The organism is Streptomyces sp. NPDC059255, from assembly GCF_042752355.1.
Lineage (GTDB): Bacteria > Actinomycetota > Actinomycetes > Streptomycetales > Streptomycetaceae > Streptomyces.
Genome location: NZ_JBHYZP010000013.1, coordinates 57,672 through 115,342 on the forward strand (window position 1 = coordinate 57,672; position 57,671 = coordinate 115,342).

Consider the following 57,671-nt stretch of genomic DNA (forward strand, 5'->3'; position numbering starts at 1 on the left):
GTGCGCCGCGGCCGGCGTGGGGGACGAAGTGCTGTTCGCCTGGCGCTCGTTCGAGGCATACCCGAGGCTCGTCTGGGCCACTGGGGCAACTCCTGTGCGGGTTCCGCTCCGTGACGAGCGGCATGACCTGGAGGTCATGGCCGACGCGGTGACGGAGCGCACGCGCGTGATCATCGTATGCAACCCCAACAACCCGACCGGTACGGCTGTGCGCCGCGGTGAGGTCGAGCGCTTCCTCGACCGGGTGCCGGGCCACCTTCTCGTGGTGCTCGACGAGGCGTACCGAGAGTTTGTCGACGACACCGACGTGCCCGACGGCATCGAGTTGTACCGCGACCGTCCCAACGTCGCCGTGTTGCGCACCTTCTCCAAGGCGTACGGACTGGCGCGACTGCGCGTCGGCTACGCGGTCGCGCATCCGCCGGTCGCGGCCGCGCTGCGGGCTTGCACCGTTCCGTTCGGCGTCAGCGGACTCGCCCAGGCCGCAGCGCGGGCCTCGCTGGACGCGGAACCCGAACTGCTGGAGCGGGTACGGACCCTGGTGGCCGAGCGCGCCCGGGTCACCCGCGCTCTGCGGACCGCGGGCTGGAGCGTTCCCGACAGCCAGGCCAACTTCGTCTGGCTGCGCCTCGGTTCGCACACACCGGCCTTCGCCGACGCGTGCGGGGCGGCGGGAGTCATGGTGCGTCCCTTCGGTGAAGAGGGGGTGCGGATCACCATCGGCACCCCCGAGGAGAACGACCGTCTGCTGAAGATCGCGGGCGACTGGCGGGGGTGAGGCTCCCACCGCAGTCCGCGCACTCCCGCCGACCTCGCGTCCCGGAAGGCGGAGCGGTGCGAGGAGGGCGGCGGTCCAGGGCGGCAGGCCCTGCCTCGTCAGGCACAACCCGGCGGGGCGGTCGGTGTGTGCGAGGGCCGTGCTCCGGGCGGTGACGGTCTCGTTGGACTCGGCAGGGCAACCAGGTCCGGGCCGGGGAGGCCACGCCTCGTGATCGGAGTGCCAGGCCGAGACCGGGGGCCGCCGAGCGGTTCGGTGTCCCCTCGGGCAAGCGCGCCGTGCGGAAGCGGGAGGCCCCTCTCCGCACGGCGCGCTCCGACTCCCCCGTACGGGAGGGATGCCCTCGGGGAAGGGTCCAACCGCGGGAGGTTCAGGGGGCGAGGCCTGCGTATTGGGCGTAGAGAGCGGCCTGGGTGCGGTGGGTGGCACCGATCTTCAGATAGATACTGCTGAGATGGTTCTTCACGGTCTTCTCGGAGATGTCGAGTTTTCGGGCGATCAGCCGGTTGCTCAACCCTGCGGCCAGCAGGCGGAGTACGCCCCGCTCGCGTGCGGTGAGGGCGGAGCCGGCGTGCGGCACGTCTCTCTCCGGGCCGGAAGCGAACGCCGGAGCGGACGGAGCCGCCTCCCCGGGTTCGGTCAGGCCTATGTGGCGAGCGTAGAGGGCGGCCTGGGTGCGGTGGGTGGCACCGATCTTCAGATAGATACTGCTGAGATGGTTCTTCACGGTCTTGTCGGAGATGTCGAGTTTTCGGGCGATCAGCCGGTTGCTCAACCCTGCGGCCAGCAGGCGGAGTACGTCCAACTCCCGATCGGTGAGTTTCGCTGCCCGCGGTTCATCCACGTCCTGCCTCCCACCTGCTTCTCCCAAGCATGAGGAAGAATGTCCGAGGACTCCATTCACGCGGCACCCCCACGGGCGCCGCCGATGCCACGCAGAAACAGCACCCGCCACATCTGGCGGGAAGCGTCGCCCTGGTAACCGGACTCGGCAACGGCCATCAGCCGCACCGCCACCCGGTTGATGAACAACTCCCGACAGAACTGGACGACATCACGAGTCAACCTCGATACCTCCGTCGCCTGGCTGCCGGTTCGACCGGGGCGCGGCGGTAAGTCCTTCCCGTCGATGCCCCCGGCGACTCGCTGAAGAGATCACGCCGGTCCGGCATGATGCGGCGGGGGATACGGCTGCGGCAGGCCCGGGATAACTCCAACGCATCAGTCTGCTCCGGCGCGACCGCTCGAACGGCTCCCTGCGCGAGGGCCGGGCGCCGGGGGGCAGCAGGTAATCGCGGGAACTGAACATCAGCAGTTTCCCGTAGGGTGCGATGGTCACCTGGGGCGGACTCCGCCATGGAGAAGGAAGGGGGTAAACCTTCTCCGCGGTGACGGTGACAACTTGTCCTGAGTTCGAAGAGATTCTCTTCGAGGTCCATTCTGGAATCCCTCTGTAGGTGCCTTCTGGGCACGACGTCAGCCTACAGGGCAAGGGTGAGGGGAGTAATTATCCTTTCAATCAGGGTCACCCGGGGGGTGAATAGGAGCTGCGTGAACGGGTGGCCGGACCGAGCTTTTACAGCCGTCGCACGCACATGTCGAACCGCGCCCTCGGTTTCGCTTCCGCCAGTTTCATTTCAGCTCAGCCCCGGCTTGGCCGTGGAGACGGTACCTGATCGTGAACTGAACCTGTCAACCCTTAAGCCACTACCCAGATAGATGGACTTGTTGTCTCACGCTGACCACTTCAGTCTTGGGAACAACAGAGGGCAATAAACCTCACCCCTGAAGTATGGCCAGAAAATTCTGATGCCGGGCCTTGTCCCTTGGTCCTGGACACACGAGATAGCGGATCCGAGGATGGGTATCTGGTGGTCATCGGCGGCTATCCGCCGCAGTCGAAGGCGGACGCGGCGCGCTGTACCGCTCGCGGCCCGGGGCGACGATCGGACGGATCGCCGCGGACCCGGGAAACCATCCGGAGACCTTGCCTAACGTGGTCCGAGCAGTTGGTGCGAGCCGGCCGCGGAGCGCGGGGTGGACGTGCCATTCAAGCCGCAGACGCCGTGAGAGAAGGCGAGCGGGCGGTGTTGTAGCGGTGTAACCGGCGGAAGAGGTCCAGTTGGGCCTCGCGCTCGGTGATCAGGGGCAAGGCCCCTGCCAGTATTTGTGAACACGTAGAACAGTGAGGTGATTCCACTGTCGGTTCACGCGGCACCGCGCCGCGCCCGTTCTCGTGTGTCCCGGCGATGCCTGTTCCTGTGACATGTGTTCCTGCGGCGTGTGTTCCCAGGCCTCGTAAGAGTCATCTCATTTGGTGAGTTGGCGGTAGCGGATGAGGGTGCAGGCGATGGCGGCGAAGGCGAGGAAGTGTTTTCATCGCCCTCATGTTCACCGAGTCGATCGCGCACCGCGACCAGTCCAACTCGCCACGGGACCCGAGTTCGTCGAGTACCAAGCGGTGGAGCCTGGCCCACACCCGGGCCTTCGACCACTCGGTGAAACGCCGGTGAGCCGTCGCGCCGGACGGCCCGAACGCCGCAGTCGGCAACTGCTGCCACGTGCAGCCCGAGGTCGCCACGAAGACGATCGCGGCCAGTACTTCGCGGTCACCGTGCCGACGCCGCCCCCCGCCCTGAGGCCGCGTCGGCGCCTCCGGAACCACCCGCTGGAACAGCTCCCACAGCTCATCCGGCACCAGCCGCTCAACGATCCTCGCCACGAATGACAGCCTATCCACCCAAATGAGATGACTTCAAAGCCTTGTGCACCTCATGTGTGCCATGTGCCCCGTGCGCCTCGTACGGCAGCAGCTCCGGCCGCTTCGCCGCCCTGCCGTCCCCGGAGGAGCGCCCCGTCACCCGGCGCATCACCCACGGCCCGAGGTACTGCCGGGCGAACCGCGCGTCGCTCGTCCGCCGCGCGAGCCACCGCTCGGCCTCGGCGGGCGGCAGCTCCGCGCGCCAGTCGTCGGCCGCCTCCAGCCCGAGCGTCTGCCAGACCGCCTCGGCGACCCGGCGGTGGCCCTCCGGCGTCAGATGCAGCCGGTCCACGTCCCACATCCGCTGATCGCCGAGGGCCGGAGCCCCGTACAGGTCCACCACGAGCGCGCCGTGCCGGGCCGCCAGCTCGTCCACGGTCGTGAACAGCTCCTCCATGCGCGGCCGGAAGCGTTCCATCACCGGCCCGTTCCGCCCCGGGCTGCGCATCAGTACGAGCTGCCCGCATGCCGGGGCGAGCCGCTCCACGGCCTCCGTGAGCAGTCCGCGCACCCGGCCCATGTCGACCTTGGGCCGCAGGGTGTCGTTGAGCCCGCCGACCAGCGTCACCACGTCCGGCGCCATCGCCGCCGCGAGGTCCACCTGCTCCTCGACGATCTGGCCGATGAGCTTGCCGCGTACGGCGAGATTGGCGTACCGGAACCCGGGGGTACGGGCCGCGAGCCGGGCGGCGAGCAGATCCGCCCAGCCGCGGTACGAGCCGTCCGGCAGCAGGTCGGACATGCCCTCCGTGAAGGAGTCCCCGACCGCGACAAAACTGGTGTATTCAGCATTCATCTCCATGGCGGAGCCGATCGTACCGCGCGGTAGGTTCGCGGGGCACCTACGCGTGCCGGCCCACCAGCTCACGCAGCAGGTCCTCCATCGTCACCAGTCCTTCGAGCTTCCCGTCCTCGTCCAGCACCCCCGCCAGATGCGTACGGCCCCGGCGCATCGCGGTCAGTACGTCGTCCATCGGGGTCGTCGCCCGTACCCGCGCGATCGCGCGCATCCCCGAGACCGGGAAGGGCTCCTCGCGCGGCCCCGCGTCCAGCGCGTCCTTCACGTGGAGGTAGCCGAGGATCCGGCGCGCGGGGTCCACCACCGGGAACCGCGAGAAGCCGGTCTCCGCTCCCAGCCGTTCCAGGCCCTCCGGCGTCACCCCGAGCCGCGCCGAGACCACGCGCTCCAGCGGCATCACCACATCACGCACCGGACGGCGCCCCAGCTCCAGCGCGTCGTGCAGCCGTTCCGCCGACCGGTCGTCGAGTAGCCCGGCATGGCCCGCGTCGGTGACCAGCCGGGCCAGTTCGTCGTCCGAGAACGTGGCGGACACCTCGTCCTTCGTCTCCACCCTGAGCAGTTTCAGCAGGCCGTTGGCGAAGGCGTTCACCGTGAAGATCACCGGGCGCAGCGCACCGGCCAGCGCGACCAGCGGCGGCCCCAGCAGCAGCGCGGCCCGCGCGGGCCCGGCCAGGGCGATGTTCTTGGGCACCATCTCGCCCAGCAGCATGTGCAGATACGTGGCGACGGTGAGCGCGATCACGAACGAGAGCGGATGCACCAGCCCGTGCGGAACCCCCACCGCGTTGAAGAGGGGCTCCAGGAGGTGCGCGATGGCAGGCTCGGCGACGATGCCCAGCACCAGGGTGCAGAGCGTGATCCCGAGCTGCGCCGCGGCCAAGATCGCCGACACGTGCTCCAGTCCCCGGATCACGCTCCGCGCCCGCCGGTCGCCGGCCTCCGCGGCTGGTTCGATCTGGCTGCGGCGTACGGAGATCAGGGCGAACTCGGCCGCGACGAAGAACGCGTTGACGGCCAGGGTCAGCAGCGCGACGAAGAGCTGGAGGGCGATGATCATCCGGCGCACTCCCCGGTCCCACCGATTTCCCTGGTCCCGCCGGTCTCCCCACGGCCGCCCCCGCCCCTGCCCGCGTCCGCCGCCCCGTCCGCCGGCCGGGGCGCGCGCAGCAGCAGCCGGGCCGCGCGCCGGCCCGTGGCGTCCACGACCTCCAGCTCCCACCCCTCCAGCGTCATCCGGTCGCCCTCGGCGGGGATCCGGCCCAGTTCCGTGGCGACCAGCCCCGCGAGCGTCTCGTACGGGCCCTCGGGCATCCGTAGCCCGGCCGTCCTGAGCTGGTCGGCGCGCGCGGCGCCGTCGGCCGACCAGAGCGCCCGGCCCTCGGCGTCCTCGCCCACCGGCGCCAGGTCGGAGAGCTCGTGCGGGTCGTGCTCGTCCCGTACCTCGCCCACGACCTCCTCGACGATGTCCTCCAGCGTCACCACCCCGGCCGTCCCCCCGTACTCGTCGATGACGACGGCCATCGTGACGCCGTCCGACAGCCGGTCGAGGAGTGTGTCCACGGTCAGGCTCCCCGGCACCAGCAGCGGCTCGCGCAGCAGCTCGGCCACCGCGAGCCGGGGCCGCCGCTCCGCCGGGACCGCCAGGACGTCCTTGATGTGCGCGATGCCGACGACGCTGTCCAGGCTGCCCCGGTAGACGGGGAAGCGGGACAGGCCGGTGGCACGGGTCGCGTTGGCGACGTCCGCGGCGGTGGCCCGTACGTCCAGGGCCATCACCTGCACGCGGGGCGTCATCACGTTCTCCGCGGTCAGCGCGGCCAGGCTCAGCGTCCGTACGAACAGCTCCGCCGTGTCCTCCTCCAGCGCGCCCGCCTCCGCCGAGTGGCGCGCGAGCGCGACCAGCTCCTGGGGGCCGCGCGCGGAGGCGAGTTCCTCGGTCGGTTCCAGGCCGAACCCGCGCACGATCCGGTTCGCCGTGTTGTTGAGATGCGCGATGAACGGACGGAACGTGCCGCTGAAGCACCGCTGGGGTGTGGCCACCACCTTCGCGACGGCCAGCGGTGAGGAGATCGCCCAGTTCTTCGGCACCAGCTCGCCGACGACCATCAGCACGATCGTCGACAGGGCCGTGCCGATGACCAGCGCCACCGAGGACGCGGTGGCGGGGGCGAGGCCCAGCGCCTCGACCGGCCCGCGGATCAGCTTCCCGATGGACGGCTCGGAGATCATCCCGACGACCAGATTGGTCACGGTGATGCCGAGCTGTGCGCCGGAGAGCTGGAACGTCAGGCTCCGTACGGCCTTGAGCGCCCCGGCCGCGCCCCGTTCCCCGCGCTCCGCGGCCCGTTCGAGATCGCCGCGTTCCACGGTGGTGAGGGAGAACTCCGCCGCGACGAACGCTCCGCAGGCCAGCGCCAGCAGAACCGCCAGCAGGAGCAGAAGCACTTCGATCATCCGGTCACCTCCGTCCCAGGATCGCCGCACGCGCCGGGGACCGCGCGGCGATCCTGGGCCATTCTCCGTGAGGGCGTACGGAGGTGGAAGGCGCGCGTCCTTCAGGCGCCGTGCGGCTGTTCGGCGCTCCCGGCGCCGTTCAGCGGCTTCACCCAGCGTCGCCAGCGGTCCTCACGGTGGTATCCGGCCGAGGCCCAGGTGTGGTGGGCGCGCTCGTTGGCCTCCAGGACCATGGCGTCGATCCGCCGCCCGCCCAGCGCGGCGAACCGCTGTTCCGCCGCTTTCATCAGGGCGCTCGCGATGCCCCGCCGGCGGTGGTCCGGGTGCACGGCGAGCCGGTAGGCGGAGCACCGCCATCCGTCGAAGCCGGCTATCACGGTCCCGGCGAGGACACCGTCCCGCTCCGCGAGGATCAGGGCTTCCGGGTCCCGGGAGATGAGCCGGGCCACTCCGTCGTGGTCGTCGCTGATGCTCGTGCCCTCGGCGGCCTCGCGCCAGAACCGCAGCACGGCGACGATGTCCGTGTGGGTGGCGGGGCGGATGTGGAGATCGCTCATGAAAGCAACCCAATCAGACCGCCGCGAGGCCCCGTCGGCCGTCCCGTCCCGTGAGATCTGCCCACCCGAGTGGAGCCACCCGCGTGGAGCCGCTGCGTGGAACCACCGTGTGGAACACCCTCAAGACTCAGTTAGAGGGTATTGCGAATCGCGTTGACACTCCTCCCGGTGAAGCGTTATAACTTCTAACGAACGCGAAAGCGCATAGTCAAAGTCGCAGCGCAGTGGAGGTCGTCATGAACGCCGAAGGACTCGTCGAGGTCGTCCTGCCGGGCACGGTGGAGCCGGAGGGGCTGCTGATCCGGCGGGGAGCGGTCCCGGTCGCGGGTCCGGGGCAGGTCGTGATCAGGATGGAGGCGACCGGGGTCTCCTTCGCCGAGCAGCAGATGCGCCGGGGCCGCTACTACGACCAGCCGCCGTTCCCCTTCGTGCCCGGGTACGACCTGGTCGGCACGGTGCTGGCGACCGGCGAGGGCGTCGACCCCGCGCTGACCGGCAGCCGGGTGGCCGCACTGGTCAAGGTCGGCGGCTGGGCCAGCCACGTCGTCGTGGAGGCGGCGGACACCGTCGCGGTCCCCGACGGGATCGGCGCGGCGGAGGCGGAGACCCTGGTGGTCAACGGCATCACCGCCTGGCAGATGCTGCACCGCAAGGCACGGATCCGCGAGGGACAGACGGTCCTGGTGCACGGCGCCAACGGCGGCGTCGGCTCGGTCCTCGTCCAACTCGCCCGCGCCGCGGGCGTGAAGGTGATCGGCACCGCCTCCGCCCGCCACCACGACAGCCTGCGGGCGCGGGGGGTCACCCCCGTCGACTACCGCACAGAGGACGTCGCCACGCGGGTGCGCGAGCTGGCCCCCGGCGGGGTGGACGCCGTCTTCGACCACGTCGGGGGCCGCAGCGTCATCGACTCCTGGCGCCTTCTCGCCCCCGGCGGGACGCTCGTCTCGTACGGCAGCGCCTCCACCCGCGACGACTCCGGGTCGAAGCAGCTTCCCGTGATGAAGATCCTTGCCCGGGTGTGGGTCTGGAACGCGCTGCCCAACGGCCGCCGGGCCTACTTCTTCAACATCTGGGCCGGGCGATCCTTCGGCAAGGACCGGTTCCGGGCCCGGCTGCGCGCCGACCTCACCCAGGTCTTCGCGGCCCACCAGCGCGGTGAGGTCACCGCCGGGATCGCCGCCCAACTGCCGCTCGCACGCGCCTCCGAGGCCATGCGGCTGGCCGAATCCGGCACCGTCGCCGGAAAGATCGTCCTCACCCCGTAGCCCGTCGGTCCACTCGCTCGGACGACCGTCCCGGCCGCCCGTGCCGACCGCCATCCCTCCCGGCGGTCGCGGTCATCCGCCGCGCAACTCCTCGATCACCGGGCCGAACGCCTCCATGTACGGGTCGAGGACCGTCAGATAAGTGAATCCGTAGCGCTCGCGCTGGGCCCTGAGCTGGTCGGCGATCTGCCGTACGGTGCCCACGGCGAGCAGCGGCAGCTCCAGCGCCTCGTCCTCGTCGAGTCCCACCCTCGACAGCAACTCCCGCACCGCCGCCCGGCGGTCGTGGGTGACGGTGACGAACTGGAGCAGCAGATTCAGCTCCGCGGGCGCCGCCCGGCCCGCCTCGAACCCCCGGTAGACGGCGACTCGTTCGGCCAGTTCGCCGGCGGTGATCGCGCGCAGTCCCTCCGGGGTGTGGCGGGCCCCCGTGAACGCGGTGATCGCGGCCCGCTCCGCGGCCAGCCGGAGCACCCGGTCGCCGTTCCCGCCGATCAGCAGCGGGGGCATCGGGGACTGCGCGGGGCGCGGCACGTGGGACGCGTCGCCGAGCAGCCGGTCCAGCTCGTCGACGGTACGGGTGAGCAGGTCGACCCGTTCGCCGGGCGGCAGGAACTCCAGCCCGGCCCGCTCGTGTTCCTCCCGTACGTAACCGGTGCCGAGCCCCAGCTCCAGCCGCCCGTCGGACAGCGCGTCCACGGTGGCGGTCTCCCGGGCGAGCAGCGTCGGGTTCCAGAACGCGGCGTTGAGGACGAAGGTCCCGAGCCGCGGCCGTTCGGTCGCCTCCGCGGCGGCGGCCAGGGCGGGGAACGGCGCGACCATGCCGAGGTGGTCCGGCACGAGGATCACGTCGTACCCCAGCTCCTCGGCGCGTCTGCACCGCTTGCGCCACTCGTCGCCGCCGGTGGCCGTGGTCATGTTCACACCGAACCGGAAGGGCCGTGTCATGGACGCTCCTCACGCGTGACGCGTACGGTCGGGAACCGGGCGCCCGGATTCGCTACCCACCCGTGACGGGAACGACCCCCCAGGGCGCCCTGGACACAGGTACGGACCCCTCCCACCGGCTCCGGCGTCCAGGCCGTGTCGAGAAGTAGCGCCGGCCAGGCGGGACTTCTCCGGTACGGCCTACCCGGGCTCCGGCGCGAAGGTCCTCGCGAACGCGGCCCCGTCCCACCCGCCGTCCAGCTCCGGCGCCAGCCAACTCGCCGCCCGCGTACGGAACTCCGCCGGGTCCAGCGCCCCCGCACCCGCCGGCAGGGCGCCCAGCAGCGGCGCGCCCGCCATGTCGGGCAGGTCCGCCAGATTGCAGCGCGCCGCCAGCCCCGGCGCGGCCGGCCAGCTTCCGATCACCACACCCAGCGGTGTCAGCGACCGGGCCCGCAGCGCCTCCGCCGTGAGCGCGGTCGCGTTGAGCGTGCCGAGTCCGGCCTCCGCCACCACCAGGACCGGGGCCCCCAGCAGCCGGGCGGCGTCCGCGAGCGTGGCGCCCGCCGCGTCGAACCGTACGAGCAGCCCGCCCGAGCCCTCGACCAGCACCAGATCGTGCTCGGCGGCCAGCTTCTCGGCCGCCACGGCGATCTCGTCGGGGCGTACCGGCTGCGCGCCGGCCCGCAGTGCCGCCGTCGCGGGCGCCAACGGCTCGGGGAACCGGCCCAGTTCGGCCGCGGTCACCGGGCCGGCGAGCCGGACGGCCTCCGCCGCGTCCCCCGGCTCGTCCGGGGCAAGTCCGGTCTGTGCGGGTTTGAGCACCGCGACGGTGCGGCCCCTGGCCAGCGCCGCCGCGGCCACGGCGGCCGTCACGACGGTCTTGCCGATCTCCGTCCCGGTCCCGGTCACGATCATGATGGGCATGCCCGGTCAGTCCTTCCGCCGTGCGGCCGCCGCGTCCGCGGCGACCGCGACCACCGCGCGGCAGATCCGGGCGATGTCCTCATCACCCGTCACATACGGCGGCATGGTGTACACCAGATCGCGGAACGGCCGCAGCCAGACGCCCTCGCGCACCGCCGCGCGGGTCGCCGCGGCCAGGTCCACCTCGTGGTCGAGCTGGACGACCCCGATCGCGCCCAGCACCCGTACGTCCCGTACCCCCGGCAGCTCCGCGGCCTCCGCCAGCCCCTGGCGCAGTCCCGCCTCGACGCGCCCGACCTCGCGCGCCCAGTCCTGGCCGAGCAGCAGGTCGATCGAGGCGTTGGCGACGGCCGCCGCCAGCGGATTGCCCATGAAGGTCGGCCCGTGCGCCAGCACCGGGACCTCGCCGCGGGCGATGCCCTCGGCCACCCGCTCGGTGCACAGCGTCGCGGCCATCGTCAGATAGCCGCCGGTCAACGCCTTGCCGACACACATCACATCGGGGGACACGCCGCCTTGCTCCGCGGCGAAGAGGGTCCCCGTACGGCCGAAGCCGGTGGCGATCTCGTCCAGGACGAACAGCACGTCGTGCGCGTCGCACGCCTCCCGCAGGACCCGCAGATAGGCGGGGGAGTGGAAGCGCATCCCGCCCGCGCCCTGGACCACCGGCTCGACGATCACGGCGGCGAGTTCGTCCGCGTGACGGGCGACGAGCGCGCGCAGCCCGTCGGCGTACGTCTCGTCGTACGCGGCCGGCGGCGCGTCCGCGAAGATCTGCCGGGGCAGCACCCCCGACCACAGCCCGTGCATTCCGCCGTCGGGGTCGCACACCGACATCGGCTGCCAGGTGTCGCCGTGGTAGCCGCCGCGCCAGGTCAGCAGCCGCCGCTTGGCCGGGCGGCCGGCCGAACGCCAGTACTGGAGGCACATCTTGACGGCGACCTCGACCGAGACGGAGCCCGAGTCCGCGAGGAAGACATGGCGCAGCGGCTCGGGCGTGATCTCGACCAGCCGGGCCGCGAGCCGGACGGCGGGCTCGTGGGTGAGCCCGCCGAACATCACATGGCTCATCCGGTCGAGCTGGCCGCGCGCCGCCTCGTTGAGCACGGGGTGGTTGTAGCCGTGGATCGCCGACCACCAGGACGACATGCCGTCGACCAGCTCACGCCGGCCGTACGCGGCCTCGGCGAGCCGGAGCCGCACCCCGGAGGCGGACTCCACGACCAGGGGATCCGTCCGGCCCGGCATCGGCCCGTACGGGTGCCAGACATGGGCGCGGTCCAGGGCGAGCAGCGTGCCGGCGGTGAGCGGTCCGGCGGGGGAGGACACCTCAGGCATTGGGCGCCAGGTCCGTGCCGGCGCCCCTGCGCCGTACGGAGACCAGGTCCGTACGGAGTCCCGGCGGAGCCTGCTCCGGGCCCCCGGCGGCCGGTGCCGTCTGCGCGGCCTTCGCGGGCTTCTCGGCCTCCGTGGCCTTCACGGGTTTCCCGGCCTGCGCGGGCTCGACGGATCCGCCGCAGGTGCCGCCGCTGCCGCCGTCACCGCAGGGTGCGCAGCCGCCGGTTCCGGTACGGTGCTCCGGCAGCGTGGTCGCCCCGGCGCCCTCCACCTCGAAGCCCGCGTCGGCGATCATGTCCAGGTCCGCCTGGCCCGCCTGGCCCTCACTGGTGAGGTAGTCGCCCAGGAAGATGGAGTTGACCAGGTGCAGGGCGAGCGGCTGCAGCGTCCGCAGATGCACCTCGCGCCCGCCCGCGAGCCGGACCTCCACGTCCGGGCAGACGAACCGGGCCAGCGCCAGGATCCGCAGACAGCGCTGCGGGGTGAGGTGCCACTCCCGCTCCAGCGGGGTCCCTTCCATCGGGATCAGGAAGTTGACCGGCACCGAGTCAGGGTCGAGCGCGCGCAGCGAGAAAAGGACGTCGACCAGGTCCTCGTCGCTCTCGCCCATGCCGGCGATCAGACCGGAGCAGGCGGAGAGACCGGCGGCCTGCGCCCGCTCCACGGTGTCCACCCGGTCGGCGTAGGTGTGGGTGGTGGTGATGTCGCCGTACGTCGCCTCGGACGTGTTGAGGTTGTGGTTGTACGCGTCGGCGCCCGCCGCCCGCAGCCGCTCACCCTGCCCGGCGGAGAGCAGCCCGAGGCAGGCGCACACCTCGACGTCCCCGTTCTGGTCCTTGATCGCCTCGATACTCCGCGAGACCCGGTCGATGTCCCGGTCCGTCGGCCCCCGGCCGCTGGCGACCAGACAGACCCGCTTGGCGCCGCCCGCCACCCCGGCGGCGGCGACCTTGGTCACCTCGTCCGGTTTCAGCCAGGTGTACTTGAGGATCTCCGCCTTGGACCCGAGCCGCTGGGAACAGTAGGAGCAGTCCTCCGGGCACAGGCCGGACTTCAGGTTGATCAGATAGTTCAGCTTCACCCGCCGCCCGAACCATTGACGGCGCACCTTGCCGGCCGCCGCGACCACGTCGAGCAGCTCGTCGTCGGAGGTCGCCAGCACGGCGAGTGCTTCTTCGCGGGTCGGCAGCTCGCGCCGCAGGCCCTTCTCCACCAGCGTGTTCAGCAGATCCATGGTGCCGATCCTGGCGCACGGGGCGCGTCCTGGCCACGGAGGAACCCCACAACACCGCCTGATCGAGGTGTGTGCATAGCCACACTAACAATGGGTTCGACGACGGTTAGGGTCTGTGAGCTGCCTACAAAAGGACGGGACCGATGGAGCAGGATCCTCTCGACCGGACCGGCCTCCCGCAGCCGGCCGATCCCTTCGACTGGACCGACGGCGAGGCGCGGCGCCGCGAGCGGGCCGGGCTGGTCCGGGCGCTCCGGCCGCGCCCGGCCGACTCGCCCCTGCTGGACCTGGCGAGCAACGACTACCTCGGGCTGGCCCGGCACCCCGCCGTGACCGGCGCCGCCGTGGCGGCAGCCCGCCGCTGGGGCGCGGGCGCCACGGGGTCCCGGCTGGTCACCGGCAGCACCGAACTCCACGCCGAACTCGAACGGGAGCTGGCCGGCTTCTGCGGTTTCGAGGCCGCGCTGGTCTTCTCGTCCGGGTACGCGGCCAACCTCGCCGCGCTCACCGCGCTCACCTCCCGTGACGGACTGCTCGTCTCCGACGCCGGCAACCACGCCTCGATCGTGGACGGCTGCCGGCTCTCCCGCGCCGAGACCGTCGTCGTACCGCACGCGGCCCCCGAGGCCGTCGCCAAGGCACTCGACGCTCACCCGGGGCGGCGCGCGCTGGTGGTGAGCGACGCGGTCTTCTCGGTGGACGGTGACGCCGCGCCGCTCGCCGGGCTGGCGGCGGTCTGCCACGGCCGGGGCGCGGCCCTGCTCGTCGACGACGCGCACGGGCTGGGCGTGCTCGGCACGGGCGGCCGGGGCGCCCTCGACGCGGCGGGGCTCGCGGGGGCCCCCGGGGTGGTGGCCACGCTCACCCTCTCCAAGTCCCTGGGCAGCCAGGGCGGCGCCGTCCTCGGCCCGGCCAGGGTGATCGACCATCTCGTCAACGCCGCGCGGACGTTCATCTTCGACACGGGACTGGCGCCCGCGGCCGCGGGCGCCGCCCTGGAGGGTCTGCGGCTGCTGCGTCGGGAGCCCGAACGCGCCGAGCGGGCCAGGGAGGTCGCCCGTACGCTGCACCGGCTGCTGACCGGGGCGGGGCTGACGGCCGGGCGCCCCGACGCCGCCGTGGTCTCCGTACAGGCGCCGTCGCCCGAGGCGGCCGTGGACTGGGCGGCCGGGTGCCGGGCGGCGGGGCTGGCCGTGGGCTGCTTCCGCCCGCCCTCGGTCCCGGACGGCATCTCCCGGATCAGGCTGACCGCCCGCGCCGACCTGACGGAGGAACAGATCGGCGCGGCGGTACGGACGATCGTCGCCCTCGCGCCCGGGACCGCGTCACCGCGCCCGGACGCGCGCTAGCGGACTTCGCCCTGCGATCCGGTCCGCCGTCCGTCCAGCGCGCGGACGAAGGACGTCCACGCGCCGGGCGAGAAGGCCAGCTGGGGCAGGGCGAGGTTCTTGGAGTCCCGTACGGCCAGCGCGCCCGCGTCGTTCCGGGCGCACTCCACGCAGTTGTTGGCGCCGACGCTGTGACTGCTGCGCCGCCAGCTCCGCGGGGGTGAAAGGGGTACGGGATGTGGGGTGGGGGGCTGTGCGAGGCAAGCGGACATGATGCTCCCTACGCGCCGTCACTGATCCCGGCGATGAGATCCGATGAATCCTCTGTCGAGAGGGCGTGCGCCCGCATCGCGTCGAAGGCGACGCGGTACGCCTCAAGGTCCTCTTTCCGCTCCAGATAGAGGCTATTCGTTAAATGGTCGAGAATGACTAAATCCAGATCGGTAATGTTCGGAAAAGAGAAGATGACGAAAGGCCCCGTCAACCCGGCATAGCCGCCGGCGGTGAACGGCAGCACCTGGAGACAAATCTGCGGAAGCCGGGCGAGCCGGGTGAGCCGCCGCAGCTGATCGCGCATCACCCCGGGGCCGCCCACCTCTCTCCGTAACACCGCCTCGTCGACCACGGCGTGCAGCCGCAGCGGACTCTCGTCGCGCGTCAGCACCTCCTGGCGGGTGAGCCGCACATCGACCAGGGAGTCCACCGTCCCGTCCGGCTTCCCCGTCAGCGCCGCCCTGGTCACGGCGCGGGCGTAGGACGAGGTCTGGAGCAGCCCGGGCACCACGGAGGTCTCCAGCGTGTGCGCGGTGCTCGCCTGGGACTCCAGGGCGATGAAGTCCCGGTACGTGGGTGGGATGACCGAGCTGTACGCCGTCCACCACCCCGTGCCGTCCGCCGTGCCCGCGAGGGCCCGCAGCAGCGAGCGCAGCCGCTGGTCCTCGATGCCCAGCGCGTCGAGGAGCGCCGCCAGATCCCCGTCCCGCACCCCGCTGACGCCGGTTTCGATCCTGCTCACTTTCGACTGGTGCCAGCCGAGCAGCCGCGCCGTCTGACCACTGGTGAGCCCCGCGCTACGGCGCAGCCTGCGCAATTCCTCGCCGAGCCGCTGCCGACGTACCACCGGAATATGCCGCATGGCCGAATCCCCTCTCCGCGTTCTTCTCCGTCACGCCGAACGGCGTCAAGGCGGAGAAGTTATCTTTCCGGCGCCCAAATACGGTCTCGCGTTGCAGAGTTCACCGCTTTGAGCGACAGATATATGCAGATCTCGGTGGATCGGAGGTGCGGATGGTGCGATCAGTGGCAGGCTGTCGCGCAGCACGGTCCGAGGCCGTCCGCGCAGTCATCAGCTGTGCCGGAGTCCGGTCCGGCGGGAAAGGGACAGCGTCGCCATGGCCGACCACCAGGAAGCATCCATCACCCTGCCGAGCGAGCCCGCCTCGGTGCCCACCGCCCGACGGTATGTGGCGGACCTCCTGACCGACTGGGGGCTGCCGGGTGAGGCGGCCACGGCGGACACGGTCCGGCTGATCGTCTCGGAGCTGGTGACCAACGCCGTGCAGCACACCTTCGGCCGGTCGCCCACGTTCACCGTGGAGGTACGGCTCGACCGCGAGGAACGGCTGCGCATCGGGGTGACCGACAGTCATCCGCGCTGGCCCCAGCGGCTGCCCGCGGCCGTGCAGCAGGACAACGGCCGCGGGATGGTCATCATCCGCTCGCTGACGGCCGAGGCCGGTGGGCGGCTGTCGGTCACCCCGACCGAGGAGGGCGGCAAGACGGTCTGGATCGCCCTGCCCTGGACGGTCCCGCTGTCGCCGGCCGCACCCGCTTCGTAGCGCCCCCGCCGAGGCGTGCCTCCGCGGCGCCGCGGGCGCGGAGCGGCCAGCGACCATGCTCACCTCACCCGGCCGTACAGGACGCTCCTGGACCAGATCCTCTCCAGCCGGACCAGCGAGCCTGTCTTCGGCGAGTGCCAGATCCTTCCGTTGCCCGCGTAGATCCCGACGTGGTACACGTACCGCCCGGAATGGAAGAACACCAGGTCGCCCTTGCGCCGCGAGGAGGACGAGATGTGCCGGGTCTGGTTGTACTGCGCCTGAGCCGTGCGGGCGAGCTGCTTGCCGGCTTTCTTGAACGAATAGAGCGTCAGCCCCGAGCAGTCGAAGCGGTGCGGCCCCGTGGCGCCGTACATGTACGGGGACCCCTTCTTCGACTCCGCGATCTTCAGAGCCCTGACACTGAGCGTGGCGGCCTCGGCTTCTGACGCCGCGCCAGGTGCCAGCATCGTGCCGGCGACCGTGGCGAGCGTGAGGGCCGATACGGCCCCCGCCCGGGACAGCAGAGACGGGACATGTGTCTGCGCGGTCATGCGCAACCCTTCGTCAGCCGCCTGTGAAGGATGACCTGTCGGGTTCGGGCTGGCGAAGTTGCCCGGCCGCGTGAACGGCTTCACCCCGAGGAACGACCACGACGGGCGTCGTCCCGTACTGCCTGGGTCCTCCACTCCTGCCGATCCACTCCTGTCGACCCGTCATCCGGAACGGCGGCAGGACTCGGCGTCCGCCCGGACCGCCTCGCCAGGGCTGGCGGGGGCTTGTCGTCCCAGGGATCTTGACCCAGAAACCTCTCGAATTCCCTGCTGAAACGACGATATGTGAAGTTAGTCACCCTTGGCCCATGTGGGTGGCGACGGGTGATTCCGTCGCCGGGTCGCGCGCGGCGATGAGGGCTGTACCTGCGGCGTAACGATCACGTGCGCCGACGCCCCGGCCGGATCGCGCAACTCGCCTCGCCGATTCCGTCCGGTCAGTTCATACGCCGAATGTGCGAGTTCTTCTCGTATGGACGCGGCCATACGGGAACGGCGCGCACCCTCAAGTCGGCTGTTCGGGCGGGAGGGTGACCCGACCGGTCCGCCGCTCCCCGTCGAGCGTCCGCAACGCCCTCGCCAGCGTGGTCGCGTACAGCTCCCGCTCGCCCCGCTGGTGCATGACCGTCAGGGCGTCCCGCAGTCCGGTCACTTGGGCGGGCAGGGCCTGCGCGGCGCGCAGCGCGGCGTAGGTGTCCGTGCCGCGCGCGGGGTTGATCCGGCCCAACAGGTCCACGATCCGCAGATAGTGGTCGACGACCTCGCACTCGGCCCGGGTGAGGGCGGGCAGCGGCGGCAGTTCGGGTGGCAGCACCGGCCCTCACCGCCCGCCGGTGGAGGTCGTGCGGTTCTGGACGACGTGGTCGATCAGCCCGTACGACCGGGCCCCGGGCGCGTCGAGGATCGTGTCCCGGTCGATGTCGGCGGCGATCCGTTCCGTACTCCGGCCGGTGTGGCGCGCCAGTGTCCCGGTGACCAGGCTCCGCAGCCGCAGCAACTCCTCCGCGTGGATCAGCAGATCGGAGGGCTGCCCGTGCAGCGGCTCCTCGACGGCGGGCTGCTGGAGGACGATCCGGGCGCCGGGCAGCGCCATCCGCTTGCCGGGAGCCCCGGCCGCCACGAGTACGGCGGCGGTCGAGGCGGCCTGGCCGAGACAGACCGTCTCCACGTCGCAGGTGATGATCTGCATCGTGTCGTAGATCGCCGACATGGCGCTGATCGGACCGCCCGGCGAGTTGACGTAGAGGCTGATGTCCCGGTCGGGGGCGGCGTACTCGAGGTGGATGAGCTGCGCGATCACATCGTTCGCGGCGGTGTCGTCGACGGCGGTCCCCAGGAAGACGATCCGGTCCTCCAGGAGCCGGGAGTACGGATCGAGGGTGCGGCTTCCGTAACTCGTCCGCTCGGTGAACTCGGGCAGGACGTAGCGGGCCGAAGGGCGCTGCATGGCGTACCTCTCCTCAGGGGCGGGTAGCGGGGTCCGCGCGGGCTTCTCCGCACGGGCTTCTCCGCACGGTGAACCCGCACGACTCTCTGTAAAAAATGTACAGGATGTACAGGCCGTTAGAATGGGAGCATGACCTATGAGATTCCGGTGACGCAAGCCCGGGCAGAGCTCGCCGATCTGATCAACCGCGTCGTCTACGGCGGCGAGCGCGTGGTCGTGACCCGTCACGGGAAGCCGCTGGTCGCGCTCGTCTCCGCCGCCGACCTGGAGCGGCTGGAGAGTGGGCCGGAGGAGACGGAGGAGCGGGTGATCAGCTCGGTCTCGTCGGTCCGCCCCCTCTCCTCCGCTCCGGGCGACCGGGGCCGGTTCGGCATCGCCGCCGAGCACCGCCCCGACCGCCGCCCGGAAGGAGGCGGGCGGCCTCCGGGGGCCGGCCGGTGAGTCCGGACGGGGCGCGGCGCGCGCGGTGCGCCGTATACGGTTCGGCGCGCCCAGGGGCTTTTCCGGCCGCGAGTTAACGCGCCCGAAAAACTTCCGTCCTACGGTGCGATGCCAGGGGTGGGGAGCATCCCGATCGTCGTTCAACAAAGTGTTGATGTTGGCTAGGATCGCGCTGCGCCCGGCTCTCCCCGGGCCCCGGACGATGAGGTGGAAGCGTGCAACTGACCCCGCACGAGCAGGAGCGCCTGCTCATCCATGTGGCGGCGGACGTCGCCGGCAAGCGCCGCGCGCGCGGACTGCGGCTGAACCACCCCGAGGCGGTCGCCCTGATCACCTCGCACATCCTCGAAGGCGCCAGGGACGGCCGTACCGTCGCCGAACTGATGGCGTCGGGGCGTCAGGTCCTCGGCCGCGGCGACGTCATGGAGGGCATCCCCGAGATGATCCACGACGTCCAGGTGGAGGCCACGTTCCCCGACGGAACCAAGCTCGTCACCGTCCATGACCCGATCGTCTGACGGGGGAGCGCCGATGATCCCCGGGGAGATCCTGTACGCCGACGAGCCCGTGGCCCTCAACGAGGGGCGCGAGGTCACCCGGCTCACCGTCGTCAACACCGCCGACCGGCCCGTCCAGGTCGGCTCCCACTACCACTTCGCCGAGGCCAATCCCGGCCTGGAGTTCGACCGGGCCGCCGCCCGGGGCAAGCGGCTGCACATCGCCGCGGGCACCGCAGTCCGCTTCGAACCCGGCATCCCCGTCGCCGTCGCACTCGTCCCCCTCGCCGGTCTGCGCGTCGTGCCGGGACTGCGCGGGGAGACCGGAGGTCCCCTCGATGACTGAGCTGTCCCGCGCCAGGTACGCCGACCTCTTCGGCCCCACCACCGGCGACCGGATCCGGCTCGCCGACACCGATCTGCTCGTCGAGATCGAGGAGGACCGCTGCGGCGGACCCGGACGCGCCGGGGACGAGGCGGTGTTCGGCGGCGGCAAGGTGATCCGCGAGTCGATGGGCCAGGCCCGTACGACCCGGGCGGAGGGCGCGCCCGACACCGTGATCACCGGCGCCGTCGTCATCGACCACTGGGGCGTCGTCAAGGCCGACATCGGCATCCGGGACGGCCTGATCACCGGCATCGGGAAGGCCGGCAACCCCGACACCATGGACGGGGTCCACCCCGACCTGGTCATCGGCCCCGAGACCGAGATCATCGCGGGCAACGGGCGGATCGTCACCGCCGGGGCGATCGACGCGCACGTCCACTTCATCTCACCGACCGTGGTGGACCAGGCGCTCTCGTCCGGAATCACCACCCTCGTCGGCGGCGGCACGGGACCCGCCGAGGGAACCAAGGCCACCACCGTCACCCCGGGCGCCTGGCACCTTGCCCGGATGTTCGAGGCGCTGGAGACCTTCCCCGTCAACATCGGCTTGCTCGGCAAGGGCAACACGATGTCCCGCGCGGCGATGCGCGCCCAACTGCGCGGCGGAGCGCTCGGGTTCAAGATCCATGAGGACTGGGGCGCCACCCCCGCCGTCATCGACGCCTGCCTCGGCGTCTGCGAGGAGAGCGGCGCCCAGCTCGCCATCCACACCGACACCCTCAACGAGGCGGGCTTCGTCGGCGACACCCTCGCCGCCATCGCCGGACGCACCATCCACGCGTACCACACCGAGGGCGCGGGCGGCGGGCACGCGCCCGACATCATCACCGTCGTCTCCGAGCCGCACGTCCTGCCCAGCTCCACCAACCCGACCCGGCCGCACACCGTCAACACCATCGAGGAACACCTCGACATGCTGATGGTCTGCCACCACCTCAACCCGGCCGTGCCCGAGGACCTCGCCTTCGCCGAGTCCCGGATCCGGCCCTCCACCATCGCGGCCGAGGACATCCTCCACGACCTCGGGGCCATCTCGATCATCTCCTCAGACTCCCAGGCCATGGGGCGCGTGGGGGAGGTCGTCCTGCGGACATGGCAGACCGCCCACGTGATGAAGAAGCGCCGCGGCGCCCTGCCCGGCGACGGCCGCGCCGACAATCACCGGGTCCGCCGCTACGTCGCCAAGTACACCATCAACCCGGCGGTCGCGCAGGGCCTCGACGGGCGCGTCGGCTCCGTCGAGACCGGAAAGCTCGCCGACCTGGTGCTCTGGGACCCGGCGTTCTTCGGGGTGAAGCCGCAGCTCGTCATCAAGGGCGGCCAGATCGCGTACGCGCAGATGGGCGACGCCAACGCCTCCATCCCCACCCCGCAACCGGTGCTGCCCCGCCCGATGTTCGGGGCCCTGGGACGGGCCGCGGCGGCCACCTCCGTCAACTTCGTCGCGGAGGCGGCGATCGAGGACGGGCTGCCCGAACGCCTCGGCCTGGCCAAGGAGTTCGCGCCGATCCGCAGCACCCGGCGGATCACCAAGGCCGACATGCGGGAGAACGACGCGCTGCCACGCGTGGAGGTCGACGCCGACACGTTCACGGTACGCATCGACGGCGAGCCGGTCGAACCCGCGCCCGCCGCCGAACTCCCGCTGGCCCAGCGTTACTTCCTCTTCTGATGGGCGCCCTGATGCCGTGGAGCGCACGATGAGCCGGGCCGCCCTGCTCGTCCTCGCCGACGGCCGGTTCCCCGCCGGCGGCCACGCCCACTCCGGCGGCGCGGAACCGGCCGTCAAGGCGGGCCGGATCCGCGACGCCGGGGACCTGGCCGACTTCTGCCGGGGACGGCTCACCACCACCGGGCTCACCGCGGCGGCGCTCGCCGCCGCGGCGGCCCGGGGCCTGGACCCCCTGGAACTGGACGAGGCCGCCGACGCCCGTACGCCCGCACCCGCCCTGCGCGCCGCCGCCCGCAGACTCGGCCGCCAGCTCATGCGCGCCGCCCGCGCCACCTGGCCGAGCCCGGAACTGGACGCGCTCGCCGCCGCCCGCCCGCGCGGCGCGCACCAGCCCGTCGTGCTCGGCCTGACCGCGCGCTCGGCCGGCCTCACCCCCGTGGACGCGGCGCACTGCGCGGCGTACGAGAGCGTCAGCGGCCCCACCACCGCGGTGGTACGGCTGCTCGGGCTCGACCCCTTCGAGGCCACCGCCGTCCTCGCCCGGCTCGCGCCCGCCCTCGACGACATCGCCGAACAGGCCGCGGCTCACGCGGAACGGGCCGCGGCCGAGGGAACCGGCGCGCTGCCCGCCGCCTCCGGGCCGCTGCTCGACGTCATGGCGCAGGCGCACGCGGCCTGGCCGGTCCGGCTGTTCGCCTCATGAGCCACGAGCCGCGAGCCATGACCCGTGACCCGTGACCCGTGACCCGCGAGCCATGAGCCGTGACCCGTGAGCCCGTGACCCGCCCACCCCGAACTCCCGCCCCCTCACCCACCGGAGCCGCACCATGCACCTCGACCACGGCGACACCGACCGGGCGGCGGCCGTCTCCGCCGACGCCGTACGCCCCGACGGACGGCGCCGCGCCCTGCGCATCGGCCTCGGCGGGCCCGTCGGCTCCGGCAAGACGGCGACCGTCGCCGCGCTCTGCCGCACCCTGCGCGACCGGCTCTCCCTCGCCGTCGTCACCAACGACATCTACACCCGCGAGGACGCCGAGTTCCTCCTGCGCCACGCCGTCCTGCCGCCCGAGCGCATCCAGGCCGTCGAGACCGGCGCCTGCCCGCACACCGCGATCCGCGACGACATCTCCGCCAACCTCGAAGCCGTCGAGGAGCTGGAGGACACCGTGGGGCCGCTCGACCTGATCCTGATCGAATCCGGCGGCGACAACCTCACCGCCACCTTCTCCAAGGGGCTCGTGGACGCCCAGATCTTCGTCATCGACGTGGCGGGCGGCGACGACATCCCGCGCAAGGGCGGCCCCGGCGTCACCACCGCCGACCTCCTGGTCGTCAACAAGACCGACCTCGCCCCGTACGTCGGCTCCGACCTCGGCAGGATGGCCCGCGACGCCAAGGAACAGCGCGGCGAACTCCCCGTCGCCTTCACCTCGTTGAAGAGCGAGGACGGCGTCGGGCCCGTCACCGGCTGGGTGCTCGGCCGGCTCGCCGACTGGACCGCATGAGCGTCCGCGCCACCGCCAGGATCGTCGCCACCCGCGCCGGACTGCCCGTACTCACCGGCGAGGGGCCGCTCGCGCCGCGCCGTACCCGCGCCACCGGCCCCGGCAGCCGCGTCACCGTCGTCGGCGCCATGAGCGGCCCCCTCGGCGGCGACCGGCTCACCGTCGAGGCCGAGGTGCGGGACGGCGCCACCCTGACCGTCGACAGCGCCGCCGCGACCGTCGCCCTGCCCGGCGCCGTGCCCGGACCCGCCCACTACGACGTGCGGCTGACCGTCGGGGACGGGGCGGAGCTGCGCTGGCTGCCCGAGCAGCTCATCTCTGCGTACGGCAGCGAGCTGCGCATGCGGACCCGGGTCGAACTGGCCCCCACCGCCGTGCTGGTGCTCCGCGAGGAGCAGGTACTCGGCCGCCACGGCGAGGACCCCGGCACCCTCTTCAGCCGGCTCACGGTACGGCGCGCGGGCCGGGCGCTCCTCGACCAGGAACTCGCCTGCGGCCCCGGCGCACCGGCCGGCTGGGACGGCCCCGCGATCCTGGCCGGCCACCGGGCGGTCGGCCAACTCCTCGTCGTGGCACCCGGGTTCGCGGAACATCCGGTACCACCGAAGCTGCTGGGCGACACCGCCGTACGCACCCCGCTCGCCGGTCCCGGCGCCCTCGTCACCGCCCTCGCACCGGACGCGCTGCTGCTGCGCCGGCTCCTCGACGAGGCGCTGGACGAGTTGCTCGACGGCCTGCCCGGCGGCCCCGGAGCCGGACCGCCCGGCGGCCTGCCGCACGACACCGCAGCTACCGTGTACCGCTGAGCGGAACTCCACTCACCGGTTATTGGTTGGGTAAAGAAATCCCCGTCCGGCCTGTTCTCGGCAAGCTCACAGGCGAAAGGATCCGGGGAGCTCGCACGTAACAGCGCCGCGCTGGCGGCGCGACAAGAGGGGGAGGTACCACGTGAGACGCACCGCAGCGCTCGGCTCGGCAGGCACACTGCTGGCCGGCACGCTCATAGCGGGCGCCATGGCGGCTCCGGCGGCGACCGCCGACGGCCGGAACCAGAGCGACCCGGCGGCCAAGGGCGTGCAGATCGCCGCCGAGCGGGCCGCTAAGAAAGGCATCGACTGGCAGGACTGCCCGGCCGACTGGGCGCTGGAGAAGCCCATCCGGTGCGGCTACGTCAGCGTCCCGCTCGACTACGCCCACCCCGGCGGCCGGCAGATCAGGATCGCCGTCGACCGGATCGGCTCCACCGGCACCCCGAGCGAACGCCAGGGCGCCCTGATCTACAACCCCGGAGGCCCCGGCGGCTCCGGTCTGGCCTTCCCGCGCCGCGTCGTCACCAAGAACGCCATCTGGGCCGACGCCGCCAAGGCGTACGACTTCGTCGGCTTCGACCCGCGCGGTGTGGGCCGCTCGACGCCCATCTCCTGCGTCGACCCGCAGGAGTTCGTCAAGGCGCCCAAGGCCGACCCCGTCCCGGACAGCGAGGCCGACAAGCGCGCCCAGCGCAAGCTGGCGGCCGAGTACGCGGACGGCTGCAAGGAGCGCAGCGGCTGGATGCTGCCGCACATGACGACCCCCAACACCGCACGCGACCTGGATGTCGTCCGGGCCGCTCTGGGCGAGAAGAAGCTCAACTACCTGGGCGTCTCCTACGGTACGTACCTCGGCGCGGTCTACGGGACGCTCTTCCCGACGCATGTGCGCCGCATGGTCGTCGACAGTGTGGTCAACCCGTCGAAGGAGAAGATCTGGTACCAGGCCAACCTGGACCAGGACGTCGCCTTCGAGACCCGCTTCACGGACTGGCTGGACTGGGTCGCCGCGAACGACGCGACCTTCCACATCGGTGACACCACGGCCAAGGTGCGGAAGCAGTGGGACACGCTGCGCGCCGCCGCCAAGAAGAGCCCGCTGGGCGGTGTGGTCGGACCCGCCGAGCTGCTCGGTGTGTTCCAGAGCGCCCCGTACTACGACTCCTCGTGGGTGCCCACCGCCACCCTCTGGAGCGAGTACGTCGCCGGGAACCCGCAGCCGCTCATCGACGCCGGCTCGCCCGACCTCTCCGACACCGTGGGCAACGCCAAGTCGGAGAACGGCAACGCGGTCTACACCGCCGTCGAGTGCACCGACGCCAAGTGGCCCACGAGCTGGCGCAAGTGGGACCGGGACACCACCCGGCTCCACCGCGACCACCCGTTCCTCACCTGGTCCAACACCTGGATGAACCTGCCGTGCGCCACCTGGGGCGTCAAGCAGCGGACTCCGGTCGAGGTGAAGACCGGCAAGGGGCTGCCGCCGGTGCTGATCACCCAGTCCACCCGGGACGCCGCCACCCCGTACGGGGGCGCCGTCGAACTGCACAAGCGGTTCAAGGGCTCGCGTCTGATCACCGAGCGCGACGCCGGATCGCACGGCATCACCAACCTGGTGAACCCGTGCATCAACGACCGGGTGAAGTCCTACCTCCTGACGGGCGCGCTGGACCGCGCGGACGTGACGTGCGCCCCGCACGCCACACCCAAGCCGTAGGGCGTACGCGGTGAAGGGGGCGGCCGGTCGGGACCGGCTGCCCCCTTCCCGTACCCACCGCGCCGACCGGCGCTCTCAGCGACGCGGCCGCCGGAACGTTCTGACCGGCGCGGCCTTCGCCTGCTCCGCCTTCACCTCGGCGGCGTACCGGTCCACGTACTCCTGCCCGGACAGCCCGAGGATCGCGTACATGATCTCGTCCGTGACCGCGCGCACCGCCGCCTTCTGGTTCTCCAGCCCGGCGTAGCGCGAGAAGTCGAGGGGCTCGCCGAACCTGATCGTGACCTGCTTGATCCTCGGCAGGACCTGCCCGGGCGGCTGGATCTCGAAGGTCCCGACCATGGCGCACGGCACCACCGGCACCCCCGCCCTGATCGCCATCACCGCGACCCCGACCTTGCCCTTGTAGAGCCGGCCGTCGTGCGAGCGGGTCCCCTCCGGGTAGATGCCCAGCAGCTCGTCCCCGGCCAGCACCCCCAGCCCCTCCCTGATGGCCGCCTGCCCCGCCTCCTTGCCCGAGCGGTCCACCGGGATCTGCCCCGCGCTGCGGAAGAAGAAGGCCGTCAGCCGTCCCTTGACCCCGGGGCCCGTGAAGTACTCCGCCTTGGCGAGAAAGGTGATGCGCCGTTTGATGATCGCGGGCATCAGGAAGTGGTCGGAGAACGAGAGATGGTTGCCGGCGACGATCGCCGCGCCCTCGGCCGGGATGTGCTCCAGCCCCTCGATCCTGGGCCGGAACAGCAGCCGCAGCAGCGGTCCGAGCAGCACGTATTTCAGGACGTAGTAGAACAAGGAGAGCGCTCCTCACTGGCCCGACCGGCCACAGGACGGCGTTGTCCCAGGTCAACGGGGATTCCGGAGGACGCCAGTGTAGGCAGCGCGGAGGGCGGCCGGAAGGCGGGACAAGGGTCCGTCAGCCGTTCCGCCATCCGCTCTCGGCTGTGTCCCTGCCGCTCCGTCAGGGAACCGGGACATAGCGTATGACCGTGCCCGAGCGTGTGAACGGACAGCCTCCCGGCGGGGCCGGTGAGCGGCTCCATCTCTTCTTCGAATCCGCGTGTGACCGTACCCCGTCGGCGACGGCGGTCGAGTGCGGCCCTGAGGAGCTGACCTACGCCCAGCTCGACGCCCGGGCCAATCGGCTCGCCCGCCATCTGCGAGCCCGCGGCGCCGGCGCCGGATCCCGGGTCGCGATCCTGCTGCCGCGGTCGGTGGAGACGTACGTCGCGCTGCTCGGGGTGGCGAAGACGGGCGCCGCGTTCGTACCGATCGACCCGATGTCCCCGCCCGACCGTGTCGCGTACATCGTGCGGGACGCCGGTGCCGCCCTGGTGCTCAGCCACTCGTCGCTCGCGCCGGTCCTGGGCGGACTTCCGTGCGGGGTGATCGAACTCGACACGTGCGGAGCCGAACTCGCCGCCCTTCCCGACACCCGCCAGAACCATGCCGCGACGGCCGACCACGACCCCGTCGCCTACATCATGTACACCTCCGGTTCGACCGGCCGGCCCAAGGGCGTGGAGATCACCCAGTCGAGCATCTGTAACTTCCTCGGCATCGTGCCCGGGGTGTACGAGGTCCGGCCGCACGACCGGGTGTACCAGGGAATGACCATCTCCTTCGACTTCTCCATCGAGGAGATCTGGCCGACCTGGTCGGTCGGGGCGGTCCTGGTCGCGGGCTCGGACGACTCCGGCCGGCTCGACTCCGAACTCGCCGACTTCCTGGAGGACCGCGGGATCACCGTCCTCTACTGCGTACCGACCCTGCTGAAGACGATCCCCCGGGACCTGCCGCGGATCCGCGCCCTCATCATCGGCGGCGAAGTCTGCCCCGAGCAGCTCGTCGTGCGGTGGAGCCGGCCGGGACGCCGGATCCTCAACACGTACGGCCCGACCGAGACCACCGTCACCGCGACCTGGACGGAGCTGCTGCCGGGGCGGCCCGTCACCATCGGCAGGCCGCTGCCGACCTACTCGGTGCTGATCCTCGACGGCGAGCGCCGACCCGTACCCGACGGAGCCGTCGGCGAGATCTGCATCGGCGGCCCCGGGGTCGCCCGCGGCTACACCGGACGGCCCGAGCTGACCGCGGACCGGTTCATCGAACATCCGCTGGCCCCCGCGGGCAGCAGGCTCTACCGCACCGGCGACCTCGGCAGGACGGCCCCGGACGGGGCGATCGAGTTCCTGGGGCGCGCCGACTCCGAGGTGAAGATCCGGGGATACCGTGTCGACCTCGGCGAGATCGACAGCGTGCTGCTGGAGGACCCCGGCGTGGGCGAGGCCGTCACCACGCGGGCCCCCGCGCCGGACGGCGGAGCCGGGAACGGGGACGGCGCGCTGGCCGCCTACGTGACCCGCGCGCCGGGCCGCACGGAGGACGGGGACGACGACCTCGCCGCCCGGCTGTACGAGCGGGTACGCGGCAGACTCCCCGCCTACATGGTGCCGGCCTACCTGGACATCCTGGACGCCATCCCGGCCATGCCCAGCGGGAAGGCAGACCTCGAAAAACTGCCCGCCCCGTCCCGGCGGATGCTCGGCGCCGGACCCGTGGTGGCCGCCCACGGCACCACGGAGACACAGGTGCGGGACGTCTGGGCGGAGGTGCTCGGCATCGAGCCCGGAGCCCTGTCGGTCGAGGCGGACTTCTTCACCGACCTCGGAGGCCACTCCCTGCTCGCGGCCCGGGTCGTGTCGCTGCTGCGCGGCCGGTCCATCGGCACGAGCCCCACCATGCGTGATCTCTACGCGCACCCGACCGTCCGCCGCCTCGCCTCCCACCTGCGCGCCTCGGCCACCACCGCCCGGCTGACCGCACCGCCGCGCCCCCGGCCGATCCGCCACGGCGCGGGCCGGATCGCCGCCGCCGGAGGGGCCCAGGCCGGGGCGGCCTATCTGCTGCTGCTGGTGATGATGGCGCCGGTGGCCCTGGTGTACGGCCGGTACGGCGGCCGGATCCCGGACGGGGCGACGGCACTGCCGGTGGCCGCCGCGCTGGCCGGCTATCTGGTGGCCCGCTGGATCCTGCCCGTCGCCCTCGCCCGCCCGCTGGCCGCGGGCATCCGCCCCGGCCACCACCGGCTGTGGAGCGCGACGTACGTACGACTGTGGGTGCTGCACCTGCTGCTCCGGACAAGCGCCCTCCAGGTACTGAGCGGTTCGCCCCTGATGGCCGGGTACCTGCGGCTGCTCGGCGCCCGGGTCGGAGCGGGCACCACGGTCGCCACCCGGATGATCGAGCTGCCGGCCCTGCTCCGTATCGGCGACGGCGCGTCGGTCGGATACGGCGTCTCCCTGCGCCCGTGGCGGGTGGCGGAGGGCTGGGTGACGATCGCCCCCATCGAGATCGGCCCGGGCGCCTATGTCGGGTCCAACGCGGTGCTGGAACCGGGCGCGCGCGTGGGGGAGCGGGCCGGACTCGGCGAGCAGTCGGTGGTGGAACAGGGCGAGGCGGTGCCCGCCGGGGCACGCTGGGCGGGGTCGCCGCCGCGCCCCGTCGCCGCGCTGGCACCCGAGGTGGAGACCATGCTGCGCGCGGGAGACACCACGGCGGACTGGCGGCGGCGCCATGTCGCCGCCGCAATGATCGCTCTGGTGCTGCTCGAAGCCGCCGCGATCGTGATGGTGCTGCCCGGCCTCGCCCTCGTCTGGTGGGCGCTGCTGAGGTGGGGCTACACCGGGGTCCTCGTCGCCGTCGCGCTCTCCGGTCCGCTGTTCGTGGTCTCCGTCTGCGCCGTGGTCGCCGTGGGGAAGAGACTGGTCCTGCCCCGGGTGCCGGCCGGTGTCCATCCGGCGCGCGGCGCGCTCGGTGTCCGCAAGTGGGTGGCGGACAAGCTGCTGGAGAACAGCCTCATGTTCACCAACTCCCTCTACGCCACGCTCTACACGGTGCCGTGGCTGCGGCTGCTCGGCGCGCGGGTGGGCAGCGGCGCCGAGGTCGCCACCGCCACCCACCTCGACCCGGACCTGCTCACGCTCGGCGACGGCAGCTTCGTCGCGGACATGGCCGGTGTCGGCGCCGCCACCTTCGCGGCCGGACAGGTCGCCTTCGGCCCCACCGAGGTGGGCCGGCGCTCCTTCGTCGGCAACGCGGCGTTCGTACCGGCCGGGACGCGCATGGCGCCGGGCTCCCTGATCGGCGTGGGCACGGTCCCGCCGGCCGACGGTGTCGCCGAGGGCAGCTCGTGGCTGGGCTCGCCCGCGATGTATCTGCCGGTACGTCAGAGCAGCGGTTCCTACCCCGAGGAGCTGACGTACCGCCCGTCCCGCGGGGCGGTGGCGCGGCGGCTCGGCATCGAGTTCTTCCGCGCCACGATGCCCGCGTCCGTGCTCGGGCTGAGCGGCTCGCTCTTTCTGCTGGCGCTCGCCGCCGTGGCGGCCCGGGCACCCGGCGGCGCGGCCGTGCCCGTGCTGGTGGCGCCGGTCCTCGTGGCGGGCGCGGCGCTCGTGGTGATCGGCTACTGCGCGCTGGTCAAGCGGGTCGTCGTCGGGACGTACCGGCCGCGGGTCGAGCCGCTGTGGAGCTGGTACGTCAGGCGCACCGAGTTCGTCACCGGTCTCTACGAGAGCGCCGCGGTGCCGGCCGGTGTGGGCGCCCTGGTCGGCACCCCGTTCCTGCCGCTGGTGCTCCGCCGGTTCGGCGCCCGGATCGGCCGGCGCGCCTGGATCGGTACCACGTTCCTCACCGAGTTCGACCTGGTGGAGATCGGCGACGACGTCGCGATCGGCATGAACGTGTCGCTGCAGACCCACCTGTTCGAGGACCGGGTCATGAAAATGTCGACGGTCACCGTACGGGACGGCGCCAGCGTCGGTACGCGGTCGATCGTGCTCTACGACGCCGTGGTGGGCGAGCGGGTCTGGCTCGGCGCGCTGTCGCTGCTCATGAAGGGCGAACACCTCACGCCGGACACGAGTTGGCGCGGTATCCCCGCCCAGGGTGTCACCGGCCGGTTCACCGACGACCCGCCACCCGCCTCCCGCCGACCCCGGTTCCGCAAGCGCGGGGAGCGCCGAGGAGACGGAGAGCGCCGAGGGCAGGGGGAGCGGCGAGGGCGGCCGGGGCACGGACGGCGGCGAACGAGATGAGGTCGCAATGGCATCCTCCGCGGACCCCCGCCCTCCGGCGACGACCGGGCGGCGCCCGCCGGCCCTCGTCTACCGCGGTCCCGCGGCGCTGCCCGGCTGCCCGGAGGCCGTGGCGGCCCTGCTCGCCGCGGGCCCCTGGCGGATGGATGTCCGCTATGTCGGCCCGGACGAGGCGCTGCCCCTGACGGCGGCGTCGCTCGACGGTGCCCTGCTGTACGCCCAGCCCGGTGGCGGCGGGCTCGACGAGGCCTACCGGCACCTGGAGCGGCACCGGGAGGCGATGCGGGGCTACGTCCGGGGCGGCGGCCGGTATCTGGGCTTCTGCCTGGGCGGCTATCTCGCCGGATCGGGACCGGGGTTCGCGCTGCTGCCGGGCGACCCCGACCAGTACATCACCTCGCCGGACGCCACCGTCCACGACGAACGCGACACGATCGTCGAGGTGGCCTGGCGCGGCAGGCCCCGCTCCCTGTACTTCCAGGACGGGCCGTACTTCACGCGCGGCGACGCCCCGGGTGCCGACGTCCTGGCCACCTACCCGAACGGTACGGTCGCCGCGCTCACCGCCCGCTTCGGCGGCGGCCGCGTCGGTGTCGTCGGGCCGCATCCCGAGGCCACCGACGACTGGTTCACCGACGTCGGCCTCCCGGTCCTGCACACCCGTGACATGGGCGTCGACCTGGTGAACGCCGTACTGGCGTGAGCGCGTACGGGAGTCCGGGCCCGCCCGAGCCCCGGCGCCGTCAGCCCGTGCGGGGGTCTCCGTACGCGGCCGCGTTGATCGCCTCGGCCACCGCGGCCACGTACGGCTGCCGGACCACGCCGTAGTGCGTGGTGTCGAGCGGTTGCCAGGAACGGAGCTCCGGGAGGTACGGCCCCCACAGCGCCCGCTGTTCCTCCGGCGACCCCGCCGAGGGCATCCCCGCCACCGGCCGCCCCGCCGGCCACATCCGGGTGGGGGTGACCGCGAGCCGCCGCACCTCGTGCCCGGCCATGCTGCGCAGATTGGCCCGGCAGCACGCGGCGAGCCGCTCGGCGTAGGCCCGCGCGGGCGCACCGGCCGGCGAGTCGCCACTGTGGCCGAGTTCGGCCGCGAAGACCGTTTCGAGCTGGGTCTCGTCGTACGCCTGGAAGCCCGCGCCGGCGCCCGGGGGCGGCGGGTCGAGCAGGTCGAGGGCGGCCACCGGCCGGCCCGCCGCCTCCGCCTCGGCGGCCATCTCGGCCGCCACCCACGCGCCGAAGGACCAGCCGGCCAGGCCGATCCGCCATTCCTCGGCGGGGAAGCGCGCGAGGAGCGCCGCGCGGTAGCGCCGGGCCCGTTCGGCCAGGGGCCACGCCGGCCCGCCGGGCCGGCGCAGCGCCGGGTCGGCGATGAGGCAGACGGTCAGCCGCGGATCCAGGGCCGAGACCAGCGACCGGTAGGCCTGGATGTCACCGCCGACCGGGTGCACCAGGCACAGCACCTCGCGCCCGGGGGCATTCCGGTTGGTGCCCTCCTGCCAGACCTCCAGCTGCACGTCGATTTCGCCGGACCCGGACCCCGACACCGGGGCGAGCGGTGTCCCTTCCGCGAGTGCCCCGGCGGGGGAGTGTCCGTCGTGGGCCGCCCCGGCCAGTCGCGTCAGGATCTCGTTGAGCGAGACCCGGTGGCTGAGCCAGGACAGTTCGAGTTCGACCCCGAAGTGCCGTTTGACCTCGCTGATCAGGTCCAGCATCGTCAGCGAGTCGGCGCCCAGGTCGTAGAGCGGGAGGTCCGGGTCGAGCCGGTCCACCCCCATCCACTCGCACAGCCGCTCGGTGAGCAGCCCCACCGCGACCTCCGTGGGCGTGGTCGCCGCCTCCCTCTCGGCCGCCGTCTCCGGTCCCGTCGCCGGAGACTCGTAGAACACCCGGGACGCGTCGAGATCCGTGGTGGAGACGAGGAGTTGCGGCAGCCGCAGTGCCACGGCCCGCCCGAACAGCCGCTTGCCCTCCGCCACCGTCAGACCGACCGCGAGGTGCGCCTGATGACGGGCGTCCGGGTGCGGGACGCGCAGGGCCATGCCCGACTCGCGCCACACGTCCCAGTTGACGGTGAGCCGCGCGGTGTTCCCGCCGTCGCCGGACCGGTGGTGGGCGAAGCCGTCGAGCAGCGCGTTGGCCGCGGCGTAGTCGAACTGGCCGACGCCGCCGAGCAGTGCCGACATCGAGGAGCAGTAGACCGCGAGCCCCGGCGCGTACCGCTCGATCAGCCGCTCCGTCAGCAGCGCGCCCCCCGCCTTCGCCGCCGTCGCGGCGCGCGTCGCGGTGGCGTCACGCCGTACGATCAGGCCGCCCGCTCCCGCTCCGGCCGCGTGGATCACACTGTCGAGCCGCTCGGTCCGCGCCCCGATCAGGGCCAGGGTCTCCGCGGACGCCGCCTCGGCGAGATCCGCCGCGATCAGCTCCACCCGGTCGGCCCAGGGTGCCAACTCCCCGGGGAGCACGGGGTTCCTGGCCAGCAGGAGGACCCGGCCCGCGGTACGTTCCAGCAGCCAGGCCGCGACGGCGCCGCCGATGCCGCCCGTGCCGCCCAGGACGAGGTGGACGCCGTCGGCGCCCGCCGCGACGTCCCCGCCGAGGGGGTCGGCCGGGCCGGCCGCGTCCGCCCGCACCGGCAGGGTGGTCCGCTCCCACCAGAAGCCCTGCCGCAGCGCGAGCTGCCCGGGCGTCCGGGGCGCGGCGCCGTCGGTGGCGGCCAGCAACGCGGCCACCTGCGGCGCCCAGTCGGCCGGATCCGGGCTCGGCAGGTCCAGCCAGTGCCCGGCCGCCGCGCCCTCCTGCGGGGCCACCTCGACGGCGCCGGCCAGCAGATTCGACTCCGGCCGCCGTACGGGACCGTCCACCGGCCGGGCCCCGTACGACAGCCACCAGGGGCGCAGCCGTACGGTGCCGGGACCGTCCGCCACCGCCCGCAGCAGCGCGGCCGGTGTGTCGAGGCAGGCCCAGTGGGCGCGCTCCAGTGTGTCCGCGCCGACCGGTCCGGTGAGCCCCAGCGGCAGCGCGTGGAGCCACTCGACGACGATGCCTTCGTCGTTCCCGCCGCCCCCGCCGCTCTCTTCCGTCAGCGCGTCGAGGAGGGTGCGCAGGGACGCCGGGTCGGCCGGGTCGACCTCGAACCCGCCGTCGTCCCGCCGGGCGAAACCACCGGCGGCGGCGACCCGTACCACCCGGGCGTGGACCGATTCGAACGCGCGGACCAGCTCCGGCCGTACCGGACCGTCCGTCAGCACCACCACGAGCCGGGAGGTGCGCGACGCGGCCGTGGTGGCGGCGTGGCGCAGCCGCACCCACTGGGGCTGGTGCAGCCACGCGGTCTCCGGGAGGCGTTGAGGCGTCTCCGCGACCGCGGCCCCGGCCGACGGCGTGGTGACCTCTGCGGCCGTCTCTCCGGCCGGGGCGGCCGGCGGCGCGGCGCGCGCGAAGTCGTACTCCTCCGTCGCGAAGGCGGGCGGCGGGAAGTCCCACGGCGCCTGCGCGGGACCTTCGGGCCAGTCGATCGCCTGCCCGGCCGTCCACGCCGCCACCAGCTCCGCCGCCGTCCGGCCGGTCGCCGGGATCGCCGCACCGGTCCGGACCTCGTCGGCCGAGGATGCCGCGTCCGCGGGCACGGCGTCCTGGGCCGCGGTACGCAGCCACTCCACGGCGCCGGCCGCGTCCGGGCAGACCGCCGCGAGCCGCCGGCGACGGGCCGGCCGGCCCGCCTGCACATGGCGCAGGACCTGGCCGTACGCCTCGGGCCGTGCCGTCAGGTAGTCGGCGATCCGGGCGGCGTCGGCGCGCAGCGCGCGCTCGCTGCTGCCCGACAGGGTCAGACAGGGCGCGATGGTGATCGGCACGACCGGCGCGACGGAGGGGACGAACGCGGCGGGTGCGGTGGACGCGACCGACGAGAGCGGCGAGAGCGGCGGCACCGCCGTGCCCGGTGCGAACGAGCTCGCCCGCGCGGCCCCTTCGACGATGACATGGGCGTTGGTGCCGCCGATGCCGAAGCTGCTCACCGCCGCCACCCGGTCCCGGCCGGCGGGCCAGGGCTGTGCCTCGGTCGGGATGTAGAAGGGCGTCGGATCCGGGCCGATCCGCGGATTGAGGGCGCGGAAGTCGGAGTGCGGCGGGATGAGACCGTGGTGCACGGCGAGGGTGGCCCGGATCAGCCCGACCACACCCGCCGCCGCCCCCAGATGCCCGATCTGGCTCTTGACCGAACTCAGGGCACAGCGGCCGGACTCCGTCATGTCGAACGCCTGGCGCAGCGCGCCGACCTCGACCGGGTCGCCCAGGGTGGTGCCGGTGCCGTGCGCCTCGACATAGCCGAGGTCCGCGCCGCTCCGGCCGCCGCGGCGCAGGGCGGCACGGATCACCTCGCGCTGGCCGGCGAGGGAGGGCGCGCTGTAACTGAGCTTGTCGGAACCGTCGTTGTTGAGGGCCGAGCCGGTGATCACCGAGTAGACCGTGTCGCCGTCGCGCTCGGCGAGGCTCAGCGGCTTGAGCACCACCACGCCGACACCGCTGGCGCCGACGGTGCCGCTCGCGTCGTCGCTGAAGGGCCGGCAGTGGCCGTCCACCGAGAAGATGTGCTGCGGCCGGTAGCGGTAGCCGTCGGTCAGTTCCATGTCGATCAGCACACCGCCGGCCAGCATCACTTCCGCGTCGCCCTGGCGGAGCAGCCCGGCGGCGAGGTGGACGGCCACCAGCGAACTGGCGCAGGCGGCCTGGGCGGTGAAGGCGGGACCGGTCAGCCCCAGGTGGAAGGCGGCCTTGGTGGCGAGGAAGTCCTTCTCGTGGTGCAGGGCGAGCCGGAAACCGTCGGGCAGGAGGGCGGGGTCGGCCTCGCGCAGCATGGCCTGGAAGTACGTGTTCTCCCCGGCACCGGCGACCAGACCCACGCGCCGCGCGGACGGATCGGCGATCCCCGCGTGCGCCAGCGCGTCCGCGCAGCTCATCAGCAGATGACGCTGCTGGGGGTCCATCAGCCTGGCTTCCTGCGGGCTGAGGGAGAAGTGGCCGGGGTCGAAGGCGAGCGGACCGTCCAGCTGGCTGCGTGCCCCGACGACACCCTCGGGCGCGTCGAAGTAGGTGATGCCACTGCCGCCCGATCTCACCATCTCCCAGAAGGCGCCCAGATCCGGGGCGCCCGGCAGCCGTACCGCCATGCCGATCACGGCGATGGGTTCCGTGGCGGGGACAGCGGGCCGGCCCATGGTGAACGGGGATGGGGATGGGGACGGGGAGGTGGATGTGGACGTGGGCGTGGGACTGGGGCCGGGCTCCTGGCCGTCGCCGTCGAGGAAGCGGGCCAGCGCGCGGAGGGTGACATGCTCGAACAGGTCGGCGACGCCGAAGCTCAGGCCCAGTTCGGTGGTGCAGCGCAGATGGAAGCGCATCAGGCCGAGGCTCGACGCTCCGGCGTCGAAGAAGGTCTGCTCGGGACCGATGGGCGAGCCGGTCGCCGTCTCGAAGGCCGCGGCCAGACGTGCCTCCAGACGTGCCTCCAGACGTGCCTCCAGCCGGGCCTCCGGACGGGCTGTCAGGGGGACGGCCTCGGTGTCGCGGGGCAGCTCCGTACCGGGGGCCCGCAGGGCGCCGTCGCGGTCGAGTTTGCCGCTGGGGGTGCGCGGGAGCGTGTCCAGCCGCCGGAACCGGTCGATCCGTACATGGGACGGCAGCAGCGTCGCGAGATGGGCCGTGAGTTCCCGGACGGTCGGCGTCCCGTCCACCGGTGTTCGCGGCGGAGCCGTTTCCGCCGTGGGCCCCTGGCCGCCGCGGAACTGGAGGCAGGCCACCAGGTGTCCGCCGTCGCGCACCACCACGGCCTGGACGATCTCCGGGTGGCGCAGCAGGGCCGCCTCCACCTCGCCCAGCTCCAGCCGGTGGCCGCTCAGCTTGATCTGCTGGTCGTCCCGCCCCCGGTAGTGCAGCAGGCCCTCCCGGTCGAAGGAGGCGCGGTCGCCGCTGCGGTAGAAGAGGCCGAGGCCGGGCACCTCCACGAACCGCGTCTCGTTGAGCGCCGGGTCGCCGAGGTAGCAGCGGTCGGCCATGGTGCCGCCGATCAGCAGGTCGCCGGTGCATCCGGGCGGGACCGGCTCGCCCGCCTCGTCCACCACACGCAGCACCGCGCCCGCGACCGGCCGCCCGATGGCGGGACGGTCCGGCCAGCGCGCCGGGTCGCCGTCGAGGCGGAGCGCGCTCACCACGTGCGTCTCGGTGGGACCGTAATGGTTGAAGAGCCGCGCACCCGGCATGCCCGCGAACCAGCGGCGGATCGCGTCGGTGCACACGAGCTGCTCGCCCGCGGTCACCACCTCGCGCAGCCGCGCCGGGTACCGGCCCAGGTGCACCGCGTGCTCGGCGAGGAGTTGCAGCGCGACGTACGGCATGAACACGCGCTCCGCGCCGGCCGACTCCAGTTGGGCGAGGAGCGCCGGCGGGTCCTGCCGCCAGGCCGGCTGTACGAGATGCAGGCACCCGCCGCCGCACAGGGTGCCGAAGATCTCCTGGAAGGAGACGTCGAAGGAGAGCATGGAGAACTGCTGGGTGGCGGCGGGCCCCGCGAGGCCGCCGGACTCCGCCTGCCACTGGAGCAGGTTGCACAGCGTACGGTCGGAGACCCGCACCCCCTTGGGGTCGCCGGTGGAGCCCGAGGTGAACAGGGTGTACAGCGGCCGGGCGCCGTCGTGCGGTGGTACGGGCGGGGCGGCGGCCGTCGACAGTGTGACGGTGTGACGTGCGATGCCACCCGGGTCCACGGCGTCGAACGCCGCCTCGCCGCCGGTGGCGAGCAGCACGCAGAGCGGATCCACCCGCTCCAGGATCCGCCGCAACAGGGCGGGCGGGTACGACGGGTCGAGCGGTACGACCGTCAGGTTGAGCCGCGCCAGGGCCAGCAGCGCGACCACGTGCTCGACCGAGGGTGCGAGGTGGAGCGCGACATGGCAGGGGCGGCCGTCGTTCTCCGGCAGCGGATGGGCGGCGAGCAGCTCGGCGGCGAGGGCCCCCGCGCAGGCGTCGAGTTCGGCGTAGCCGACGGTGCCGTCGGCGCTGCTCAGGGCGGGCGCGCCGGGCGTCCTGGCGACCTGGCGGGCGAACCCTTCCGCCACCGTGGTCCAGGCCAGGGACGCCGCCGTGCCGCGCCCCGGATCGGGCAACGCCCGGCGGTACGGGGCCGCCAGCTCGGCCGGTGTGGTGGTCGCCCCGTCCGCGAGCAGATCGAGACCGCGCGTGAACAGGTCGGCCAGCGCGGCCACTTCGGCCGCCGTGAAGTGGCCGCCGGCGTACTCCCACAGGCAGTCGAGGCCGTCCCCGCGCTCGACCACGGAGAGGGTCAGCGGGCACTTGGCCTCGGCGGGCGGCCACCACAGCGGCCGGGTGGCGCACCGCGGCAGGGCGAGCGCGCCGAAGTCGGTGTTCTCCAGGACGAACAAGAAGTCGAACGGCGACGAACCGGCCCCGGTGGCCCGGTCGGCGAGGACATCGGCCAGGGCCACGTCCTGCAGCTCCAGCACCGCACGCGCCCCGGCGCCCAGGCGCGCCACCTGGCCGCGCAGGTCGGCGCGGGGTGCGACGGCCGACGGCAGCAGAACCGTGTTGGCGAACATCCCGACGCTGTCCTCGAACTCCCGCACCGGCCGGTTGGCCACGGGTCCGGCGAGGCGCGGCCGGGTCCTGCCGGTCACCCCGTACAGCGAGCACGCGAAGACACCGAGCAGCAACTCGAAGCGGGTCAGACCGAGTTCGGTGCAGAGCCGGTCCACGGAGGCGCGGCGCGCGGCATCGAGCGAGGTATGCAGCAGCCGCCCGGGGGAGAAGCCGCCGACGCTCTCCGGCACGGCCTGCTGCTCCGCCGCCGCGCCGGGGCCCGCGTAGTGGTCACGCAGGGCGCGGCGCTGCTCCTGGTAGGCGGGGCCGGCGAACCAGTCGCGCTGCCAGACGGCGTAGTCGAGCGGCGTCGGCGCCTCGGACAGCGACAGGGACAGGGGCAGGGACGGGGGCAGGGACCGGGACGGGGGCAGGGGCAAGGACGGCGGCAGGGACCGGGACGGGGGCTCCGCCGGATCCGGTGCGTCCGGGGTCTGGGGGGCGGCCGTGTCCCGGAGTGCGGTCGCGTACCCGGCCGACAGATCGGCCAGCAGGACATTGAGGGACCAGCCGTCGACCGCGATGTGGTGCAGTTGCAGGAACAGCACACCGCCGCCGCTCCGCGGCAGCCAGCTCGCGCGCAGCATCCGGGGCTCGGCCAGATCGAAGGGCCGGCCGAAGAACGCGTCGGCGAAGGCCCGTACGGGGCTGTCCTCGTCGGCCAGGTCGTCAACGGCCATGTGCGGGTCGGGCGTGTGCGGGCCGGGCGTGTGGGGGCCGGGCGTCTCCGGGGCGGCGGTATCCGGAACGACCGTATCCGCCGCGCTCCAGGGGTCGTACGGTTCGCCCACCACCTGACGCAGCCCCTCGGGGGCCGCCTCGAAGCCGGTGCGCAGTGCCGGATGACGGGCGACCAGCCCGCGCAGGGCCCGGCGCAGCGCGACCATGTCGACCGTACCGTCCACCCGGAACGCCTGGCCCACGTGGTAGGCCCGGGAACCGGGGGTGCGCTGTTGCAGGAACCACAGGCGCTGCTGCTCACTCGTGGCGGGCGCGGTCCAGGCCCCGGACGGGGCGGCGGGCACCGGGTAAGTCTGTGTGGTCTGCGTGGCCTGCGTGGTCTGTGTTGGTTGCGTGTCGCCGATCGCGTCGGCGATCCCGGCGAGACTCCCGTCGAGCACCGCCGTCTGGGGCAGCTCGCGGCCCCAGCGCCGCCGTACCTCGAAGCGGAGCCGCAGGGCCTTGAGCGAGTCCCCGCCGAGGGCGATCCAGCGGTCGTCGAGCCGTACGTCCGGTACGCCGAGGATCCCCGCCGCCAGGTCGAGCACCGCTCGCTGCCGCGTGGTGACGGTCCCCGGCTCCGCACCGCCGTCCGGGCGCCAGGGCGGGGTGTGGAGGCCCAGCAGCGCGGCCTGGTCGACCTTGCCGTTGGCGGTACGGGGAAGGGCGCCGACGCGGTGGAGGCGGTGCGGGCGCATGTAGGCCGGCAGCCCGGCCGCGAGATGGCGGTCGAACTCCTCGAAGGACACCTCCCGCCCGAACACCACATACGCCAGCAGCTCGTTCGGCCCGTGCTCCCCCTCGCGGCGGGTGCACACGTAGGCCTGGCGGACCGCGGGATGCGCCACGATCCGCCGCTCCACCTCGCCCGGCTCGATCCGGAAGCCGCGTACCTTCACCTGGCGGTCGGCGCGCCCGATGTACTCGATCACACCGTCGGCGTCCGCGCGCACGAGGTCGCCGGTGCGGTAGTAGCGCGTACGGCCTCCGTCGTGCCACGGGAGCCGGACGAAGCGGCGCGCCGTCTCCTCGGGGAGACCCCGGTACCCGGCCGCCAGGCCCGCGCCGGAGAGCAGGAGTTCGGCCGTTTCGCCGGGCGCGGCCGTCCGCTCCGTACCGGGCACCACCAGCAGGGTCCCGGTCTCCGGCAGCGCCCGCCCGATCGGTATGCGGTCCCCCTCGACAGCACGCGGGATGGGGTGGCACAGCGCGAACGTGGTCGCCTCCGTCGGCCCGTAGACGTTGTGGAGCCGGGTCGCGCTCGACGCGTTGTGGGCGTACCAGCGGCGTACCACGGCCGCGTTGAGCTGCTCGCCGCCCACCAGGAGCTGACCGACCCCGGCGAAGCAGTCGGGCACCGTGTCGACCACGGCGTTGAACAGCGCCGTCGTGACGAACGCCGTGTCGATGCGCTCCCGCACCAGCGCCGCCGCCAGTTCGTGCGGGGTACGGACGGCCTCGTCGCCGAGGATCACACAACGGCCGCCGGTCAGCAGCGGCACCCACACCTCGAAACTCAGGGCGTCGAAGGCCGGGTTGGCGAGGCAGGCGTAGCGCGCGCCCTCGGCCGGGGGCCGGAGGTAACCGGGCCGGGCGAGCGCGAGGCGCAGGATGCCCGAGTCCCCCAGCTCGACACCCTTGGGCACGCCGGTCGTTCCCGAGGTGTAGAAGACGAAGGAGACCGGTGCGACCGGTGCGTCGGTGAACGGCGGCTCGGGATCGTCCTGTTGCGTGAACTCGCCCGGCTCCGTGGTGAGAAGCCCGGCGACCGGCAACGGCCGTACGGAGTCCGGGAGGCCGTCCGGGGGCGTCCCGCCGTGGAGCACCACCACACTCGCCGAGTCGGTGAGGATGTGGCGGCGCCGCTCCGGAGGGCTCTGAAGGTCGAGGGGGACGACCCGGGCGCCGAGGCGCAGGACGCCGAGCATGGCGCAGACCTGCTGCCAGGAGCGGGGCAGAGCGAGGGCCACCGCCTGGCCGGGACGCACCCCGGCGCGGCCGAGCCCCCGGGCCACCGCCTCGCCCGCCGCGGCGAGTTCGGTGTAGTCGAGCCGCCGCTCCCCGTCGCTCACGGCGATGGCCCGCGGGGTGCGCAGGGCCTGTTCGTACACCGCACGCGCCAGTCCGGTCGCCGGTCTCATCGTGCCTCCAGCGTGGTGGACGCGAGCCGGGTCAGCTCCGCGGTGATCAGCTCCGCCACCCGTGGCAGCGCGTCGCTCTCCAGCATGTCCCAGTGGCCGCACGCCACCGCCTCGGTCAACAGCCTTTGTCCGGACCGCCGTTGCCAGAACTCCCGTACGCGGGAACCGTCCTCGCGGTCGGTGGCGTCCGCACCGTCCGGGGTGGCCTGGACGAACACCAGCCGGGCCGCCGACGGTGGCGGGAGATAGTCCCGGGCGGTCATCCGGTTGTGGTTGTAGACCCGGAAGTACCGGTCGATCTGGTCGTCCTCGATGCCCGGGTACATACCGTTGAACCGGACCAGTTTCTCCCGGAACTCGGCCGCGTCCACCGGTTCGATCGCCGCGCGTTCCACCGCGTCCTCCGTTCCGTGGGTGTCGAGCAGGACCACACTGAGCCGCGGGTGCCCGGCGGCCGCCAGCCGCCGCCCCATCTCGTGGGCGACCAGACCGCCGTACGAGAGCCCGCACAGGACCAGGGACTCGCCGGGCAGCGGATCGACGCGTTTCAGATACGCCTCCGCCATGGCCTCGACGCTCGGCAGCGGCAGCTCGCCCGCGTTGATGCCGGGGGACTGGATGCCCTGGACGCCGACGCTCGCGGGCAGCGCGGCGGCCAGCGGCAGATAGCAGAACGCGGTGCCGCCGGCCGGATGGACACAGACCACCCGCCGCTGCCCGTCACCGGCGCGGAACTCGACGAGGTGATCGTCCCGGCCGCCCGGCCCCGGCTGCCCCGTGCCGCCCTTCCGCAGCCGCTCGGCCAGCGCCTCGACCGTCGGGTGCAGGAGGATCTCCCGGATCGGCAGGTCCTCGCCGAACTCCTCGTGGACGGCGTGGGCCACCTTGATCGCGGAGATCGATGTGCCGCCCAGGTCGAAGAAGTTGTCGGTGATGCCGATACGGGGATGGAGCAGCAGCCTGCTCCAGATCCGGTGGAGCGCCATCTCGACGTGGTCCCGCGGGGTGGCCGTGTTGACCTGGGACGGCGGGGTGGCGCGGGAGCGCTCCAGCAGTTCCGTACGGTCCAGCTTGCCGCTCCGGTTCAGCGGCAGCCGCGGGAACTCGACGAAGACCGAGGGGATCAGGTAGTCGGGCAGCCGTTCCGCCAGCGCCGCCCGCCACTCGTGCGCGGGCCGGGGCTCTCGGGGCGGCCCTGCGGCGGTGTCGCCCCGGCCGATGCCCGCCACCAGGCGCGGCTCACCCGGGCCGGTACGGTCGGCGAGCACGGCCGCCTCCCGCACCCCGGGCAGGGCCAGCAGCGCCGCCTCCACCTCGCCGGGTTCGATCCGGAAGCCGCGCAGCTTGATCTGGTCGTCCACGCGTCCCGCGTACACGGCGTTGCCGTCCGGCAGCCACCGGGCCAGATCGCCCGTACGGTACATCCGCTGTCCGGGCACGAACGGGTCGGGCACGAACCGCTCCGCCGTCAGGTCCGGGCGGTGCGCGTACCCCCGGGCCAGGCTCGCGCCCGCGACGAAGACCTCGCCCGCCACCCCCGGCGGCACCGGCCGCAGCCGCTCGTCCAGCAGATAGAGCCGGGTGCCCGGCAGGGGCCTGCCGATCGGGCAGGGCCGCTCCAGCGGCCGGAAGTCGGTGTACGCCGTGGTGTACAGCGTCGCCTCGGACGGCCCGTAGCCGAAACAGACGCGGAGCCCGGGCAGGACCTGCCCCATCCGGTACAGCGCCGCCTCGGGCAGGGACTCCACCCCCGTCAGCAACTGCCGCAGAGCCAGCCCCGCCAGGCGCTCCGCCGGATCCTCGTCGATCCACTTGACGTAGGCCGGGGGCAGGAACGCCTGCGTGACGCGGTGCTCCCGCAGCCAGCCCATCAGCGCCCGCGGGTCGCCGCGCAGCTCGTCGGGGACCAGATGCAGTACGGCACCGGTCGTCAGCGGCAGGAGGAGTTCGTGCACCGAGCCGTCGAAGCCGATGCTCGACCAGGCCGACGCCGCCTCGCCGGGGGCGTCCCCGAACCGCGCCAGCCACTGGTCGAACAGATTGGTCACGGATCCGTGCGTGACCACGACACCCTTGGGGCGCCCGGTCGAGCCGGAGGTGTAGATGACGTACGCGGGATCCGACGGGCGGACCGCGACCCGGGGAGCGCCGTCGTGCCCGCCCCCGTCGTGCCCGCGTCCGTTGGGCCCGCCACTGTCGTGCCCGCCCTCGCTGTCCGCGCCCTCCGCCTCGACCGTGGTCAAGGACCACCAGGGGTCCGGCGGTGCCGCGAGATCGCTCAGCACCAGCGCGGGTACGGCGTCCTCCACCATGGCGGCCAGCCGCCCGGCCGGCTGGCCGGGGTCGAGCGGCAGATAGGCGGCGCCCGCCGTGAGGATGCCGAGGACCCCCACCACCAGCTCCGCCGACCGCCCGGTGTGCAGACCCACCACCTGGCCGGGGCCGACTCCACGGGCCCTCAGGGCGCGGGCCAGCCGGTCGACGCGCCGCCCCAGCGCGGCGTAGTCGAGCCGGGCCCCCTCGTGCACCACCGCGGCCCCGGCGGGGCGGCGGCGTACCTGGGCCTCGAAGCGCTCGACCAGGGAGGGCGACGGAGGGCCCGGGGGGACTGCCGCCGGTGGCCAACTGCCTTCGGCAGTACTCCAGTTCGACAGCAGCTCCCGCTGCTCCCGCGCGTCCATGAGGGGGAGGTCCGCCGCCTCACGGTCGGGCTGCTCGGCCAGCCGCGCCAGCACGCGGGGCAGGTAGCGCGCGTACCGCTCGACCGTCTCCCGGTCGAACAGGGCGCTCGCGTAGTCCAGATCACCGACGATCCGGCCGTCCTCCTCCGTCAGCGCCAGCACCAGGTCGAACTTGGCCGGCGCGTACGGGATGTCCAGCGGCTCCGCCGCCACACCGGGCAGCTCCAGCAGCCCGCGCAGCGACGGCACCCAGGCGAACATGGTCTGGAAGAGCGGCGAGTACGCGGGGCTCCGCGGCGGGTTGACGAGTTCCACCACGCGCTCGAACGGCAGATCGCTGTGGCGCAGGGCCCCGCGGAGCGCGCCGCGCACGCGGTGCAGCAGGGCCGCGCCCGTCGGCGATCCCGAGAGATCGATCCGGAGCGCGAGGGTGTTGACGAAGAAGCCCATCAGACCGGCGACATCGCCGCGCCGGCGGTTCGCCGTCGGTGCGCCGACAACGATGTCGGACTGCCGGGTCAACTGCCCGAGCACCACGGACCAGCCGGTCAACAGCGTCGAGTACAGGGTGACGCCGTGCCGCCGCGCGAGGTCCTTCAGCGCCGCGGTGAGTTCCGCGTCGATGCTGACCCGGACCCGGCCGCCCCGGTAGTCCTGCTCCGGAGGGCGGGGCCGGTCGGTCGGCAGCTCCAGCAGCGGCGGGGCACCGGCGAGCGCCTCGGTCCAGTAGGCGTTCTGCGCGGCCAGCTCCGCCCGGGCGGCGGGCTCCTCGCCGGACAGCCACTCCCGCTGCCAGGCGGCGTGGTCGGAGTACTGCCAGGTCAGCGGCGGCAGTACGGTGGCGTCCCGCGCGTCCGGTGCGTCCCGCGTGCCCGGCGCGTCCGGTGTGCCCTCCTCGGCGCGGTCGGCGGACGCGTCGTACGGGGGCCGCTCACCGCGTACGAACGCGGTGTAGAGCAGGCCCAGTTCACGCAGCATGATGTCCCGGGACGCCCCGTCGAAGACGATGTGATGCACCGTGATGAGCAGGACGTGGTGGTCCGCGCCCAGCACCAGCAGCCGGCCCCGGGCCAGCGGGCCCCTGGCGAAGTCGAAGGGGGCGGCGGACTCCTCGTACCGCCGGGCGGCGAGCCGGGCCTCCGCGTCCGGACGCCCCGTCAGGTCCTCCACCACGAGGGCGAAGCCCGTGCCGGGCGGGTCGATCCGCTGGTACGCCTCGCCCTCCCCGGGCACGATCCTGGTACGCAGCGACTCGTGCCGGGCGACCAGCGCGTCGAGCGCCCGGCGCAGCACCGTACGGTCCAGCGGCCCCCGCAGGGAGAAGGCCACCGGCTCGTTGTACGCCTCGCCGGCCCCCTCCAGCTGCCCCAGCATCCACAACCGCTGCTGTGCCGCCGACAGGGGAGCCGACGTCCCCCGCCCCGTGTCCGGCTCATCGCCGCCGGGCGGCGGAACGGCGCGGGGCGGCGGAACGGTCGTGGCGCGGGAGGTGTGCGAGGAGCTGTGTATCGCCGACATGACCAGCCCTTTCCCCTGGGAGAGGCTCAGTGGGGGATGAGATCGCGCGGGTGGGTGGTGTGCAGGGGCGCGCCGCGGACGTCGTCGTCACGCGGGGTGTGGACCGCGCCCGCCTCGGTGCGTCGAGGCACCGCCGGTCGTTCTCTGCCAGTGCCAGTGCCAGTGCCAGTGCCAGGGTGCGTGTGCGTGGCAGTGAGGAGTGTCGATGGGGGTGTCGATGGGGAGCGGTGTCGGTGTCGGTGTCGTCAGTGCGGGTGTGCGTGTGCTGTACGTGTGCGGGTACGCGTGCGTGCGCGCGTGCATGTCGCCGACCGGACGCCGGGCCACCGACGGCCCTTCGGCGCCACTGGCTCGATGATGATTGGACAGGATTCTGATCATGTCAATGGTTGCCCGGGGCAGGGAAACGCCTCGCCCCGCCGAGGTTTCGGACGGCAATCGATCCTGCGGCAGCGGAAGTTGACCCGACGGAACAGCCTCATACGGAGGTGACGGGTCCGCGTGGCCGCCCCGCCCCGGCCGGCCGGGAGGACCCGGGGGCTACCCCGTGGTGCCCATACGTTCCCGTCACCCTGCCCTTCCGGGCAGATGCGGGGCGCCGGGCGGGGCGGAACCGGGGCGCCGGGGTTTGGCGGCGCCGCACGTGGGCATGGAGCGCGCCTTACCCGCCCGCCGCGTGCCGCTCTGGTGTGCTGGGCCCATGACGCCGACCACAGCAGCGGGGCCGCTGCGCCGGATGACCGCGCGCAGCCGTACCGAGGCGCACCGCACCGCGACCCCGCTGGAACTCTTCTTCGACCTGTGCTTCGTCGTGGCGGTCGCCCAGGCCGGGGCGCAGCTCGTGCACGCCCTCGCCGAGGGGCATCCGGGCGCCGGGATCACCGGCTACCTCTTCGTGTTCTGGGGCGTGTGGTGGGCCTGGATGAACTTCACCTGGTTCGCCTCCGCCTACGACTGCGACGACGTACCGTACCGGATCGCGGTGCTCCTCCAGATCTGCGGGGTGCTCGTCTACGCCGCGGGCGTGCCCCGGGCCTTCGTCGACAACGACTGGAGTGTCACCCTCCTCGGCTATGTGATGATGCGGGTGCCCCTGACCGCGCAGTGGCTCCGGGCGGCCCTGTCGGAGCCCGCGGGGCCGGCCCGGCGTACCGCCGTGCGCTACGCGGCCGGCGTGGCGCTCTGCCAGGTCGCCTGGGCGGCGCTGCTGGTCGCGCCGGCATACCTGAGGCACTGGCTGTTCCTGGTCCTGGCCGCGGCCGAACTGCTGGTGCCGGTGGTCGCGGAGCGGCACCACCGGACGCCCTGGCACCCGCACCACATCGAGGAGCGCTACGGTCTGTTCACCCTGATCGTGCTGGGCGAGACGATGTCCGCCGCGACCGTCGCCGTCCAGGAGGCCCTGGACGAGAGCGAGGCGCTCGGGGAACTGCTGCCCATCGCCGCCGGGGGCGTTCTCATCGTGTTCGCCGCGTGGTGGGTCTACTTCGCGGTTCCCGCGCACGAGCGGCTGACCAGCAACCGGCAGGCGTTCCAGTGGGGATACGGGCACTTCGTCATCTTCGGGTCGGCCGCCGCCATCGGCGCCGGGCTGGAGGTGGCCGTGGAACACGCGGTGGGCAAGGCCCCGATCTCCGCGCTCGCCGCCTCCGCCGCCGTGACCGTACCGGCGGCGCTCTTCCCGTTCACCGTCTGGCTGCTGCACGCACGCCACTTCAAGACCGGTCCCGCGCAGCAACTCGTCCTGCCGGTCGCGGCCTTGGCGACCGCCGCCTGCACGTTCGCGGGCACCTGGGCCGTACTCGCCGCCGGTCTGGTGGCGGCGGCGAGTGTCGCGGTCGGGGTGACGCTGGCCGAGCGCCCCGGGCGGACCGCCCGGGGCGCCGTGCGGCCGGGATGACCCGAGCCGGCGGGTGACGTGGTCAGCTCTCCGTTCCCGCGGCCCGGTGCACCGTGTCGCCGGACCTGATCACCAGATTTCCGTCGGCCTGGAACACGAGGACCGCTCCTTCGTGGCCATCGCTCCGGGAGGCCCACAGGGGCCGCCCGCCGCTGTTGTGGACGACCGGATTGCCGTCCGGCCGGAAGCGGGCGTAGTTCCCCTCGCCGCCGGTCATCGCGGCCCAGCGCGGCTTGCGGTCCTGATCGTAGACGACCAGGTTGCCGTCCTCCTGCATGACCGGAGTCCGCGCCCCGGCCGCCACCGACTCACCGGTGGCCAGCTCGAACATGGCCCGCACGACCTTGAGCGCCGCGCCCTTCTCCTGAGGCGCTTGGGGTGCCGGGGTCTCCTGGGGCTCCCCGGGCTCCTGGACCGAGGCGGACGGCGTCCGCCCCGCGGCCACCGGCCCTAAAGCCGCCCCGCCTCGACGATCCGGCGCAGGAACCGCCGCGTACGGTCCTGTTGAGGTGCGCCGAAGACCTCCTCCGGGGTGCCGCGCTCCAGCACCACTCCCGCGTCCAGGAAGCACACCTGGTCCGCGACCTCGCGGGCGAATCCCATCTCGTGGGTGGCCAGCACCATCGTCATGCCGTCGCTCTTGAGCTCCCGTACGACCGACAGCACCTCACCGACCAGTTCGGGATCGAGCGCCGCCGTGATCTCGTCGAGGAGCAGCAGCCGCGGGCGCACCGCGAGGGCGCGGACGATGGCGGCGCGCTGCTGCTGTCCGCCGCTGAGCCGGTCCGGGTACTCCTCCGCCTTGTCGCCGAGCCCGAGCCGCGCCAGCAGTTCACGGGCGGCCGCCTCGGCCTCCTCCCGGGGGACGCCGAGGACCCGGCGCGGCGCGAGGGTGATGTTCCGGAGGACCGTCATGTGCGGGAAGAGGTTGTACGACTGGAACACGACGCCGATCCGGCGGCGCACCGCGTCGGCGTCGGCCCGCGGATCGGTGATCTCCTCCCCGTCGAGGAAGATCGCCCCGTCGTCGATCTCCTCCAGCAGGTTCGCGCACCGCAGCAGGGTCGACTTGCCGGAGCCGGAGGCGCCGATCAGCGCGGTCACGGTGTGCGGGGCCACGTCCAGGGTGACGTCGCGCAGGACGACCCGGTCGCGCCCGAAGCTCTTGCGCACGGATTCGAGGCGCAGGACGGGGGTGGCGCCGGCGCCGGGCGTGCCCGGCGCGGGTACCGGCGTGACGTCCGGGGCGTCGGCGGTCATACGGTGCCTCCTTGCGCGCGGCGGCGGTCCATCCGGGCGGTGACCCAGTCCGTGAACCGGGTCATCGGGATCGTCAGCGCGACGAAGACGAGCCCCGCGACCACGTACGGCGTGTAGTTGAAGTACTTTCCGGCGATGATCTGCGCCGCGTACACGGCGTCCACGGCCCCCGCGATCGAGACGAGACCGGTGTCCTTCTGGAGCGACACCAGATCGTTGAGGAGCGGTGGCACCACCCGCCGTACCGCCTGCGGAAGCACCACGTACCGCAGGGTCCTGGCCCGGGACAGCCCCAGGGAACGGGCCGCCGCCCGCTGGGAGGGATGCACGGACTCGATGCCGGCCCGGAAGACCTCGGCGACATAGGCGGAGTACGTCAGGACGAGCGCGGTGCCGCCGAGCAGCACCGGATCGGTGGTGACGCCCTGCAACCGCAGCGCCGGCACGCCGAAGACGACCATCAACAGGCAGATGATCAGCGGCAGTCCGCGGAAGAAGTCGGTGTACGCGGTGGCCAGCACGCGGACCGGGAAGAAGACCGGGCCGCGCAGGGTACGGGCGACGGCCAGCAGCAGCCCGAGGACGAGGACACAGACGCCGCAGACCGCCAGCAGCCGGAGGTTGAGCAGCAGCCCTTCGAGGACCCGGGGCAGCGCCATCCGGGCGTACTCGGCGCTGAAGAAGGTCTCGCGGGTACGCTGCCAGCCCGGCGAGCCGGTGATGACCACGAAGAGGACGGCGCCCGTGACCAGGGTGGAGAGCGCGGCGACGGCGGTGGCGCGGCGGGCCCGGGCGCGCTTGTACCGCTCGCGCTCGATCCGCCGCGCCGACGGCGTGTACGGATCCTTGGCGCCCGCGTCCCTGCTGTCGACGCGCCCGCCGTTGCCGTCCGTGCCGTTTCCGTCCCTGCCGTCCCCGTCCGTGCCGTCCCCGTCGGGGGACTTCTCCACGCGGACGCCTTCGCCGGTCACTTGAGCACCGGCACGTCGACGGCGTCGGAGAGCCACCGCTTCTCCAGCGCCGCGAGGGTGCCGTCCGCGCGGAGCGTGTCGACCGCCCGGGTGACACAGGAGGTCAGCGCGCTGCCCTTGTCGAGGACCAGCCCGAACTGCTCCGCGTCGCCGGAGGAGCCGGCGAACTGTCCGACGACCTTCGCGTCGGGGACCTCGGCCGAGGTGATGTAGAAGGCGGTCGGCAGATCGACGACGATCGCGTCGACCTGGCCGTTGCGCAGCGCCGACTTGGCGAAGTCGTTCTTCTGGAAGACCGCGGGCTGCCGCGACGGCCTGATGACCTCGTCGACCGTGTCGAGACTGGTGGTGCCGACCTGGGCGCCGAGCTTGGCGCCCTTCAGCGCCGCGGCGTTCTTCGCGCCCGCGAACGGCGACGACTTCAGCGCGACGACGGCCTGACGGACGTCGTAGTAGCCGGAGGAGAAGTCGACGGCCCGCTCGCGTTCGTCACTGATGGAGACCTGGTTGATGTCGAAGTCGAAGCTCTTGGCGCCCGGCGCGAAGGAGTTGTTGAACGGTACGGTCTTCCACACCACCTGATCCGCCCCGTAGCCGAGGGCCTTGGCGACGGCGTACGCGACGGCGGACTCGAAACCCTTGCCGCTCGCCGGGTCGTCGTCCTGGAACCAGGGGGCGTAGGCGGGTTTGTCCGTTCCGACCGTCAGCTTGCCCTTGGTCTCCGTGGCGAGCCCGCCCGCGGCACAGCCGGAGCCGGACGCGGACGCCGACCCGGACGTGCCCGCCGGCGTACCGGCGGCCGGCGGATCGTCCTGTGGGGCGCACCCCGTGGCGGCGGCGACCGTGAGGGCGAGGACGGCGGGGAGGAGGCTCCTGGCGGTGAGGCGCATGGCGGGAGAGTGCCATCGTGCGGGGGCGTCTGTCGAGATCAGGGCATTGCGGCCGGGTGAATTCCGCCGCGGGTCACCGGCCGCCGGCGCGGGGTGGCGCCCGGTGGCTCGTAAATGCGTTTGCCCGGTGATCGCGGACGCTGTCAGGCTCTGCGGGTGACGACAGCCCGAGCCGGTCTGCTGACCCGCCAACTGGACCTGACCTGGTCCCTGTTCGAGTACTACCTGCGGGATCTGGACGACGCCGCCTGCCTCTGGGAACCGGCGCCGGACTGCTGGACCGTGCGCCCCGACGGCCGGGGCGGCTGGGCGGCCGACTGGGAGACGACGGAACCCGACCCCGCCCCGGCCACCTCGATCGGCTGGCTCACCTGGCACATCGGCTACTGGTGGACGACCACCCTCGCCCACTGCTTCGGGCCGGGCGCGCCCGCGCGCGAGGAGATCACCTGGCCGGGCGGCGCCGATGCGGCCGCGGAGTGGCTGCGCGGGCTGAAGGACGAGTGGCGCGCGGCGCTGCTCCCGCTCACCGACGGCGAGCTGGACTCCACCGACCGGACCGCCGGGCTGCCCTGGGGAGAGGAGACGGCCCTGGTCGACGTCGCGAGCTGGGTCAACTTCGAACTGGCCAAGAACGTCGCGGAGATCGGCCTGACCCAGCGCTTCCACGCGCGGTCCGGGACCGCGGACCGCCAGGCACTGACGTAAGCCTACGGCTCGTGCGGCTCGACCGGATGTCGTTGCGCCGTCGCGTTCGCATACCGACCCGTTGTGGAGGCTTTCCACCGGTGTGACCCCACACCGGTGGAAAGCCTTTTCTTCTGAGCGGCAGATCTTTTGACGGATGATGAGAAAGTTCCAGAGATTCGTACCGAACCTCTGGACAGCTCCCACACGGCGTCCTAATGTCTCGGCCCACCGGACAAGTGTTTCGACGCGGTAACACCGCAGCCGCCCGGCGTTCACACGAACGCCCTTCACCACCTGAGTCTTTCCACGTCTCTCCCCCCACGGTCGGGCCCGGCCCTGTCCGGCCCCGTCCCGAGGCGCTGCGCGCCCGCCGTCCAGGCGGTCGCACGCTCACTCACTGTGCAGCACCCCCGTCGACATACGGGGTCTCGGTCGCGCGAACGCCGCGGCCGTCACCGCAGCGGAAGGGATACGACATGAAGGTACGCACGTTCATCGCCACGGCCTCGCTGGTGGCCTCCGGAGGGATCGTCGCCTTCGCCGGCTCCGCGCAGGCGGCCCTCTACACCACCTGTGTCGGGGACGGCGGCGCCGTCACCGTCAACGGCGATCTGGTCGTACCGGCCGGGAAGTCCTGCACCCTGACCGGCACGAAGGTCAAGGGCACCGTGACCGTCGAGGACGGCGCCGACCTCGTCGCCGCCGGAGCCACCTTCAACGGCGCCGTCAACGTGGGCGGGAACGCCTACCTCGACCTCACCGACACCACCGTCAAGGGCACGCTGACCACCAGCGCGGCGTTCGGCGCCCACCTCCAGGACAGCACCGTCAAGTCCGGCATCGCCGCCACCGAGGGCTTCGTGTACGCCGTCGACTCCTCCCTCGGCGGGACCGTCAGAGCCGAGTCGGGCGAGCTGTACGTGTCGGGCAGCACCCTCAGCGGAGCGCTGACCGGGGACCGCAACCAGTACACCGACGTGTACGACAGCACCGTCAAGGGCGCCCTCACGGTGAGCGGGAACACCCTCGGCGGCGTCCTCTGCGCCAGCGAGGTCCAGGGCAACACCGTGTACAAGGACAACGCCGACGCCCTCCAGCTCGGCGGCGAGGGAGTGCTCGGCTCCTGCCGCGGCGCCACGTACCTCGGGGGCGACCTCGCCGTCACCGGCAACACGGCCAACGCCGTACTCGACAACACCATCGTCCGGGGCGCGCTCACCGCCACCGGCAACACCCCCGCGCTCAAGGTCGGTGACCTGGCCCGGGTCCGTGGCGGCATCACCGGCGAGACCGCCCCCGCGGCCTCGTCCGCCCGCCTCGCCAAGCAGGCCCCGCGGGACCGCGGCAACGAACTCGCCGAGAAGGCCGCGGAGCGCGCCGCCGAGGCGCGGGCCGACGCCCACGCGGCGGGCGACTCCCGGCTGAAGTGAGCCCCGGCCGCTCCTGACGGGACACCGTCCGGCGCGCCGCCCGTCCCGCACTCCGGTACGCCGGCCGGCGCGTCGTTCCGTACGCCCCCGGGAGGGCCCGCCTCCGTCACCGCGCACACCACTGCCCCCTCCGTCATCCCCGACGGCTCCGTCCACACCCCGGCACCCCCCCACACGCCCACGCCGCCACCTCGCCGTGACGACACCCCCGCCCATCCCTCAGGAGTGACCATGGGCCACCTGCACAAGTCCTTCGACCGCAGGGACTTCCTGCGCGCCACCGCCGGCACCACCGTGGCGCTCGCCGCCGCCTCCGTCACCGGTGCGGCGGCCACCTCCGCCACCGCCGCCCCGAGCACCGCCGCCAACCGCGGGCTCACCATCCCCAAGGACCGCATCGGCATCCAGCTCTACAGCATCCGCGACAAGGTCGCCGCGCTCGGCTTCGCCGTCGTCTTCGCGGAGCTGTCCCGGATCGGCTACCGCGAGGTCGAGTTCGCCGGGTACACCCAGAACACCGACATCCTGGGCCGCCAGATCACCGTCCCGGAGATCCGCCGGCTCCTCGACGACAACGGGCTCACCGCCGTCGGCAGCCATGTCGCCATCGGCAACCTGCGCACCAACCTCAAGGCCGAGCTGGACGCGGCACAGATCCTCGGCATGCCGCACATCGGGACGGCCAACGCGCCCTCGAACCTCAACACCGTCGCGGGCTACCGTGCCGCCGCCGACGAGTTCAACACGTGGGGTGCGGCGGCCACCGCGCGCGGCCTCAAGCTCTACCAGCACAACCACGCGGGCGAGTTCGCCTTCGCCACGGACAAGCCGTCCGTACGCCTCTACGACGTCTTCCTCAAGAACACCGACCCGCGCCACGTCTACCTGGAGCTGGACATCTACTGGGCGTACGTCGGCCAGTACCGCTACCCCGGGTTCGATCCGGCCGCGTACGTCCGTAACCAGCCCTACCGCTACCCGCTGTTCCACATGAAGGACGGTGACGCCAACCCGTCCAACGTGAACGGCTTCGACATCGTCGAGTTCGGCGCCGGGGACCTGCCGTACGAGCGGTTCATCCGCGACATCGGTCCGCGCGCCGCCCACATCGGCATCTGGGAACAGGACACGGCCCCCAACACCCTGCCCAACCCGCCGGGTTCGCTCGGTGCCGCCGAACGCAGCTTCGCGGCGCTGCACGGGCTCCTCAGCTGAGGCCCGCCCCTCCACCCGCCAGCGACCGAGGAGACGCATTCACCGTGCACCGTTCCCTGAGACGCCTGATGGCAGGGGTCCTGCTGACCGCCCTGCCCGCGCTGGGTCTGGCGGGCCTCGCCCCCGCCGCCCAGGCGCACGAGAACCACGAACACGCCCTGGACTGGGGCAACTACGAGAAGACCACCCTCACCAAGGACACCGGCGAGCCGATCGACCTCGCCGTGCTCCCCGACAGCCGGGTGCTGCACACCGCGCGCAACGGAGATCTGCGGCTCACCGACCCCGGCACCGGGGTGACCAAGGTCGTCAACCACATCAACGTGTACCAGAACTCCGAGAACGGGCTGCAGACCGTCACCCTGGACCCGGACTTCGAGACCAACAAGTGGGTCTACCTCTACTACTCCCCGCCGCTCGACACACCGACGGGCTCCGCCCCGCTCCAGCTGCCCGCCGGGCAGACCGACGCGTACTGGAAGCAGTGGGAGGGCTACGACACCCTCACCCGCTTCAAGTGGACGGGCGACGAGCTGGACCTGTCCACCGCCCAGGAGATCATCCGCGTCGACGCCAACCGCGGCCAGTGCTGCCATGTCGCCGGTGACGTGGACTTCGACGCGGACGGCAACCTCTACCTCTCCACCGGCGGTAACACACCGGCGTCGGGCCCCAACGTCAACGGGTACACACCGATCAACGACGCGGCCGGCTACAACCCCGGTCTCGACGAGCGCCGCGGCGCGGGCAGCACCAACGACCTGCGCGGCAAGATCCTCCGTATCAACGTGAAGGAGGACGGGAGTTACACCGTCCCCGAGGGCAACCTCTTCGCGCCCGGCACCCCGAAGACCCGCCCCGAGATCTTCGTGATGGGGCTGCGCAACCCCTTCCGTCTGACGGTGGACCGGGCGACCGGCGCCGTGATGTGGGGCGACTACGGCCCCGACGCGGGCACCGCCGACCCGAACCGCGGCCCCATGGGGTACGTCGAGTGGCAGACCACCACCAAGCCCATGAACGGCGGCTGGCCGTACTGCACGGGTGACAACTCCCACCCGTACCGGGACTTCGACTTCGCCACCCTCACCCCGGGCCCGGCCTTCGACTGCGACGCGCCGGTCAACGACTCGCGCTGGAACACCGGCGCCTCCGTGCTGCCCCCGGCCACCCCGGCCACCCTCTGGTACGGGGACAAGGACAGCGACCAGCCCTGGCCCGAGCTGACCGCCTTCCGCGGTCCCGGCGGCCCCGGCGGCCAGGCCCCGATGGCGGGGCCGGTCTACCACTACGACGCGGACAACCCGGCCCCGGGCAAGTTCCCCGCGTACTGGGACGGCAAGGCGTTCTTCGGCGAGTTCTCCCAGGACTACGTCGCCGCCTTCACCCTCGAAGGCCCCGACGGCCCGGTCAGCAAGCTGGAGAACGTCCTCCCCAACAGCGAGCGGTCCGCGACCGGCAACCCGCCCTGGGACAACCCGATGGACCTGGAGTTCGGCCCCGACGGCGCCCTCTACGTCCTCGACTACGGCGACGGCTTCTTCCGCCAGAACCCCGACGCGGGCCTCTACCGGATCGACTACGCCGAGGGCAACAAGGCGCCCACCGCCGTGATCAAGGCCGACGTCACCTCCGGACAGGCCCCCCTCACGGTCAACTTCAGCGCCACCGGCTCCAGCGACCCGGAGAACGGCGCCCTCACCTACCAGTGGGACCTGGACGGCGACGGCACCTTCGACGCCACCGGCCCCACGGCGAGCCGGACCTACCCGGAGAACGGACAGTTCCAGGCCCGCCTGAAGGTCACCGACCCGCAGGGCAAGAACGGACTGACGAGCCGTCAGATCACCGTCGGCAACACCGCGCCCACCGTGCAGATCACCTCACCGCCGGACGGGGGCTTCTTCAACTGGGGCGACGCCGTGCCGTACGGGATCTCCGTCGACGACCCGGAGGACGGCGCCACCCCCGACTGCGCCAAGGCCGCCTGGACCTTCGGCCTCGGACACAACCAGCACGGCCACCCGGTCAACAGCGGCACCGGCTGCTCGGGCGCCGTCGTCACGCCGTCCGACGCCGGGCACGGTGACACCGAGAACGTCTTCGGCGTCCTCGGCATCACCTACACGGACAAGGGCGCGAACGGCGTCCCGCCGGCCACCGGCGACGCCCAGGTGGTCCTCAACCCGGCCCTCATGCAGGCCGAGCACTACGACTCCGCGGACGGGGTCACCATCACCGACGACACCACCGCGTCGGGGCAGCGCAAGGTGACCTCCTTCGACGCGGGGGACTGGATCGCCTACGACCCGGTCTCCTTCGCCGGCATCACCGGGGTGCAGACCCGCGCCTCCGGCGCCGGAAAGCTGGAGCTGCGCTGGAACGCCGCGGACGCCGCGCCGTTCGCCACCGTCACCGTGCCGGCGGGCGACGGCTGGCAGAGCGTCACCACCAAGCTGCCGGACGCCCCTTCTGGCAGCGGACAGCTCTACGTCACCACCTCCGGCGGCGTCGACCTCGACTCCCTGACCTTCCAGGGCGCGGGCGTCGCCGACAAGACCCCGCCGAAGGTCGCCGCCACCCTCGACCCGCCGCGGCCGAACGGTGCCAACGGCTGGTACACCGGCAACGTGTCGCTGAACGTCACCGCCACCGACAACGGCACCGTGAGCAGCCGCCAGTACTCGGTCGACGGCGGTACGACCTGGCTGTCGGCGAACGCCGCCGTCACCCTGTCGACGGAGGGCACCACCACCGTCCGCTACCGGGCCACCGACAGCGGCGGCAACGTCTCCGAGACCGGCACCCTGACCGTACGGATCGACCGCACCGGCCCCGCCGTCACGGTCACCGGCCTCGACGCCGACGGGGTGTACGGGGACTCCCAGCGCCCGAAGCCCGTGGTCACCGCCACCGACGCGGTCTCCGGCGGGGCCACCGCGACCACCACCCTGGACGGCGCCCCGATCACCCCGGGGCAGCCGCTCGACCTGTGGCGGCTGCCGCTCGGCGGCCACGACCTCACGGTGAAGGCCGTCGACCGGGCGGGCAACACCACGACGAAGACGGTGCGCTTCACCACCCGCGCCTCCTTCGACGACCTGGCCGCGCTGATCCCGCGCCTGAGCGCCGACAAGCTCGTCACCGATCAGGGCAAGCAGCGCCTGACCGTCCGGCTCGACCAGGCACGCGGGCACGCCGAGGCGGGCAGGATCAGCCAGGCCCGCGCGGTCCTGGACTCCTTCGCCGCCTCCGCCGAGGACACCAAACTGGTGCCGGACGCGGCGGCGGGCGCGGCCCTCGCGCGGGACGCCAAGGCCGTGAGGGGAGGGCTGACCGGCTGACCGCCCAGGATGCACCACCGAGCTGCCCCGCCCCCTCCGGCGGGGCAGCTCTGTGCGGGTTTCGTAGAGGTGTACGCAACTTTTGCCAGGGTGTGAAAAAGTGACGGTCGGAGGAAGTGAGCCTGTGAGCATTCAGTACCGCGTTCTGTCCCTGCTACGGGACAACGGCCCACTGTCCCGTGCCCAGTTGGCGGGGCGGCTGGAGGTGCCGCGTCCACGGTTCCTCGCCGAGCTCGACCGTATGCTCGCCGCCGGCACGGTGCTGGAGGCGGGCCCGGCGGCGTCGCGCGGCGGCCGCCGCTCCACGCTGGTGCAGCTCGACCCCGGTTTCCGGTTCGCCGCCGTGGACCTGGGGGCCAGCTCGCTCGACATCGAGATCACCAACGGCGAACTGGAACCCGTGGCTTCCTACTCCGAGGCCGCCGACATCCGCTCGGGCCCGGTCGCCGTGCTGAACCGGATCAGTGAACTCCTGCACAAGCTGGCCGCGCAGGGCCACTGCGAGCGGCTCGACGCCATCGGCATCGGCCTCCCGGGCCCGGTCAGCTTCCGGGAAGGTGTCCCCGTCTCCCCGCCGATCATGGTGGGCTGGAACCGCTTCCCCGTACGCGACACCCTCGCCCGCGAGCACGGCTGTCCCGTGGTCGTCGACAACGACGTCAACGTGATGGCCCTCGGGGAGCGCCACAGCGGGGTCGCCCGGTCCGTCGACCATCTGCTCTTCGTCAAGATCGGCAGCGGGATCGGCTCGGGGCTGCAGCACCACGGCCGTATCTACCGGGGCGCCGAGGGGTGCGCGGGCGACATCGGCCACATCCAGGTCGAGGCCGACGGCCCCATCTGCACCTGCGGCAACACCGGCTGCCTGGAGGCGTACTTCGGCGGGGTCGCGCTCGCCAGGGACGCCACCGAGGCCGCCCGCTCCGGTCAGTCCCCGGCCC

The 57,671-nt window shown here is 72.7% G+C and carries 42 protein-coding genes, 1 pseudogene and 1 riboswitch (2 of these 44 cut by a window edge); of the genes and pseudogenes, 20 read left to right on the forward strand and 23 right to left on the reverse strand.

Translation table 11 applies throughout. The features are described 5' to 3' along the window. Positions 1 to 778 carry the 3' portion of a histidinol-phosphate transaminase gene (gene hisC, locus ACFXKG_RS17315; RefSeq protein ID WP_384838970.1) on the forward strand. The gene continues 290 nt to the left of window position 1, outside the view, so the window shows 778 of its 1,068 coding nt (coding positions 291-1,068); its start codon lies off the left edge, out of view; its stop codon occupies positions 776 to 778. Positions 779 to 1,148: 370 nt separating this feature from the next. Here hisC and ACFXKG_RS17320 read toward each other — a convergent pair whose 3' ends face one another. From ACFXKG_RS17320 to ACFXKG_RS17350, 7 genes and pseudogenes are all read right to left on the reverse strand, one after another. Then, positions 1,149 to 1,622 (reverse strand): LuxR C-terminal-related transcriptional regulator, encoded by a 474-nt coding sequence (locus ACFXKG_RS17320; RefSeq protein WP_384838973.1) that lies wholly within the window; start codon positions 1,620 to 1,622, stop codon positions 1,149 to 1,151. Between the two features lie 56 nt (positions 1,623 to 1,678). Continuing rightward, on the reverse strand, positions 1,679 to 1,843 hold the full coding sequence (locus ACFXKG_RS17325) for a hypothetical protein (protein WP_384838976.1): 165 nt from the start codon (positions 1,841 to 1,843) through the stop codon (positions 1,679 to 1,681). A gap of 1,309 nt (positions 1,844 to 3,152) precedes the next feature. Beyond that, a pseudogene (locus ACFXKG_RS17330) lies at positions 3,153 to 3,500 on the reverse strand (transposase); the annotation flags it as partial. A 10-nt stretch (positions 3,501 to 3,510) separates the two neighbouring features. Then, a complete protein-coding gene (locus ACFXKG_RS17335) occupies positions 3,511 to 4,341 on the reverse strand; it encodes an SGNH/GDSL hydrolase family protein (protein WP_384838979.1) in 831 nt (276 codons plus the stop codon). Between the two features lie 40 nt (positions 4,342 to 4,381). Further along, positions 4,382 to 5,395 carry a hemolysin family protein gene (locus tag ACFXKG_RS17340; RefSeq protein WP_384839293.1) on the reverse strand — a complete coding sequence of 338 codons (1,014 nt, stop codon included), beginning with the start codon at positions 5,393 to 5,395 and terminating at the stop codon, positions 4,382 to 4,384. Next, positions 5,395 to 6,795, reverse strand: a complete 1,401-nt coding sequence (locus ACFXKG_RS17345; protein WP_384838982.1) for a hemolysin family protein — start codon at positions 6,793 to 6,795, stop codon at positions 5,395 to 5,397. The genes ACFXKG_RS17340 and ACFXKG_RS17345 overlap by 1 nt, the downstream gene beginning before the upstream one ends. 101 nt (positions 6,796 to 6,896) lie before the next feature. After that, the gene (locus ACFXKG_RS17350) at positions 6,897 to 7,352 is read right to left on the reverse strand and encodes a GNAT family N-acetyltransferase (protein WP_384838985.1); all 456 of its coding nucleotides are present in this window, start codon (positions 7,350 to 7,352) and stop codon (positions 6,897 to 6,899) included. A gap of 236 nt (positions 7,353 to 7,588) precedes the next feature. Here ACFXKG_RS17350 and ACFXKG_RS17355 point away from each other — a divergent pair, with 236 nt between their 5' ends. Further along, positions 7,589 to 8,620, forward strand: coding sequence for a medium chain dehydrogenase/reductase family protein (locus tag ACFXKG_RS17355; protein ID WP_384838988.1), 1,032 nt, complete (start codon positions 7,589 to 7,591; stop codon positions 8,618 to 8,620). Between the two features lie 72 nt (positions 8,621 to 8,692). Here the strand turns inward: ACFXKG_RS17355 and ACFXKG_RS17360 are convergent, their stop codons facing one another. The 4 genes from ACFXKG_RS17360 to bioB form a co-directional block, all read right to left on the reverse strand. Further along, the gene (locus ACFXKG_RS17360; RefSeq protein WP_384838991.1) at positions 8,693 to 9,568 is read right to left on the reverse strand and encodes a TIGR03621 family F420-dependent LLM class oxidoreductase; all 876 of its coding nucleotides are present in this window, start codon (positions 9,566 to 9,568) and stop codon (positions 8,693 to 8,695) included. 180 nt (positions 9,569 to 9,748) lie between these two features. Then, positions 9,749 to 10,474, reverse strand: coding sequence for a dethiobiotin synthase (gene bioD / locus ACFXKG_RS17365; RefSeq protein WP_384838994.1), 726 nt, complete (start codon positions 10,472 to 10,474; stop codon positions 9,749 to 9,751). 6 nt (positions 10,475 to 10,480) lie between these two features. Next, positions 10,481 to 11,812: an adenosylmethionine--8-amino-7-oxononanoate transaminase gene (locus ACFXKG_RS17370; protein WP_384838997.1), complete on the reverse strand. Its 1,332-nt coding sequence runs from the start codon at positions 11,810 to 11,812 to the stop codon at positions 10,481 to 10,483. Continuing rightward, entirely contained in the window at positions 11,805 to 13,046 is a 1,242-nt protein-coding gene (gene bioB / locus ACFXKG_RS17375) for a biotin synthase BioB (RefSeq protein ID WP_384839000.1), read from the reverse strand. Before bioB ends, ACFXKG_RS17370 begins: the two co-directional genes overlap by 8 nt. A 143-nt stretch (positions 13,047 to 13,189) precedes the next feature. Between bioB and ACFXKG_RS17380 the strand changes: the two genes are divergently transcribed. After that, complete coding sequence (locus tag ACFXKG_RS17380; RefSeq protein WP_384839003.1) at positions 13,190 to 14,395, forward strand: 8-amino-7-oxononanoate synthase; 1,206 nt, start codon at positions 13,190 to 13,192, stop codon at positions 14,393 to 14,395. Here ACFXKG_RS17380 and ACFXKG_RS17385 read toward each other — a convergent pair. Both ACFXKG_RS17385 and ACFXKG_RS17390 read right to left on the reverse strand, forming a co-directional pair. After that, a complete protein-coding gene (locus ACFXKG_RS17385) occupies positions 14,392 to 14,646 on the reverse strand; it encodes a DUF397 domain-containing protein (protein WP_384839006.1) in 255 nt (84 codons plus the stop codon). The genes ACFXKG_RS17380 and ACFXKG_RS17385 overlap by 4 nt on opposite strands. An 8-nt stretch (positions 14,647 to 14,654) precedes the next feature. After that, complete coding sequence (locus ACFXKG_RS17390) at positions 14,655 to 15,509, reverse strand: helix-turn-helix domain-containing protein (RefSeq protein WP_384839009.1); 855 nt, start codon at positions 15,507 to 15,509, stop codon at positions 14,655 to 14,657. Between the two features lie 256 nt (positions 15,510 to 15,765). On the opposite strand from ACFXKG_RS17390, the gene ACFXKG_RS17395 reads away from it, so the two are divergent. Further along, complete coding sequence (locus ACFXKG_RS17395; protein ID WP_384839012.1) at positions 15,766 to 16,212, forward strand: ATP-binding protein; 447 nt, start codon at positions 15,766 to 15,768, stop codon at positions 16,210 to 16,212. Between the two features lie 59 nt (positions 16,213 to 16,271). Here ACFXKG_RS17395 and ACFXKG_RS17400 read toward each other — a convergent pair whose 3' ends face one another. The 3 genes from ACFXKG_RS17400 to ACFXKG_RS17410 form a co-directional block, all read right to left on the reverse strand. Then, entirely contained in the window at positions 16,272 to 16,745 is a 474-nt protein-coding gene (locus ACFXKG_RS17400) for a C40 family peptidase (RefSeq protein WP_384839015.1), read from the reverse strand. A gap of 3 nt (positions 16,746 to 16,748) precedes the next feature. Next, positions 16,749 to 16,945, reverse strand: a riboswitch (cyclic di-AMP (ydaO/yuaA leader). Between the two features lie 305 nt (positions 16,946 to 17,250). Next, positions 17,251 to 17,559 (reverse strand): hypothetical protein, encoded by a 309-nt coding sequence (locus tag ACFXKG_RS17405; protein WP_384839018.1) that lies wholly within the window; start codon positions 17,557 to 17,559, stop codon positions 17,251 to 17,253. A 6-nt stretch (positions 17,560 to 17,565) separates the two neighbouring features. After that, entirely contained in the window at positions 17,566 to 18,192 is a 627-nt protein-coding gene (locus ACFXKG_RS17410) for an ATP-dependent Clp protease proteolytic subunit (RefSeq protein ID WP_384839021.1), read from the reverse strand. A 129-nt stretch (positions 18,193 to 18,321) separates the two neighbouring features. On the opposite strand from ACFXKG_RS17410, the gene ACFXKG_RS17415 reads away from it, so the two are divergent. The 8 genes from ACFXKG_RS17415 to ACFXKG_RS17450 all read left to right on the forward strand — a co-directional run bounded on the left by ACFXKG_RS17415 (position 18,322) and on the right by ACFXKG_RS17450 (position 25,224). Then, the gene (locus ACFXKG_RS17415) at positions 18,322 to 18,633 is read left to right on the forward strand and encodes a type II toxin-antitoxin system Phd/YefM family antitoxin (RefSeq protein ID WP_384839024.1); all 312 of its coding nucleotides are present in this window, start codon (positions 18,322 to 18,324) and stop codon (positions 18,631 to 18,633) included. Between the two features lie 215 nt (positions 18,634 to 18,848). Continuing rightward, positions 18,849 to 19,151 carry an urease subunit gamma gene (locus ACFXKG_RS17420; RefSeq protein ID WP_384839027.1) on the forward strand — a complete coding sequence of 101 codons (303 nt, stop codon included), beginning with the start codon at positions 18,849 to 18,851 and terminating at the stop codon, positions 19,149 to 19,151. 13 nt (positions 19,152 to 19,164) lie between these two features. Then, positions 19,165 to 19,476, forward strand: coding sequence for an urease subunit beta (locus tag ACFXKG_RS17425; protein WP_382894644.1), 312 nt, complete (start codon positions 19,165 to 19,167; stop codon positions 19,474 to 19,476). Further along, positions 19,469 to 21,190 carry an urease subunit alpha gene (locus ACFXKG_RS17430; RefSeq protein ID WP_384839031.1) on the forward strand — a complete coding sequence of 574 codons (1,722 nt, stop codon included), beginning with the start codon at positions 19,469 to 19,471 and terminating at the stop codon, positions 21,188 to 21,190. Before ACFXKG_RS17425 ends, ACFXKG_RS17430 begins: the two co-directional genes overlap by 8 nt. 28 nt (positions 21,191 to 21,218) lie before the next feature. Beyond that, on the forward strand, positions 21,219 to 21,893 hold the full coding sequence (locus ACFXKG_RS17435) for an urease accessory protein UreF (RefSeq protein ID WP_384839034.1): 675 nt from the start codon (positions 21,219 to 21,221) through the stop codon (positions 21,891 to 21,893). Between the two features lie 124 nt (positions 21,894 to 22,017). Continuing rightward, positions 22,018 to 22,698, forward strand: a complete 681-nt coding sequence (gene ureG / locus ACFXKG_RS17440; protein ID WP_384839037.1) for an urease accessory protein UreG — start codon at positions 22,018 to 22,020, stop codon at positions 22,696 to 22,698. Next, positions 22,695 to 23,504, forward strand: coding sequence for an urease accessory protein UreD (locus tag ACFXKG_RS17445; RefSeq protein WP_384839040.1), 810 nt, complete (start codon positions 22,695 to 22,697; stop codon positions 23,502 to 23,504). Before ureG ends, ACFXKG_RS17445 begins: the two co-directional genes overlap by 4 nt. Before the next feature lie 208 nt (positions 23,505 to 23,712). Continuing rightward, positions 23,713 to 25,224 carry an alpha/beta hydrolase gene (locus ACFXKG_RS17450; RefSeq protein ID WP_384839296.1) on the forward strand — a complete coding sequence of 504 codons (1,512 nt, stop codon included), beginning with the start codon at positions 23,713 to 23,715 and terminating at the stop codon, positions 25,222 to 25,224. Between the two features lie 75 nt (positions 25,225 to 25,299). Here the strand turns inward: ACFXKG_RS17450 and ACFXKG_RS17455 are convergent, their stop codons facing one another. After that, on the reverse strand, positions 25,300 to 26,016 hold the full coding sequence (locus ACFXKG_RS17455; RefSeq protein ID WP_384839043.1) for a lysophospholipid acyltransferase family protein: 717 nt from the start codon (positions 26,014 to 26,016) through the stop codon (positions 25,300 to 25,302). 194 nt (positions 26,017 to 26,210) lie between these two features. Here ACFXKG_RS17455 and ACFXKG_RS17460 point away from each other — a divergent pair, with 194 nt between their 5' ends. Then, on the forward strand, positions 26,211 to 30,317 hold the full coding sequence (locus tag ACFXKG_RS17460) for a Pls/PosA family non-ribosomal peptide synthetase (protein ID WP_384839047.1): 4,107 nt from the start codon (positions 26,211 to 26,213) through the stop codon (positions 30,315 to 30,317). A gap of 7 nt (positions 30,318 to 30,324) precedes the next feature. Then, positions 30,325 to 31,020 carry a hypothetical protein gene (locus ACFXKG_RS17465; protein ID WP_384839050.1) on the forward strand — a complete coding sequence of 232 codons (696 nt, stop codon included), beginning with the start codon at positions 30,325 to 30,327 and terminating at the stop codon, positions 31,018 to 31,020. 40 nt (positions 31,021 to 31,060) lie between these two features. Here the strand turns inward: ACFXKG_RS17465 and ACFXKG_RS17470 are convergent, their stop codons facing one another. Further along, positions 31,061 to 40,831 carry an amino acid adenylation domain-containing protein gene (locus ACFXKG_RS17470; RefSeq protein ID WP_384839053.1) on the reverse strand — a complete coding sequence of 3,257 codons (9,771 nt, stop codon included), beginning with the start codon at positions 40,829 to 40,831 and terminating at the stop codon, positions 31,061 to 31,063. Further along, a complete protein-coding gene (locus tag ACFXKG_RS17475) occupies positions 40,828 to 45,030 on the reverse strand; it encodes an amino acid adenylation domain-containing protein (protein ID WP_384839057.1) in 4,203 nt (1,400 codons plus the stop codon). The genes ACFXKG_RS17470 and ACFXKG_RS17475 overlap by 4 nt, the downstream gene beginning before the upstream one ends. 700 nt (positions 45,031 to 45,730) lie before the next feature. On the opposite strand from ACFXKG_RS17475, the gene ACFXKG_RS17480 reads away from it, so the two are divergent. Beyond that, complete coding sequence (locus ACFXKG_RS17480; RefSeq protein WP_384839060.1) at positions 45,731 to 46,930, forward strand: low temperature requirement protein A; 1,200 nt, start codon at positions 45,731 to 45,733, stop codon at positions 46,928 to 46,930. Between the two features lie 22 nt (positions 46,931 to 46,952). Here ACFXKG_RS17480 and ACFXKG_RS17485 read toward each other — a convergent pair whose 3' ends face one another. The 4 genes from ACFXKG_RS17485 to ACFXKG_RS17500 all read right to left on the reverse strand — a co-directional run bounded on the left by ACFXKG_RS17485 (position 46,953) and on the right by ACFXKG_RS17500 (position 50,051). Then, positions 46,953 to 47,375, reverse strand: a complete 423-nt coding sequence (locus tag ACFXKG_RS17485; RefSeq protein ID WP_384839063.1) for a hypothetical protein — start codon at positions 47,373 to 47,375, stop codon at positions 46,953 to 46,955. Positions 47,376 to 47,380: 5 nt separating this feature from the next. Beyond that, on the reverse strand, positions 47,381 to 48,190 hold the full coding sequence (locus tag ACFXKG_RS17490; protein ID WP_384839066.1) for an amino acid ABC transporter ATP-binding protein: 810 nt from the start codon (positions 48,188 to 48,190) through the stop codon (positions 47,381 to 47,383). Beyond that, positions 48,187 to 49,008 carry an amino acid ABC transporter permease gene (locus ACFXKG_RS17495; protein WP_384839298.1) on the reverse strand — a complete coding sequence of 274 codons (822 nt, stop codon included), beginning with the start codon at positions 49,006 to 49,008 and terminating at the stop codon, positions 48,187 to 48,189. The genes ACFXKG_RS17490 and ACFXKG_RS17495 overlap by 4 nt, the downstream gene beginning before the upstream one ends. Positions 49,009 to 49,157: 149 nt before the next feature. Then, complete coding sequence (locus ACFXKG_RS17500) at positions 49,158 to 50,051, reverse strand: ABC transporter substrate-binding protein (protein ID WP_384839069.1); 894 nt, start codon at positions 50,049 to 50,051, stop codon at positions 49,158 to 49,160. A 156-nt stretch (positions 50,052 to 50,207) separates the two neighbouring features. On the opposite strand from ACFXKG_RS17500, the gene ACFXKG_RS17505 reads away from it, so the two are divergent. From ACFXKG_RS17505 to ACFXKG_RS17525, 5 genes are all read left to right on the forward strand, one after another. Further along, positions 50,208 to 50,759: a DinB family protein gene (locus ACFXKG_RS17505; protein WP_384839072.1), complete on the forward strand. Its 552-nt coding sequence runs from the start codon at positions 50,208 to 50,210 to the stop codon at positions 50,757 to 50,759. A gap of 458 nt (positions 50,760 to 51,217) precedes the next feature. Next, positions 51,218 to 52,171, forward strand: a complete 954-nt coding sequence (locus tag ACFXKG_RS17510) for a hypothetical protein (RefSeq protein ID WP_384839075.1) — start codon at positions 51,218 to 51,220, stop codon at positions 52,169 to 52,171. A 231-nt stretch (positions 52,172 to 52,402) separates the two neighbouring features. After that, complete coding sequence (locus tag ACFXKG_RS17515; protein WP_384839078.1) at positions 52,403 to 53,386, forward strand: sugar phosphate isomerase/epimerase family protein; 984 nt, start codon at positions 52,403 to 52,405, stop codon at positions 53,384 to 53,386. Positions 53,387 to 53,430: 44 nt separating this feature from the next. Further along, positions 53,431 to 56,730, forward strand: coding sequence for a PQQ-dependent sugar dehydrogenase (locus tag ACFXKG_RS17520; RefSeq protein WP_384839081.1), 3,300 nt, complete (start codon positions 53,431 to 53,433; stop codon positions 56,728 to 56,730). 124 nt (positions 56,731 to 56,854) lie between these two features. Further along, on the forward strand, positions 56,855 to 57,671 hold the 5' portion of the coding sequence (locus tag ACFXKG_RS17525) for an ROK family protein (protein WP_384839084.1). It continues 350 nt past the right edge of the window; only the first 817 of its 1,167 coding nucleotides appear in the window; its start codon is at positions 56,855 to 56,857; its stop codon lies off the right edge, out of view.

What these genes read in the sequence shown, in the direction of transcription:
- ACFXKG_RS17515 (WP_384839078.1), top strand. Translation starts at nt 52,403, where the DNA reads ATGGGCCACCTGCACAAGTCCTTCGACCGCAGGGACTTCCTGCGCGCC.
- ACFXKG_RS17430 (WP_384839031.1), top strand. Translation starts at nt 19,469, where the DNA reads ATGACTGAGCTGTCCCGCGCCAGGTACGCCGACCTCTTCGGCCCCACC.
- bioB (WP_384839000.1), bottom strand. Translation starts at nt 13,046, where the DNA reads ATGGATCTGCTGAACACGCTGGTGGAGAAGGGCCTGCGGCGCGAGCTG.
- ACFXKG_RS17335 (WP_384838979.1), bottom strand. Translation starts at nt 4,341, where the DNA reads ATGGAGATGAATGCTGAATACACCAGTTTTGTCGCGGTCGGGGACTCC.
- ACFXKG_RS17510 (WP_384839075.1), top strand. Translation starts at nt 51,218, where the DNA reads ATGAAGGTACGCACGTTCATCGCCACGGCCTCGCTGGTGGCCTCCGGA.
- ureG (WP_384839037.1), top strand. Translation starts at nt 22,018, where the DNA reads ATGCACCTCGACCACGGCGACACCGACCGGGCGGCGGCCGTCTCCGCC.
- ACFXKG_RS17465 (WP_384839050.1), top strand. Translation starts at nt 30,325, where the DNA reads ATGGCATCCTCCGCGGACCCCCGCCCTCCGGCGACGACCGGGCGGCGC.
- ACFXKG_RS17355 (WP_384838988.1), top strand. Translation starts at nt 7,589, where the DNA reads ATGAACGCCGAAGGACTCGTCGAGGTCGTCCTGCCGGGCACGGTGGAG.
- ACFXKG_RS17345 (WP_384838982.1), bottom strand. Translation starts at nt 6,795, where the DNA reads ATGATCGAAGTGCTTCTGCTCCTGCTGGCGGTTCTGCTGGCGCTGGCC.
- ACFXKG_RS17410 (WP_384839021.1), bottom strand. Translation starts at nt 18,192, where the DNA reads ATGCAGCGCCCTTCGGCCCGCTACGTCCTGCCCGAGTTCACCGAGCGG.
- ACFXKG_RS17500 (WP_384839069.1), bottom strand. Translation starts at nt 50,051, where the DNA reads ATGCGCCTCACCGCCAGGAGCCTCCTCCCCGCCGTCCTCGCCCTCACG.
- ACFXKG_RS17450 (WP_384839296.1), top strand. Translation starts at nt 23,713, where the DNA reads ATGGCGGCTCCGGCGGCGACCGCCGACGGCCGGAACCAGAGCGACCCG.
- bioD (WP_384838994.1), bottom strand. Translation starts at nt 10,474, where the DNA reads ATGCCCATCATGATCGTGACCGGGACCGGGACGGAGATCGGCAAGACC.
- ACFXKG_RS17350 (WP_384838985.1), bottom strand. Translation starts at nt 7,352, where the DNA reads ATGAGCGATCTCCACATCCGCCCCGCCACCCACACGGACATCGTCGCC.
- ACFXKG_RS17395 (WP_384839012.1), top strand. Translation starts at nt 15,766, where the DNA reads ATGGCCGACCACCAGGAAGCATCCATCACCCTGCCGAGCGAGCCCGCC.
- ACFXKG_RS17380 (WP_384839003.1), top strand. Translation starts at nt 13,190, where the DNA reads ATGGAGCAGGATCCTCTCGACCGGACCGGCCTCCCGCAGCCGGCCGAT.
- ACFXKG_RS17475 (WP_384839057.1), bottom strand. Translation starts at nt 45,030, where the DNA reads ATGTCGGCGATACACAGCTCCTCGCACACCTCCCGCGCCACGACCGTT.
- ACFXKG_RS17490 (WP_384839066.1), bottom strand. Translation starts at nt 48,190, where the DNA reads ATGACCGCCGACGCCCCGGACGTCACGCCGGTACCCGCGCCGGGCACG.
- ACFXKG_RS17425 (WP_382894644.1), top strand. Translation starts at nt 19,165, where the DNA reads ATGATCCCCGGGGAGATCCTGTACGCCGACGAGCCCGTGGCCCTCAAC.
- ACFXKG_RS17400 (WP_384839015.1), bottom strand. Translation starts at nt 16,745, where the DNA reads ATGACCGCGCAGACACATGTCCCGTCTCTGCTGTCCCGGGCGGGGGCC.
- ACFXKG_RS17385 (WP_384839006.1), bottom strand. Translation starts at nt 14,646, where the DNA reads ATGTCCGCTTGCCTCGCACAGCCCCCCACCCCACATCCCGTACCCCTT.
- ACFXKG_RS17390 (WP_384839009.1), bottom strand. Translation starts at nt 15,509, where the DNA reads ATGCGGCATATTCCGGTGGTACGTCGGCAGCGGCTCGGCGAGGAATTG.
- ACFXKG_RS17480 (WP_384839060.1), top strand. Translation starts at nt 45,731, where the DNA reads ATGACGCCGACCACAGCAGCGGGGCCGCTGCGCCGGATGACCGCGCGC.
- ACFXKG_RS17360 (WP_384838991.1), bottom strand. Translation starts at nt 9,568, where the DNA reads ATGACACGGCCCTTCCGGTTCGGTGTGAACATGACCACGGCCACCGGC.
- ACFXKG_RS17370 (WP_384838997.1), bottom strand. Translation starts at nt 11,812, where the DNA reads ATGCCTGAGGTGTCCTCCCCCGCCGGACCGCTCACCGCCGGCACGCTG.
- ACFXKG_RS17415 (WP_384839024.1), top strand. Translation starts at nt 18,322, where the DNA reads ATGACCTATGAGATTCCGGTGACGCAAGCCCGGGCAGAGCTCGCCGAT.
- ACFXKG_RS17435 (WP_384839034.1), top strand. Translation starts at nt 21,219, where the DNA reads ATGAGCCGGGCCGCCCTGCTCGTCCTCGCCGACGGCCGGTTCCCCGCC.
- ACFXKG_RS17470 (WP_384839053.1), bottom strand. Translation starts at nt 40,831, where the DNA reads ATGAGACCGGCGACCGGACTGGCGCGTGCGGTGTACGAACAGGCCCTG.
- ACFXKG_RS17445 (WP_384839040.1), top strand. Translation starts at nt 22,695, where the DNA reads ATGAGCGTCCGCGCCACCGCCAGGATCGTCGCCACCCGCGCCGGACTG.